The organism is Paenibacillus sp. FSL L8-0340 (assembly GCF_038593145.1).
Classification (GTDB): Bacteria; Bacillota; Bacilli; order Paenibacillales; family Paenibacillaceae; genus Paenibacillus_AQ.
Window position 1 is genome coordinate 3690109 of sequence record NZ_CP151967.1, and the last position, 57671, is coordinate 3747779.

Here is a 57671-nt window from a genome sequence, read left to right on the forward strand (position 1 = left end):
CGGGAAATTTTTAGTGTAATAGTTGCCGGTTGAGTCCTTGGCGCCATCACCGTAGTGGACCATCATATTCCAGTAGAAGCCGAGCCCGGATTCTTTCGTAAACGCCGTATTGTCGTTGTTAATCCGGTCCTGAACTTCTGCAGGAATGACACGTTTGCCGTTCTCCACTACATAATGCTTTCCTTCAATCCCCCAGTTGTTCAGGATTTGTCCTTCATCGGAAGCGAGGTAATCCAGGAACTTAATCGTACGGACCGGATCTGGATTCGTGCTGGAGATCGAGATGCCGTAACCACCCATGAAGCCGGTAGGCCAGAAGCTGGTTTCCTTATATTCTTTCGTAAGCGTTACGGGATAGTGGCCGTAGGTCTGATCGAATTTCCCTGCCGTCTTGAGTGCCTGCTGGGCGTCGTTGTAGTCCCAATCCTGGTCAATCAGGCCGAGCACCCGTCCGGTGGCTACTTTAGCTTTGTATTGGTCATACTTCTGGACGAAGCTTTCCTTATCAAGCAGGCCGATGTCATTCATATGGTTCAGCCAGCGGAAGTATTCTTTCTCCTCTGGACGGCGGAAGTGGTAGATGGCCTCATGTGTCTCCTGATCGACGTAATATTCCCCGTCATCCGAGCCGCCTGTCGTGGCAACCGCAGGGTTGGTGACGGAAATATACATATGCCAGTCATCTGCGTTCAGGGAAACCCCAATGTTTTTGTTGCCGTTCTCATCGGTGGGATGCTTCTCCAGATAGGCTTTGATCACATTCTCATAATCAGCAACCGTTCTGATTTCCGGATATCCGGCTTCTTTCACCACGCGGTGCTGCAGTTCGAACCCGCCCCCGGCCACGAATTTCTTCTCATCTACTGCTGCCCAGGTCGGAATGGCATAGATGGACTGGTCTTCATTGGTATACTTGGCCCGGGCGAGGTTATCGCCGAGCACACGTTTGATGTTGGGCGCATATTTATCAATTAATTCGGTCAGATCGATGACCGCTCCGGCGTCGACAAGCTTGCCGATATCCGCTTTAGCGGAAATAATATCCGGATATTCGCCGCCGGCTGCGATCAATGCGATTTTTTGCTGCGGGTCACCGACAGCAAATTCCGCATCGAGGGTAACACCTGTTTTCTCTGTAAGTACTTTACTGACTTCGTCTTTCATATTGTTCCAGTTCGGATTCGGGTCCTCCGCGAAGAAGGAGAGGGTAAGCGGACTTAAATCTTCGGCTTTCGCCGTAGCCTCTGCGGTGGCGCTGCCACCATTTGTAGCCTTAGTGCCTCCGGCATTCTCTGCGGTATTCTTGGTATTGTTCGAGCCGCCGCAGCCAGCCAGCACACTGAGGAGCAAGGTCAAGACCATCAGAATGACGTACGGTTTCGCTGTCTTTCTTGTCATAAATAGAAACCCTCCCTTTTTCTGGTCACAAAATGTATTGTATACACAGGCTAAGCCTGCCGATACCGGAGACGGACTAGCTTTTTACTGAACCCAAAGTCATGCCTTTGACGAAATAGCGCTGCAGAAACGGATAGACGACCAGAATAGGTACAGTGACGACGATCGTGATCGCCATTTTGACCGATTCCGGAGAGATTTGAGCCATAACCTCGGTCATATTGCGGCCGCGGAAATTATCTGCATTGGTCGTCGTGCTCTGGATGACCTTCATCAACTCAAACTGCAGGGTGGTCAGCTCATCCTTGGAACCGTTATAGAGGTAGGTATCTAACCAGGAATTCCACTGGCCGACAGCCAGGAACAGGGCGATGGTTGCCAGCGCCGGTTTGGTTAGCGGGAGAATAACCCGCCAGTAAATCGTAAAGTCGTTAGCCCCGTCCAGCTTGGCGGATTCCTGCAGGGCGTAAGGGAGGCCATCGATGAAGGAACGGATGACGAAGACATTAAATGCACTTACGAGACTGGGCAGGACATAGACACCGAAGGTCCCCATCATATGCAGATTTTTGATCAGGATGTAGATGGGGATCAGTCCGCCCGAGACGTACATAGTAAGCGCCAGAAATGTGGAGACAAATTTGCGGGCCTGAAAGTCTACCCGGCTCAGGGTGAAGGCCAGCATGGAGGCACTGACTAGCCCGAGGATCGTGCCGATGACGGTGCGCAGGATAGAAATTTTAAGTCCGGTCATTAGCCCGGAATAGGCAAAGATCGTCTCATAGTTCTTAAAGGTGAAGACACGGGGGAAAACCGTAATCCCGCCTTTGATACTGTCTGTGGAGTCGTTGAAGGAAATCGCCAGCACATTCAAAAAAGGATACAACGTGGCTATGGTCACCACAGTAATCGCAACATAGACTACCAAATCGAAGATGCGGTCCGACCAAGACGCAGCGGCCATTTTTTTGTTCAGCATAAGGGCCTCCTATATAATGCTTTCCTTCGTTATTTTTTTGAAAATTCCATTGGCCACAAACAGCAGAATCACACTCACCACAGAGTTAAAGATGTTAATAGAAGTACCGAAGGAGAAACGTCCCATGCCCAGTCCATAGTTCAGTGCATATAGATCCAATGTCTGCGAGAAGTCGCGCACCAGATTATTTCCTAGCAGGAACTGCTTCTCGAAACCTATACTGATTAAATGCCCGATTGAAATAATGAGCAGTATAACAATCGTAGTCCGGATGCCGGGCAATGTAATGTTACGAACCTGCTGCAGACGGCTCGCACCATCCACCCTTGCGGCTTCATACAGCTCCGGGCCTATACCCGAAATGGCTGCTAGATAGATAATCGTGTTCCAGCCCGTTTCCTTCCAGACATCCGAAGCCGTGACAATCCCCCAAAAGAAATGGCCTTTGGCCATAAATTGAATAGGTTCACTGATAAGATGAAGGCCCATCAGCAGATCGTTCACCGCACCGTTGTCGGTAGATAGCATCTTGCTGATAATCCCGGCGGCAACTACCCAGGATACGAAGTGGGGAAGATAAGAGACCGTCTGTACGAAGCGTTTCAGAATTTGCAGCCGCATCTCATTCAGAAGGATGGCGAATATGAGGGGAATGATGAATCCGGCAAGCAGGCCCATGATACTCATAGCGAGCGTATTGCGCAGCGCATTGAAGAATTGCTCATCCTGGAAAAGCTCTCTAAAGTACTGCAGACCGACCCATTTCTGCTCGAAAAAGGATTTGCCGGGTTTGTATTTTTGAAAGGCCATAGTCCATCCCCATAACGGCAGGTAGTTAAATACAAATGCCCAGAGCACAAACGGGATGGCCATCATATAGAGATATTTCTGCTGTAGAAACGTTGCCCAAAAGCGTGAGGCAGGCTTCTTCGGCTCCAGCTTCATTTTGGTGGTGGTAATCGCTTTCATTTATGTCCCTCCTTCGATATGGCATTATCATAAGCTACAGTAAATCAGGGAAACACCCGAACATTTTATATAAAAAACAGGGGGAAATCAGCTCTTTTCGTAAGCGATTTCTGAAACTTCGTGCTCACACAGAGCTTCCTCTACGGTAGACGGAAGGAGAGATCCCTTCAACTTTTTTGAACTTTTCGCGAAAATAATCCACATCGCTGAATCCGACTTCGCTCGCAGCCTGATGGATTTTCCAGCCCTGATCCAGCAGCTCCTTGGCTTTTTCAATGCGGACCTTGTCCAGATAGCTATTGAAGGAAAGGCCTGTACTGTTTTTGAAAAGCTTGCCCAGATAAGCGCTGCTGTAAGTAAACACATCCGCCAGCGTTTCGAGTTTCAAGTTCTCATTGTAATGGCGGTGAATAAGGTCTAGCAGTCGCTTCATTAAGACGTCCATATCGTCTCGGGTAATTACGCCGGCATACTGCTCCAGCATAGTGGTGATGTAGCGATACAGCTGGGGCAAGGAGGTGTGTTTATAGATTTGCTGGATTTGCTCATCCATCCGGTTGTGCTGCAAAGCCAGCTCACTGTATTGGAGTGAGAGTTTGTTGATCAAATGCGTGACCATTCGTACATAGCGTGATTTCATAGCCATCTCGGAGTAACTGGCGGCGATCATCAGTTCACCGGTTTCCTGGATTAAGGAAGGGAGTACATCGAAGCTGCCGATATCCATGGCGAAATACAGGCGCTCCACCACAGAATCAAGCCTGCATTCCACTTCCTCCGGTCTGACCTTGAGTACTTTCTTCAGCTTTAGGGAATCCGGTCCAATCATACCTGACTCGTCGTAGAAAAAATGCTCCTTCATCCGTACCAGTGCGGATTGGCGGGAGACGGGAAGCTCCTCCAGGGTATCCACCATATCACCCGCTGTGATGATGCATTCAAGCCCATGGGCAGTTACGGCTTGCTGTATATTCTGTACCATTAATTTGCGTACAAGCTCCTTCTGATAAGAGGGCTGCAGGAGAACCCCCAAATAGGAGTCCAGCGAGAAGACAATCCCCCACGCCTGTTCATCAAAGCTTGCTGCAAGTCTGGCTTTTACGGCCGTTGAAGGCCCGTTGTCCGCATTGTCCTGGAGCAGCAGCCGGATCAGGACTACCTGATAGGAATCCCATAGCAGTCCTGCTTCATGGATGGATGCCTCCATTGATGGCAGCATCTGCGGGCTGTTCTCCATCAGCAGGGATTGAACCAGCATTTCACGGCTCCATACCTTGACGGCAGCATGATTCTTGCGATGGGAGCTCCGCGCATCCAGCTCAGCGGACAGTTTTGCCAGATATAACTGCAATTCCAATTCATCTACCGGCTTAAGTAAATAGTTATCAATGCCAAAAGCCAGTGCACGCTTAGCATAGTCGAAATCGGCATAACCGCTGAGGATAATGATGTGCATCTCCGGATCGTTTTCCCGCAGCTCTTTAATAAGCTCCAGACCATCTCTGCCGGGCATCCGGATATCTACAATCATCAGATCAGGACTATAGAGTTCATATTTATACTTGGCTTCTATGGCGTTCGCCGCTGTATCTATAATCTGAAATCCACTGCTCTCCCAGTCCAGCAGAGCAGTAAGTCCTTCACGGATTGCCAGCTCATCATCCACAATCAACACACTATACATAAGAATCGCTCCTCAGGGGGATGGCAAAGCTAATCTGCGTTCCGAATCCGGTTTGACTGGACAGGGTAAGTCCGCATTCCGGGCCGTAGGTTAACTGAAGCCGCAAATGAATATTGCGCATCCCGATATTATTGGTTTCATAGTCATCCTTGTTCTCCAGCATCTGCCGGAGTTCTTGCATCCGTTCTTTGGAAATACCTATGCCATTGTCGGATACCTGCACCTTGAGCTGTTTGTCTTCTATACGGATATCCACCCGGACCATACCGCCGTCAATCCGGTTCTCCAGCCCGTGGATCACACAATTCTCCACCAGGGGCTGAATGATCAGTGGCGGAATCTGAATACTGTGAGCCTTGGGGTCTACTTGAAGCTCATAGGCTAACCTATCATCATAGCGGAATTTCTGAATGATCAGGTAGCAGTTTACGGTCTCCAGCTCGCTTTCCAGGCTGATCATCCCATTGCCGACCTCCAGGTTTTTGCGCATCATTTTCCCGAGCAGCCGCACGACCTGGGATATATCAGACTGGCCCCTGACTAGAGCTTTCATGCGGATGGATTCCAGAGCATTGAACAGAAAATGGGGGTTGATCTGGCTGGCCATCATTTTGAATTTAATCTCATTCTGCTTCAGCTCGATTGCATTCTTTTGCCGGTTGGATTCCTGTACCTCGCTCATGAGGTCGTTAATATTCCGCACCATATGATTGAACTGTCTCGCCAGCTGGCCGATTTCATCTTTACCGTCAATTACCAGCGTAGCACTTAGATTACCGGAAGCGACCTTGGAAATATGTTTGCTTAAGTGCAGCATCCGTCCGGTGAGTACCCGGGAGAAATAATAGATAAGCAGAATAGCCATCAGTAATGCAGAAATAATGACAGCGGAAGCCAGTGAGATAATCCGGTTGGGTTCGCTCACGATACTTTCAACGGAAAAGATGGAGATGATGCGCAGACTGTTCAGGCTTCCCCCTGGATGCCAATCATCAATCAGCATTTTGAAAGGTTTGCCCTCAATCGTTATATCATAGGGACCTTGTCCGGCGATCGCGGCAGATACAGGGCTGAAGTTAATATCATCCAGTGATTTGCCCAGCGTATCTGCACGGTTGGAGGCTACTATATTGTCGTTCTCATCTACTATTATGGTTTCAAAAGTCTCCTGATTCAGGATGGCATTTAGTTCGTCCGTATTCACATTTACAACTAAAACTCCAGCGGTACGCTGCTTCAGAAAATCTACTTTGCGGATCAGACTGAGATAATACCGGCCGTCGCGGTTGTCACGGATATAATTCCAGCAGACCAGGCCTTTCTTGGCGATAGCGGTTTGATACCACTGCTCCTGTGTGACCGTATCATCCGCCTGCAGAAACTCCCAGTTGTCAAGAATCGTGGGGTTATTGATATACAGGCGGATGCTGGAGATCTCTTTGTACAGACGGATAAAATCACGAAAGTCAGGATAGTCCCAATATGCCTTCACAACATCATAGACCGACTCGTACCGGTGGTTGGCAGCTTCCTCCAGCCGGCTGTCATTGGACAGCCGGTAAGCAATGTCGAGCGGGACGCCCAGCATTTCGCCGGTCCGTTTTTTCACCCGGTCCACATTGGCTGTAATTTGCTCCAGAGCATTGTCCATCGCCATATTCCGTAGTTCACTCGTCAGAAATAACCCAACAATCAACACTGGAATTAAGGCGACACAGCCAAAAGACAAGAACAGCTTCGTCCTGAGCCGCAAATTGTTCATTAGAGTGATGATTCGGGCATACACAAAAACAAACACCTCCATTAATAAAATTGATAGCGCTTACAATTAAGCGCATCGTTAAACTATCATCCATTAAATGTAATACAATATGCATTTATTGTCTCGTGAAAGAACTATATAGATTGAATTTGGAAAATTAAAAAGGGGGGAAGTGAAGGAGGAGAAGTTTGGATACTTACGGAGCGACTAAAGAAGCTGAGAAGTAAGATGGGTGAAGCAGGAAACAGCTATGTTCAAGGAGAAAGTAATGGGGAACCAAAGATCAGGAGTAACAACATAGGGTTGCATAGATTACCATGATTAGGAGTGAAAGAGTTGCAGACAAAGATTAGCCTTGAAGGCGAGTGGAAATTGCAATTAGATAAGGAGAAGCAGGGACTGCAGCTGCCTTTTTCTGATTTCATTACCTTGCCGGGAACGACATCACATGCCCGCAAGGGACCGAAGAACGAAGAGGTTCTGGTCAGCGCCCTGACAGATGAGTACCTGTTCGAAGGGTCGGCCTGGTATTCGAAGGAAGTAGTCATTCCAGAAGAACTCGCAGGAAAGACTTGTTTTCTATATTTGGAGCGTACCAGGCTTACGACACTCTGGCTGAACGGTCAAGAGATTGGCAGCCGTGATAGCCTGAACACCGCGCATGTATATGATTTGACAGGGAAGCTTCATCCTGGCAGTCAGACACTCACTGTCCGGGTCGATAATACCGGTTATCCGACCAAAGGCGGACATATGACTTCGCCGGACACTCAGACCAACTGGAACGGAATCACAGGACGCATCGAGCTTCAGTTCTACGGCAAGTCCTATTTGAGCGGAATTCGGCTCGATCCGAATCTGCCCGAACGTTCTGTCCGAATCACAGGAACACTGGAAGGAACGGCTGTAACAACGATTGCTGTATCAGCTTCCAGTTTTAATAGCCAGACAGCCCATTCAGTGGCTGAGCAGGAATTCACAATCTCGCCGGGGAACTTTACGATCGACTACACGTTAGGTTTGGATGCGCTTCCTTGGAGTGAAACCGCACCCAATCTCTATAACCTTAACATCCTCCTGAAGGATGGAGCAGTCGGAACCGGCGAATTGTATGAGTCGTTCTTCGGCTTGAGGGAGTTCAAGGCGGACGGCGAGAAATTCACGATCAACGGGGAGAAGACTTTTCTCCGCGGTAAACATGACGGGCTGATCTTCCCATTGACCGGATATGCCCCGACTGACGTAGAGGAATGGCTTAGAATCCTGGGGATTTCCAAATCCTATGGTATCAACCATTACCGCTTCCACACTTGCTGTCCGCCGGAAGCGGCCTTTACCGCTGCCGATAGGCTCGGGATCTATATGGAGCCGGAGCTGCCGTTCTGGGGAACGATTACGGAACCAACCGACGAGGGTCATAACCAGGCGGAGCAAGACTATCTGGTCAGTGAAGGATATGAAATTCTGAAAGCGTTCGGTAATCATCCGTCATTCGTGATGATGTCGCTAGGCAATGAGCTGTGGGGCAGCAGAACCAAGATCGATTCCATTCTCAAAGACTATAAAGCATTCGACAATAGACCCCTGTATACTCAAGGCTCGAACAACCACCAATGGGTTCCGGAAATTCTGGAGCATGATGATTTCTTCTGCGGAGTGCGTTTCTCGAAGGATCGTCTGTTCAGAGGCTCTTATGCGATGTGCGACGCACCGCTCGGTCATGTCCAGACTGCGCTGCCGGGTACGATGAAGGATTATGACGACCAGTTCGTTCCACCGTCCCTGCAGGGCAGGGAGATAGCAGAAGCTGGAGGCACTGTCCAAATTCAGTATGGTACCGAAGCCAAGACGGTGCAGGTCGGAGACACATCCGGGGAATGGATGCCGCATATTCCTGTGATCTCGCATGAGATCGGGCAATACGCGACTTATCCGAATTATGAGGAAATCGGCAAATATACAGGAGCGCTCAAAGCTGGGAATTTCAAAATTTTCCAAGAACGGCTGGAAAGCAATGGCCTGGGACATCTCGCGGGCAAATATTTCGCGGCTTCTGGACAGCTGGCGGCTGCTTGTTACAAAGAAGAGCTTGAGGCCGCTTTCCGCACCCGGAGACTTGCTGGCTTCCAGCTGCTGGATCTGCAGGATTTCAGCGGACAGGGTACAGCCTTGGTTGGTATCCTCGATGCCTTTATGGATTCCAAGGGAATGATCACGCCTGAAGATTGGCGCACCTTCTGCAGCGATGCTGTCCTGTTGGCAAGATTCCCGAAATACAACTACGTCTCCGGAGAAGTCTTCAGCGCCAGCGTCGAGCTGAGCTGGTTCCGGCCCGGAACACCAGACTCCCTTGTGCTGCAATGGGAGTTGACCACAGATGGCAGAACGCTGGCCGAAGGCTCAAGTGAAGTTAACATCCCGGCGGGTTTGAATTACATCGATATCTGCCAGCTGGTCATTGATCTTCCTGCCGTCCAGAGGATGACCAAAGCTGTACTTACTCTGAGAATCGCCGGATCAGATATCCGTAAATCCTACGACCTGTGGGTATATCCAGAGAAAAGCAGTTCCGTGCTGGATGGCATCCGCATTTTCGAAGAGCTTTCCGATGAGGCACTTGCGCTGCTGGAGCAAGGTGACAACGTGCTGCTCATGCCGAAACCGGAGTCGCTTCATAACGCTGTTGAAGGCTTCTATTGTACGGATTTCTGGTGCTACCCTATGTTTCGCTCCATCTCTGAGAGCATGAACCGCCCGGTACCTGTTGGTACCCTGGGGCTGCTGATCGACAACAGCCATCCTGTGTTCCGTGATTTCCCGTGTGAACAATATTCCACGTACCCTTGGTGGAGTATCATAGAGAACTCAAAATCAATTATCCTGGACGGAACCGACCGGGAGTGGAGCCCAATTGTGCAGACAATCGACAACTTTGAGCGTAATCATAAGCTGGGGTTCCTTTTTGAGTGCCGAGTAAGGGCGGGCAATCTGCTGGTCTGTGCCCTCGACGCCAGTAAAGCAGGCGAAACGCCGGAAGGAAGACAATTCCTGTCCAGCGTAGCCGGTTATATGGCATCCAGCGAATTCAAACCGCAGTACACAGCAAGCGTATCAGAGCTGCACAAGCTTATTCAATAAGCATCAGGCCCAGTTCATTCTATATAGATCTTAAGTTCAATTTTACAGGGAGCCGTTTATCGGCTTCCTGTTTTTTTTAGATATACAGAAGTAGAAGAAGGAGAGATTGTGATAGGGAGATCAATCAAGCATATTGAAAATAGATATCGAATAATAACCTCGCAGAGTAGGCTTTTCTTGCCCGTTAGTGCTCATAAAAATAAATTGTCAAAATCATGCTTTATTTGGGAGTATTTTGTTGTAAATTTGTCATTATTTAGTTATAATTCTATTAATCATCAATGAGTAACGACGTCAATCTAGCAACATGAAAGGATGAACAGAGTGGCACTGGAATCGCATCATCTGCAGCTCGAGTATGAATTCTTAAAGGCTCTGAGGAATGCTGAAGTTCCGCTAGGAGCCAGCACTCTGGTTCATACGCTGGGGAAGAAATATGAACTCAGCCAGGCAACCATCGGACGCAAGCTGATGGAATTTGATTTCGAGGGCTATACCGTTCTGGAAGGCCGGAAAGGGCGTATTCTGACGGAAAAAGGAACAAGGCGCATTGAATATTTGGAGAAAGAGCTGCACCAGAAAAATGTGAATTCTCAATTCCTGCAGCTATTGAATAATTCAGGAGAGTCCGCACTGGTGGATGTGTTAGTGGCCAGACGGGCGCTTGAGCGGGAAATTGCCGCACTGGCTGCACAGCGGGCTACAAAGGAAGAAATCAGTCTGCTAGAGGCTTCTATTGCAAGTCAGAACAAGCTGTTATCGCAAAATATCATTCCCTATGAAGAAGACCGTGAATTTCATACTTTACTAGCACTTACGGCGCGTAATCAGGTATTGCTCCATGCGGCTCAGCTGGTATGGCAAACCGGCAAGGACTTCCTGGAAACCGCCTATATTCGCCGTACGGTGGGCAGCGAGCTTGTGGTTGATCACCGTAAAATTCTGGATGCCGTTGCTGCGGGTTCACCTGAGCAGGCGGAAGCGGCAATGGTTATGCATATCAATCAAATGATAGAGGATGTCAAACGTTATTACGCTATCCAAAATCAGGAACAGCGCAATTTGTAAATGCTTTGAATAAAGGAGTGGAAAGTGTGGAGATCCATTACCGCTTAGGCATAGATATTGGCGGAACCTTTACGGATGCCATTGTTACAGACGGGCAGGGCCAGATTGTCGCGGCGCTCAAAATACCCTCGATAGCCGATGCTCCCGAACAGGCGATATTCCAGGCATTAGACCAGCTGCAGTCGAAGGGAGTGGACACACGCAAAATTGAGCTCTTCGTACATGGTACTACACTTGGCGTAAATACGCTGATCGAACGCAGTGGTGCAGTTACCGGGCTGCTGGTGACCAGAGGTTTCCGGGATGTACTCGAAATACGCCGCTTGCGGCTTGAGAATACAACTAACCTCTATGGGGATAAAACGCTGCCGCTTGTCCCGCGTCAGCTTGTAAAAGAAATTGATGAACGTCAGCTCGCAGACGGCAGAGTGCTCACCCCACTGGACCCGCAACAACTGCTCCAGGCAGTGGATGAATTGATGCAGGAGGGGGTTACGGCGCTGGCCATCAGCTTCCTGCATTCTTATGCCAATGCCGGGCATGAGCAACTGGCCGAACAGCTGATCCGTGAGCGTTATCCGCAGCTGTTCATCTGCAGAAGCAGTGCAATCTGGCCGCAGCAGCGAGAGTTCGAGCGGACGCTGGCCGCAGTGATGAATGCTTATGTAGGCGAACGGATGGGGTCTTATTTCAAGCGTCTGCAAGAAGGAATCGGACCCTACGGCGTATCGGCGACGCTGCTGTCCACCATGTCAAACGGTGGTATGATGACCGCTGCCCGCGCTGCGTCCGAGCCAGTAAGGACGCTCCTGTCCGGTCCTGCCTCGGGTGTGATTGGCGCAACCTTTATCGCGGAGCAGGCAGGGATTAACCAGGTCGTTACCTTCGACATGGGCGGGACAAGCGTAGATGTCGCCTTAATCGACAAGGAGCCTGCTTACTCCACAGAGAATCAGGTGGGGGATTTCCCGGTCATCATCCCTGCGGTAGATGTAACCGCCATCGGAGCAGGCGGAGGCTCGATTGCCTGGGTTGATTCGGTCGGGGTATTGAAGGTAGGGCCACGCAGTGCCGGCGCCAAGCCGGGCCCGGCGTGCTACAACCGCGGCGGCAAGCAGGCAACAACCACGGATGCCTATTTGTATTTAGGCATTCTGCAGGCCGACCGTTTTCTCGGCGGCCAGATGCAGCTGTTCCCTGAACTGGCTGAACAGGCGCTTACGATTTTGGGTGACCAGCTCGGGCTAACTGCCAAGCAGACGGCGCAGGCCATTCTGGATGTGGCCACTGCGAATATGTATGCCCAATTCTCACCGCTGATGGCGCGAAAAGGAGTCGATCCCCGTGACTTCACTCTGCTTGCCTATGGGGGGGCCGGCCCGATGCATGCTTTTCTGATGGCACGTGAAGTTGGCATCCGCCGGGTGCTAATTCCACCTTCTCCTGGCACGCTTTGTGCTCTGGGCTGTACGGTTGCCAATTTGCGCAACGACTTTGTCTTCACACTTCACAAGCGCAGCCGTGGACTGGATGCCGGAGAACTTCAGACACATTTCTTTTCGCTTGAGCAGCAAGGACGCCGCTGGATTGAGGATGAGGCTAAGGGCGGAGTAACCCTGGGCGGTACATACGTCATTTACAGCGCGGATATGCGATATGAAGGACAGGCATTTGATCTGGAGGTTATCCTCTCAGATTCTGATATTTCTGATCCTAAAGAAGCGGAGATTAAATTCCACCGCAAATATGAATCCGTGTTCGGAATCAGCCAGCCGGAGGCGGAAGTCATGTTTGTCAATCTGCGGGCAAGTATCGTCGGGCTTCTGCCAAGTAAGATTAGGGCAGCTTCTCCGCAGGTAGCAGGCAGTGGAAAACCTGTGGAGACCCGGGGAATCACTTTTGACGGATTGGATTACCAGGCTAAGGTGCTTAATCGGGAGCATCTGAACGCAGATACAAGAATCTCCGGTCCGGCTATCCTTGAGGAATATGATACGACGGTGTTTGTACCTCCCGGCTACACAATACACGGAGATGCTAACGGAAATATTATCGGGGAGGCAGATCTATGATTACGGATAAAGTTTTCCTCGAAATCTTCAATAACCGGATTCAGGCAGCAGTAGAGGAAATGGCCAACGTTGTGCTGCGCACCGGCTTTACCGCTTTTGTCAAGGAAACGGGTGATTTCGGCACCTACCTGTTATCGCCGGAAGGCGAGACGTTCGGCTCTCCGCTGAATACGGGATACAACCTCTCCCTCGGAATTCCTGCGGCTACCGCCATCAAGTCAATACACCAGTGGCAGGAAGGTGACATAGTCATCTGCAATGACCCCTATACCACGGGGGGGATGGTTACCCATCTGCCGGATATTCACCTGATTAAGCCTTATTTCCATGACGGCAGGATCATTGCTTTTGGACTTTGCTTCGTACATTCTTCGGATGTCGGCGGAAAGGTTCCGGGCAGCGTATCGCCAAGTGCTTATGACATACATATGGAGGGCATCCGGATTGCGCCGGTCAAGCTGTATGAGGCTGGCCGCAGGAATGAGCAGGTGCTCCGGCTGCTGCTGGACAACAGCCGGATTCCCGGGCAGAACCTTGGCGATCTCAATGCGCTTATGGCAGCGCTGAACAGAGGGGAACAGCGGCTGAAGGAACTCATCGGCAGATATGGTGCGGAGCAGGTGGAGCAAGGCATTGAGAATCTGCTGGAGTATGCGGAGCTTAAAGCCCGGGCAATCATTCAGGATATTCCCGACGGCTCCTATGACTTCTGGGACTATCTGGAGAAGGGTCCCGGCGGCTATCCGATCCGGCTGCGCTGCCGCATGACAATTACCGGCACGGATATCTATCTGGACTTTAGCGGAACCGACCCGCAGGTTAGAGCTTCGTTTAATATTCCGACCCATAACCAGCAAGGGCACTATATGCTTGTGCCGGCGTTGATCCGTTACTTCCGGACACTGGATCCGGCGATTCCATGGAATTCCGGGATGGTGCGGATGGTGCGCAACTACGCGCCTCCGGCATCGGTGCTCAATCCGGAACCGATGGCGGCAGTAGGTGCGCGAGCGGCGACCTTTATCCGGGTGATGGATGTCATTACAGGGGCGCTGAGCCAGGCGCAGAGCAGCAAGGTGCCGGCTGCAGGAGCAGGTCAAGCCTGCATTGTGATGATGGCAATGACCGATGCTTCCGACGGCAAGAGCAAAGTCGGTGTAATTCAGCCGATCTGTGGCGGATCAGGGGCAAGACCGATGAAGGATGGGATTGACGGGATGGATTTCGCCGTAGGCCATTTGCGGAATACCCCGGCTGAAACGGTTGAGGCGGAGATGCCTGTACTGATTGAACGTTACGGTTTAAGGGCGGATTCAGCCGGAGCCGGCAAATTCAGGGGCGGCAGCGGCATCGACCTGCGCGTCAGGATTCTCAGTCCGGATACCGTGATGACCGCAAGAAATATGGAACGGATGGAATTCCAGCCCTGGGGCCGCTTGGGAGGTGGTGTAGGTAAGCATGGAGAAGCGATATTTAATGAAGGCCGGCCAGATGAACGCAACCTTGGCCGGATTGATGAGCTTTTACTACAACCGGGAGATACCGTGACTTTTCTGTCCCAGGGCGGCGGCGGATATGGAGATCCTTATGAACGGGAATCTGCATTCGTACTGAATGATATGCAGAAAGGACTTTTGTCGGAAGATCAGGCGCGGGAGCAATACGGTGTAGTGCTAAATTCAAATGGCAAAACCATTGATGAAGCATCCACTAAGCTGCTGCGTAATGGCCGCAGTAAGAATCGGGAAGCTTTCAGCTTCGGGGAAGCCCGGACTGCGTTTGAAACGGTGTGGACGGATAAAATGCAGCTCGCCGTGAACGCTGCTCTGAGCAGCTATCCGCTGGCACTTCGGGATTATTTGAAGAGACAGACGATGGCAGAAGCTGAGTCCAGAGTTGCTGCGGGCCATCCAGTTTCGGCTTCAGCAGTACCAGAGATCATGGAAGAATTGCGCAGGGGAATAGGGCTGCGCTGATGACAACAGCGGCTATGACCGGAAGGCGACAAAATTAGGAATTATATTAAATAACCTGAAGGAGAGAACCGAATGAGTACTCAAAAACTTAAACGCTCTTATATCTTACCGGCAATGTCGCTTGCCATGATTGTGGCACTATCAGCTTGTGGAGGGGGAAACAACGCGAATAACGCTACCGGAAACAATATTGCTGATAACAATCCTGCCGGGAAATCGGAAGATTCGACAGCAGCCGGCAGTGGTGAAAAGGTCAAGCTGACCATGTTTATCTGGGCCGGCTCCAATCAGGATGTGGTTCCTAAAGAAGTCGTAGCAGAGTATGTGAAGAACCATCCGAATGTTGAGGTGACCTTCGAAGAATCCTCCAATGCTGTAATGTATCCTAAAATGCTGGCAGGCAAGCAGGCTGACCCGAACAATCCGATTGTAAACTTCGGTTATTTCAACGCAGATGCTTCAGCCAAAGGCGTCAATGACGATATGTGGGAGCCGCTTGACCCGGCCATAGTCACCCATATGAAGGACATTCCCGAAGCATTCCACACCGCTGATAACAAGGGCATCGTCTGGGGCGTGTCGAGCTTTGCGCTGGTCTACAACAAAGATCTGGTAAAAACACCGCCGACAAGCTGGAACGACCTGTGGGGAAACGAAGAGTTCAAAGGGAAAACTGCATTGTGGGATTACATGTTCTATTCTTATCTGTCCCCGCTTCTGGCTGTAAAAGGGGAAGAACTCGGCGCATCCTACGAGAATCCAGAGCCGGCCTTCCAGTTCTGGGCGGATAACAGCGAGCAGATCGGCACACTGGTTACCTCGAACGACCAGCTTAAGGGTCTGCTCGATTCGGGCGATGCCCTGATTGCTCCGTTCAGCTCACAAGTAGCACAAACTTGGATCGACGGCGGCTCGCCGCTGGCCGTAGCTTATCCTAAGGAAGGTGCGATTTCCTTCCCTTATTCGCTGCAGGTTGTCAAAGGTTCTACGCCGGAGCAGGCAAAAGTGGCCAACGAGATCATTAACGAGCTGCTTAGCGCAGATGCGCTGTCCCGTTACGCCGAGGCGACAGGCACTCCAGTGACGAGCACGGCAGCAGTCATCCCGGATAAATACAAGGATGATCCATCCTTCTCCGTTGAGGAGCAGAGTAAGGGAATGAATCCTGACTGGGATACGCTGGCCAAGAACAGCTCCGCCTGGAAGGAACTGTGGGACCGTCTGGTCAAAACAAAATTATAAACCGGCTGCTGGCAGCAACCGGAGAGATGGGAGTTGGGACAATGAGTGACGGAGTGGGGCCGATTGCAATCGAGACGCGTGATGTGAGCAAGCGTTATGCGGGAAATACGGCCGTTAATCAGGTGTCGCTACAGGTGAAACGGGGAGAATTCGTCTCTCTGCTCGGGCCCAGCGGCTGTGGGAAAACCACGCTGCTCCGGCTTCTCGGCGGCCTGGAGCAGCCTGATGAGGGGACTGTGCTGCTGTCAGGACAAGATGTCTCGGGGATTCCGGCTTATGGACGAAATACAAATATGATTTTTCAGCAACTGGCGCTGTTCCCGCATATGGATGTCTACAATAACATCGCTTACGGTTTGAAAGTCAAAAATACCCCGAAGCACGAAATTAAACAGAGGGTACAGGAGATGCTGGAACTGGTGCAGCTCGGCAACTACAGCCAGCGCGCCGTCTCCCAGCTATCCGGCGGACAGGCGCAGCGCGTTGCCATCGCCCGTGCCTTAATCAACAAGCCGGAAGTGCTGCTGCTGGACGAACCGTTGTCTGCACTGGATTTGCAGCTGCGGCTGGATATGCAGCGTGAACTGAAAAGGATACAACGTGAATTCGGGGGCACGTTTATCTTCGTTACCCATGATCAGCATGAAGCGATGAACATGTCTGACCGCATCGGTGTCATGCGGGGCGGCAAGCTGCTCCAATATGCGACGCCCGATGAAATCTACGAACGGCCGGTGGACAGCTTTGTTGCCAAGTTTATCGGCGACACCAACCTGCTTCGGGTGAAGGTACTTGGTGCGGAAGAAGGCCGGGTCTGGGTTCAAGCCGGCGGCTTGAAGCTTGCCGTACGCCCGCAGGAAGGGCTGCCCCCGCTCCCTGCGGGGAGTACGGGTTCACTCTCCGTCCGTTACGAGTATCTCCGGATCGGAGAAGCGGCAAGTGACTGCGACAACCGGCTGGAAGGAAGAGTGACCGAATGTGCATATGGCGGTGCAAGCATCCGCTACACGCTGGATATGGGTGGCCATATCCAGCTGCATGCCAGCACACTGTATCAGCGGGGGGATGCCCGGTATGCTCCGGGCGACTCGCTGCAAATCGGATTCAATCCCGAAGACGGTCTTCTCCTGCCCGTTGATGGCCCTCCACTAAGAGTGGGTTCCTTATGATGAAGGCTGCCGGCAAGCTCGCGGGTCTGTTCTCTCCGGGGAACCGAACCTGGGCGGCTCAGCTGCTGCTGCTGTTGCCTGCGCTTGCCTTGATGGGCATCGTATATCTAGGTGGACTGCTGATCTTCGGCCGGTATAGTTTTGATCTCTACGAGAACGGGAGGCTGATCCGGGACTGGAATCTCGATTCCTACCGTTCTTTCCTGGGTGACCCTTATTATTGGACCTTGATAGGTACCACCTTTCGAGTCGCCGCCAAGGTAACTTTTTGGAGTCTGCTGCTTGCCTATCCGCTAGCCTACTGTATTGCCGGCCTGAAACGGAAAGGCTTACAACAGTTCTTCTTGCTGCTAACATTTCTTCCGCTTCTCGTCAGTGCTGTTGTCAGATCATATGGATGGCAGCTGCTATTGTCTAAGCAGGGTTTTATGAACTGGCTGTTCATAAAGATGGGACTGACGGATAGCGGATTTGAGATGATGTATAACGAGACCGGGGTTACCGTTGCGCTTGTACATATCTTTCTGCCGTTTATGGTGTTCCCGATCTTGAATGTGCTTACCCAAACCGATGATTCACTGAAAGCGGCAGCCCATGATCTGGGCGCACGTCAATGGCGCACGTTTCTAACCATTACACTGCCCTTGTCCGCGAGGGGCATTGCGAGCGGGGTGCAGATTGTCTTTACACTCTGCCTGACCGCATTTACAACGCCTCAATTGATCGGAGGCGGGCGCGTCATGACGCTTCCGGTACTGATCTATCAGCGGACATTGGATACGAACTGGCCGATGGCGGCTGTGGCGAGCCTCTTTTTGTTTGTTTCATCGATCTTTGTATCATTGATTGTGAACAAGTTAGCTGACCGGCTGATGTTCCGGCGTACCCGGACGGGAGGGCAGACCCATGACTAAAAAACCACGGGATTACAAATGGATTCTCTACGTATGTGCAGGGGCCGTCGGATTGTATCTGCTGCTGCCGTTGTTGATGATCCTGGTAACCTCAGTGAGCAGCGGAGCCTCCAGCAAGTTTCCGCCCGAGGGGCTGACGCTGGAATGGTACAGCCGTCTGGGTGATCAGAAGCAGTTTCTGGAAGCCTTCCGGAACAGTATGCTGTCTTCAGCGGGTGCAGTTCTGCTGGCTCTGGTTACTGGCACAATGGCTGCGCTGGCGATAGTCCATTATCCTTTTCCGGGCAGGGGACTTTTACGCGCCTTTTTCATGTCGCCAATGGTAATGCCCAAGATTACATTAGGTGTGGCGTATCTGATCCTGTTCTCAAAGATGCACATCGCTGGCGGATTATTTGCCCTGATCCTGGGGGAGGCGGTCATCGTCCTGCCGTTTGTCCTGTCCATTGTTGGCAGCGCTCTCGCCAATCTCAATCCGGCACACCGCGAAGCTGCCGCCGATTTGGGGGCCGGACCTTTTCGCATTTTCTTTACGATCACATTGCCGCAGCTGCGGCTTTCGCTTGTTTTAGCCGGTTCGATTGCCTTTGTCTTCACCTTTGATCAGGTCGAGACGGCACTGCTTATCTTACGTCAGGGAAGTTATACCTTGCCTATACAGCTCTTCTTGTACATGGAAAAATGGCAGGATCCTACGGTCGCTGTCGTGTCCATGGTGCTTATCGCTTTTGCACTTGTTCTGTTTTTTGCAATCAAACTGCTCATCCGCTCCGCACCGGGTCTGGAAAAACTGCTCGGCAGCCGAACGAAGAAAAGGAGGTCTTGAACCTGATGGACAAGCAAATCTCGAATCCTGTTTCCGGAGTCAACCGGCCGCGTGCCGCTGAACTTATGGCAACCAGAGGTCTGGCCGCTCTTGTGGCGACCACACCGGAAAACATCAACTATATTCTTGGCTCGCAGCTGCGGGCCAGCAACTGGACGATGCAAATTTATGCTGTACTGCCGCGTGAACCGGAAACCCGTCCCTGTGTCATTATTCCTACCAACCGGCTGGGTGTAATTGCGCAGCTGGGGATTACCGGAGCAGATTTATATGTGTACAGCGATTTTTTTGTGGAGGGGTCTATCGAAGGCAAGCCATCTACTCCGGATATTGATCTTTTTTACACTTTGCTGCAAAATACGACAACCTATGCGGGGCCGATTGAAGCGTTGGAAGCGGCTCTTGAAGCTCTTGGGCTCAAGGGACAAGCAGTAGGGGTGGATGAAATGAGAATTGCTCCAGATCTGCTTGCTAAATTTGCCGCTGGACTTCCCGGCGGACAGGCTGTTGCAGCCTACCAGCTGTTCCGCCAGATCCGGCAGATCAAAACACCGTTTGAAATCGAACGTCTGCGGAAGTCTGCAGTTCTGAACGAGACGATTGAGCAGCAACTAATCGGTCTGATCGCCGCGGGTGTGCACGAGAAGGACTTGGCCGACCATTACCGGCTTGCCGTGATGAAAGCAGGGGGCACCCCCGCGATGACGGCAGTTGGTGCGGGTCCGCGCAGCGCTCTGCCGCTGATTGAGAATTATTTCCGCGTCATCGAGCCGGGGGACCAGATCCGTTTTGATCTCTGTCTTCAGTTGGACGGATACTGGGGAGATACAGGCCGGACTGTAGTGCTTGGAGAAGCCACACCTTGGATGGAACAGCACTTTCATGCAGTGCGCAGCGGCTGGGAGCAGGCGCTTGAAATGATCCGCCCCGGCGTAAAAGCATCTGACGTCTTCCAGGCAGCTGTAGCCAGAGTTCAGAAGGAAGGCATTCCGCATTACCGGCGCCAGCATGTGGGGCATGCCATCGGCCTGGAATTGTACGATGATGTAACTCTGTCGCCCGGAGATCACCGCATTCTGCAACAGGGGATGGTGCTGTGTGTGGAGGTTCCTTATTATGAACTGGGCGCAGGCGGATTTCAGATTGAAGATACGATCGTGGTGACAGCAGACGGCTACGAGTTCTTAACCCAGATGGAACGAAAGCTGTTCCGCAAATAACAAGGAGGGTTCCGGTCACCCTGTCCTGTTCCGACAATCGGAGTTTCTCCAGCAAAGAAAGTAGGGAGCAATGAAAATTCAGCAGGGTTCAAAATCGTTCCGAAATATTAGTCTTGCCCTGTTTGCCGGAGGTTTTGTCACATTTGCGCTTCTTTATACCCTGCAGCCTTTGATGCCGGAAATTACCGAAGCGTTTGGAATCACGCCGACGGAATCCAGTTTAACCTTGTCGGTCACCACTCTATCCATGGCATTGACCATGCTGTTCATCGGTTCCGTATCCGATGCGGTTGGCCGCAGAGCCATTATGACGGCCTCTCTGGTTGCAACTTCCGTGATCGCCATCATTTCCGCTTTTAGCCCGTTTTTCCCCGTATTGCTGCTGTTGCGTATATTACAAGGCATTGCGCTTGCTGGATTGCCCGCTATAGCAATGACTTATCTTGTGGAAGAAATCGAACCCCTCAGTCTGGGTTATGCAATGGGTCTTTACATTAGCGGCAACTCCATTGGAGGAATGGGGGGCCGGATCATCAGCGGGTTGTTGACCGACTGGTTTGACTGGCGCGCAGCTGTCGGTGTCATTGGCGTGTTGGGTCTGGCTGCGGCTTTGATATTCTGGAGGGTGATTCCGCCTTCGCGCCATTTCGTGAAGAAGACAGGCAAGCTGGGCCAGGTGATTCCACTGCTCTGGTCGCAATGCCGTAATCCGCGGCTCCTTTGTCTATATGGGCTAGGTTTCCTGCTAATGGGCAGCTTTGTCTCCTTGTTTAATTATATTGGCTTCGAGTTGACCGGTGAACCGTACAATCTTAGCCAGTCACTGGCCGGCAGCATTTTCGTCGTGTATCTGATGGGAACCTTCAGTTCCACCTGGATGGGGCGGCTGGCTGACAGGTATGGCCGTACCGGTGTCATTAGGTTAACCCTTGCCATCATTTTAACGGGAGCACTTTGCACGATGCATCCCTTCTTATGGGTCAAAATCATCGGCCTTGCGCTGTTCGCCTTTGGTTTCTTCGGTGGCCATTCCATTGCCAGCAGCTGGGTGGGCCTGGTAGCTGATGATCATAAGTCGCAGGCCAATGCACTGTATCTCTTTTTCTACTACGTAGGCTCTAGTGTAAGTGGTACAGGCGGCGGGTTGCTGTACAGCCATTTTGGCTGGTTCGGCATCATCGGCATGATCGCAGCCTATGTGGCAATTAGCCTGATGTTATGCGGCTTCCTAGTGCATAAGAGCGGGGAGAGGCACTCAGAAACTTTAATTCCATAAACTAAGAAGAGGCAGCCGCCTGACGGCTGTCTTTTTTGTATGATCGCCGACTGAGGATAGACTATAAGTTCATCAATAAACGTCCATTTTCAGCAGTGAAGGAAATATCTGCTTGTCTACTTTCCTTAAAAAACTTGGTAAGGTAGAGGTTAGCAATTAATAAGAGGTGAAAAGTTGTCATGAATAAGAAACACTGTTTGTTCTGCGATGAGATTGTTCCCATTAAACCGGAAGGCGATTACGATAGATATATTAGCTGTGCCTGTTCACCCGGCGGTTTCTATAGCCTGCGGAGAGACAGCTATGAACCTATTAATTCGTTGCTGCACCCCAAGAAACGTGATATGCTTCATTTAATATCAGCTTATATCCGCGAGCTGACCGATTGCGATGAAAAGGTCACTCTAGCCGCCAACGACTTAGAGTCGATTGCAAATTCTCCGAAAATACCCGTTACCATTGAAGATAAAGGAAACCGTCTATTGCAATATTTATACAGACATTCCGAAGGGCCGGAGGAACCTGTTGTCATTCAACCACTCTCCGGCAGCTATAATTTGACCTATTCGCCCAATCTGCAAGAGCTGGTTTATATCATTGATAAGCTGATCAACGAGCAGCTGCTTATCAGGGAAGGTATGTCTTTTAAGCTTACCGGTAAAGGCTGGAGCGAAGCCGCTGCGAACACCGGAGGGAAAAAATTAAAGCCTTGCGTCGTTCTCATTTCGGATGAGGGGGATTTGCGCACGGAGTGGCTGGAAATACTGTTGCCGAAAATCGAGCAGTGCGGTTATTTGCCGCGATTGCTTACACATACAAAAACGCAGAGCCGTGAACAGTATTCCTTGGAGCTTATCGCGGGCAGTAAGCTGATGATTGCGGACTTATCCGGTCAATCCCCCGAGGTGTATTTTGCAGCGGGATATGCGCTCGGTTTAAACATTCCAGTGATCTGGACCGTAAACGGGAGCGATGCCGATAACCTTTTTGTACAAATCCAAGATATCCGTCCGATGGTTTGGGATACAGCTGAAGAGCTGGCAGTATTACTCCAGCAGAGGTTGAGTTTATAGAGTACGTAATAGGTGAAATGCTCAACCCCTTCAGTTTATACGAAGGGGTTGATGTGCATTTCCTTATGGCATAGGAAGTCTAGCAAGCGGTTTCAGGAGGTGAAGATGTAAGTGCTTGAGGATGAGATAAAAATAGATTTAATCAGTGTGTTAATTTGTGGTATAGTCTAAAATAATGTGAAAAAATACATAAAAATCTCAGATCATACTATCCAAGGTTTCCTATGAAATATTAATAATAGGGCGGTGGTTTTATGGCAACTATTTTTAAGAATGAAGCAGCTGAGAAAGAATACGAGCTTACATATCAGAGAAGTATAGATCGTTTTGACATGGAAGTGTCCTCACGCTATATTCCGACTTCATATGGGATGACGTATGTGATATGTATCGGTGATCCGAGCAAGCAACCACTTGTACTCCTGCATGGAATGACCATGAGCAGTACTATGTGGTTCCCTAATGTGAAACAACTGACGAAAGAACGCTGCATTTACGCCGTTGATGTGATAGGTGACTTCGGTAGAAGCAAGCCTACCTTACCCATAAAGAGCAGGAATGCTGCCACGCAGTGGCTTCTGGAGGTTCTGGATTCACTGATGTTTACCAAGGTGGACTTAGCCGGTCACTCGATGGGTGGTTTTCTTTCATTAAATTTTGCGCTAGCACATCCGGAACGAGTATCTAAATTAATGCTTTATGCTCCAGCAGGCACATTCCATAGGATAAGTGTTAAATTTTTCACAAAGATCTATCCTGCTTTATTATTACATACAGAGAAGTGGATCGATAATGCATTTTCATGGTTCTCTGCAACAGGTGATCCGTTGGACCCTATATTCCGGGCTCAAATTATTGCAGGTTACTGTAATGCAAAACCACTTTTGCAACTGATGCCTTCAGTATTTAAGAAAGCGGAATTCCAAAATTTTAATATCTCCACATTACTTCTCATCGGGGACAAGGAAGTGATTTATCCCGCTCAAAAGGCATTAGATAACGCTCGAATTATGATCCCGCATATGGAAGCTTATTTGATAGCTGGAGCAAGCCATTCCCTGACCATGGAGCATGCGGAGGAAGTCAATGCGCTTACTCTTCAATTTCTCAGAAAATGAGAACATATATATTGTGTCAATTTGTAAGAGGATAAACTAATGGAATCACGCTGCGCGCGCTTTTTTGTGTCGTTTATATCGATTCTGTTTTTCCATTTGAATCAGTCATATGAAAAAATCCCCTCCAAGTATAACAGTAATGTCCAGCATTTTACTGTATTCCTAAAGGGAAAATTATCACTCGAAAATAGTACCTTTTACTATCTGTTCACAAGCTGGTCAATAATCTTCAGGATGACTTCCCGCTTAATAGGCTTGCTGACATACTCGTCCATCCCGGCAGCGAGACATTTTTCCCGATCACCTTTCAAAGCATTGGCTGTGACTGCGATAATCGGGGGACAGTTCTCCTTGTGTTCTTCTCTTATCAACTTCACCGCATCGAAGCCGTTCATAATCGGCATGTGCAGATCCATTAAAATGAGATCAAACTTCTCTTTGTGTGCTGCTTCAACTGCGTCTAAGCCGTTTGAGACAGGGGTGATTCTATGACCTAATTTTTCAAGTGTTTTGGTTAACACCAGTTGGTTGATGTAATTGTCTTCAGCAAGCAAAATATTAATCTCTCGTGTAATAGGGTGCTTGTACGAGGAAGATTCTTGAGCGGGAACTGCCGCTGTTTTCTTGGGCTTGATGGTGAAGGTGAAAGACGAGCCACTCTTGCCGTCACTCTCCGCGTAAATCTCGCCGCCCATCATACCGATAATTCTGCGGCTGATAGCAAGGCCCAGACCAGTGCCTTCGTGATTGCGCGTCATAAAGCTGTCAATTTGGGCAAACGGTTCAAAAATGTCATTCAGCCGCATAGGATCAATCCCAATGCCCGTATCTGTTACCGTAAAGGCCAGCTTTGTCGGATCTTCCTTTAGCAGCTTCACTTTTACCGATATATTGCCCTTGGAGGTGAACTTTACGGCATTGCCAAGCAGGTTCAGGAGAACCTGTTTCAAACGGTCGCAGTCTCCGTAAATGTAGTCCGGAACATCGTGATTTATCGTACTGGAGAGCTCGATTTGCTTTTGATCAGCCTTCATAGAAATAACAGCGAAGCTGTCCTTGATGCATTTGCGAAGAGCGAATGTATCTTCTTGCAGTTCAGTTCGGCCTGCTTCGATTTTTGAAAGATCAAGAATATCATTGATGATATTGAGCAGGGTATCCCCGCTTTTGCGGATGATCTCCACATAGCCTCGTTGCTCTTCATTAAGGTCAGTTGTATCAAGCAGAATATCCGTCATGCCGACTACCCCGTTCATAGGGGTGCGGATTTCGTGGCTCATCATGGCAAGAAACTCACTTTTCGCTCTGTTCGTAGACTCGGCAGCCTCCTTTGCAAGCAACAATTGCCGCTGTTCAGAGATGTCCTTACAGATGAGGTAGAATCCGATATTTTGATTACTCACATAAATTGGTGCAATACTGGTAAGCACTTCAACAATCTGGCCACTTTTGGTTCTAAGCGCATTAATGTGCTGTTCAACCGAATCATCGTACAGCGCTTTTTTCAGAATCTTCTGGACATTCTCGTGGCCAATTAGACTCGAAAGCTCCATCCCGATCAGATCGGCCTCTATGGAGTAGCCTGTGATCTTTTCCGCCATACTGTTGGCGTTAATAATTCGGCCGTCTAGCCCAAATGAAATCACGGTGTCATGATTGTATTTTTTGAGTGATGTATACCGCTCAACTGACTCCTGTAGGCGCTGCTCGGATTCCTTTTGCTTGGTGATGTCAATGATTTGGCAAATGTAATACAATGCCTGGTCCGCCTCATCACTGAAAAGCTTGAGAGATAGCAGCCCCCACAAGTCGTCTCCATTTTTTGAAATAAACCGCTTTTCGAGCTGTACGTTGGTTCGGTCACCCATGAGCGTCTTGAGTTGGTGTATAGTTCTAAAATCATCATCGGTATGGGAAAGGTCTTCCAACCTCATGCCGTCAAATTCTGCAGTGGAATAGCCAAAAATCTGTTCAATGGCGGGGTTAACAGTTAAAATCACACCTTCTGGCCCAACAAGGGCGATGCCAAAGGAGGCGTGATCAAATACCTGTTGGTTGAATCGTTCCTGGTTCAGGTTTACGCGATGCATGGCGGCCTCCATAGGGTAAGGTAATGTGTGCGTCAAAAATAGACCTCCTATATGGAAGGCCCCAATCTAATGAAATGAATATAACTCCGAAATTGAATTACCCGATTGATTTTTTATTGAAACAGGAAGAAAATAGAAACACCTGTAATATAATTTCAAGCTAGGAGATGAATTAGAACAATGTACAATCAAGCCGAAAGAACGCTTACTACCGGACGGTTGATTTTAAGACCCTTTAAAGAGTCTGATGCACAACGTGTCAGTGAGCTCTGCAATAATTACAATATCTATAAAAGTACATTAACTCTACCTTATCCATACTCCAATGATTGTGCATTATCATGGATTCAAACACAAGAGGCTAATTTTAACAGTAATAAATCCTATGAGTTCGCCATTACTGATAAAAATACATATGAGCTCTATGGAGCAATAGGACTGTCAAATAACCAATCGCACAAAAATGGCGAACTAGGGTATTGGATAGGTGAGGAATACTGGGGGAAAGGATATGCGACAGAAGCAACAAAAGCTATCCTTGAGTTTGCCTTCACAGAAAAGCACTACCATAAAGTGTACGCGAGATACTTTGCTTCAAATCCAGGCTCTGGACGGGTTATGCAGAAATCGGGCATGGTGAAGGAAGGTGTTTTATTTCAGCATGTCTATAAAGAAAATAAATTTGTAGACCTTATTCATTATGGAATTATTAATTCTGGAGAATGTTATATAACGAATTAAAACAGCGGTAACCTTGGACGAGAGATACAGTCCTGGACTACCGCTGTTTAGATTATTACGATGGCTATCAGCATATCTGGAATGTTACAGACGAAACTGTTCATTATAAAACGGCTCTACCCCCGCTTTAAGATAGTCTCTGTATGTTTCAACATACCATTCAAGGCATTTCGCTTCCCCGGGTTTAAATCAGAGGCATTCCGCTTTAACGCATCGCGGATGGGGATGACCTCTGTCATTTTTCTGCCGCTTTTCACTTTACGAACTACGCAGGTCGGGATGTAATCGACGTTAGTGATATTTGTGTTTCCTTTTTGATCCTTTTTGATTTTGAGAGTTAGAATGATACTGCTTTGTGTATAAGGAATATTCATTAGCTTAGTCGAAACAAAATTACCCAGTGAATAGATAACGAATTGTTTCTTTCCCCGAACCGCTAACGGTTGAAGAACATGCGGGTGAGAACCCAGGATAATGTCCGCGCCATTTTTAAAGAAGAGGTTGACCAGCTGCTTTTGCCTCTTGTTTGGAGTGTACTTATATTCGTTTCCGAAATGCAGATAAAGCAAGACCAGGTCAGCTTTCTTTTTTAAATTTCGAATTTGCCGGATGATTTTACCGGTTTCTATCCGATTGACCAGCCATGGCTTACTCGCAGGTACAGGAATCCTGTTGGTTCCTGCCGTGTAGGAGAGAATTCCGATCGTAATCCCTTTTACATTTTTGATAAGAGTTTTCTTGGATTCTTCTAATGACTTAGACGTTCCGGTATGGTCGATTCCAGTATGGTCCAGAACCTTTAACGTGCGAATCAGACCCTGGGTACCATAATCCATGCAGTGATTGTTCGCAGTTACTAATACATCGAATCCGGCTTCCTTAAGGGCCGGGGCCAATTCGTCTGGACACTTGAATATCGGACCGCTTGAACGCAGACTTTTCCGGCTATCCCGCCCGTTTCCGGCAAAGGTGGTTTCGAGATTGCCAATCGTCAAATCAGCCTGTTTCAGATAAGGAGCAACTTTTGCGAACAGGGGGCCGAACGAATAGGTACCGTCAGCTTGTTTAGCATCTGAAATAATATGACGTTTGACCATAAGGTCTCCTACAGCATTTATTTGTATTTCCGTCATCGTTATCCACCTTTTTATTGTTTTGATTAGGATATGGCGGAAGGGGGATATGGGTTATTAATATTCACAGCAGAACAAGGGCTGTTTCGGGACATCGAAAGCTCGGAATGAGGCTTATTTTTTCTTTTTTTATACTTTTTTATATAGAATGTGACCCTACGCATAATCACTTCATTTGTATCGTCTAAATTTATGGTATACGAATTTTTTCTCAAACTTTCATAATTTGATTCAAATCCTCTTTTTTGTTTGGCGGCCATAATAGAATATGGTTATTGATAAACATTATCAACCAAACATTGGAGGTTAACGAAATGAGTACACAGTTCAAAAAAATCGCCGAGGATACTTTCTGGATAGGCAAAATCGATAACCGTCAGGTTCCCTTTCACCGTCTGGTACTATCAAAAGGAACGACCTATAACTCATACCTGTTGAAAACAGGAAAACCGACTGTCATTGATACTGTAGATATGGAATTCGGACGTGAATATGCCGAGTGTCTGGGTGAAATGATTGATCTTCTGGATATTCATTACATCGTGATTAACCATACAGAGCCTGATCACTCCGGTGGACTGGCGGCGCTTGCTGGCAAGGCTGCAAATGCCTCAATTGTTTGCACTGAGATTGCCGTACCGGAATTGCAGGAAATGTACAAGCTTCATAGCCGGAACTTCCTGGTGGTTAAAGACGGAGATAAGCTGGATATCGGAGGAAAAACACTTCTGTTTAAAGAAACACCGTACCTTCATACTGCTGAAACGATGATAACCTATTGTATCGAAGATCAAATCTTATTTCCTTGCGATATCTTCAGTACGCATGTTGCGGTGGAGAATCTGTTCAGCGATGAAGCCGGATTTGATATCACGGAAGATTTCCAGGGTTATTACGCCGCTATTATTCATCCTCACAGAAGATATGTAAGAACACTGCTGGAGGCTGTCAAGGATCTTGAAATCCGGATGATCGCTCCTTCCCACGGATTTGTGATCCGGGAGGACATCCGTAAATATATCGAAATGTACGCCACGTTGAGCCGCGAAACCACTCAAGGAAAAAAGGCAGCCATTGTGTATACCACCATCAAAAACAGTACCAAGAAGATGGCCAAAATTATACAAGACTGCTTGCAGGAAAATAATATTGCGACAGAGGTCTGGGATGCGGATAAAAGCAGCGCTGCCGATATTCTGAACAGCATTGCGTCAGCCGATGCAGTCTTTATCGGCAGCTCCACTAAATATGCGGACATGATCGGAAACCTGGAGAACATTCTGAAAGAAATGCAAAACATGAATCTGGAAGGCAAACTTGCTGCAGCCTTTGGCTCATACGGCTGGAGCGGTGAAGCCATTGAAGTCATTCAGGATTATCTGAACGGAACCAACATGACGGTGCAAAGTACTTCTGATGTGATTAAATCCACAGGGATGACACATGTGGAGTTCCCTTTAAGAATCAGATTTTCCCCTAAAGAGCCTGAGAAAGTACAAAAAATTAAAAATGCGGCTGAATTTGTATCGGATTTGCTGCTGAGTTCATTTTAGGAAGGAGGATTATAGGATGACAAAACATTACGTTATTGTCGGCGGCGGAGTAGCCGCCGTCCATGCCGCTAAAGCGATCCGTGATCAAGACGCAGAATCGGAAATCTCGATCCTCGGAGAGGAAGACCAACTGCCCTACAACCGGATTAAACTGACCAAAGGCCTGTTTACCGACCTGCACAGTGAGAAGGTGCTGATCAAGAAGGAAAAATGGTATCGCGATAATCGTATATCCATAAAGACCTCTACGCGAATCAGTTCTGTCCACCCGGACCGGCAGCTGGTGGAGACAGAAGACGGGCAAAGTGTATCGTATCATAAGCTCCTGTTGTGTATGGGAGCAAGGAACCGCGCGCTACCGATTGAGGGTGCAGGCCTGAACAACGTTCATACCCTCCGTGATATGAATGACGCGGACCGGCTGAAAGACAGCCTGCAGGATGGCAGCCGTGTAGCCGTAATCGGCGGGGGAGTACAGGGAATCGAAACCGCTTGGGCGCTGCATGAAGCAGGCTATCAGGTAACGGTGATTGAAGCATTTCACCGCCTGATGGGCAGACAGCTTGATGAGAAATCCTCACAGCTGCTTAAGGACACCCTCGAACGATCAGGTGTTAAGGTTATTCTGCAATCAGGGGTGGCGTCTATTACAGGGACAGAGTTTGTTACCGGAATTACGCTGGACGATCAGTCTCACTTCTCCTGTGACCATGTAGTTTACTCTATTGGTATCGTGCCGAATACGGCGCTGGTAAATGGCTCGAATATTCTAGTCCGGCAGGGCATTCTCGTAAATGAACAAATGCAAACAAGTGATCCGCATGTGTACGCAGCCGGAGATGTTGCTGAAATTAACGGGCATGTGGAAGGACTGTGGGGCGGAGCGATCGAGCAGGGCCGGATTGCCGGCAATAATATGGCCGCCAATCTCACTGTTTATCGTAGAGCTGTTCCAGTGACCTTGTTTAATGCCTTTGGCCTCTCACTATTTTCAATAGGCAACGTTGATGAACGGCAATGCGATATGGCGGTGCGCGGAGAAGACAATGGAGCTTATACGCTCATCTATGTGAAAGATAACACAATAACCGGGGCGATATCCTGGCAAGGCGCAGCTGCTTCCCTGGTATATAAAGCCGCTGTCGAGCAAGGCACCACGCTTACGGGAATTGATCTCAACGATAGCAATATCGTGGAAATTATGGCTGAAGTACAAACCAGATTGAACTAAACTACCAACTTTTTAGGAGATGATAATGATGAAAAAATACATCTGCCAACCCTGCGGCTATATCTATGATCCGGCAATAGGCGATCCTGATGAGGATGTGGCTGCAGGCACAGCGTTTGAAGACTTGCCTGAGGATTGGGTTTGTCCGGTATGTGGTGAGGATACAAGCCACTTTGCGCCGGTTGAGGACAAAAAGTCTTAAGGGGGGACAGTTATGAATGAGCATTCTTGCCAACACGCTGCAGAACCTTGTACCCGCAAGGTGCCTATTTTCGCTGCGTTGAGCGATGACGATCTCTCCCGGATCAGCGCCATGATCAAGCACCGTAAGTTCACTAAAGGTCAACCGTTAATTCTGGAAGGGGCGCCGTCGGATACGCTGTACATCATTCAGCGGGGGCATGTGAAATTATCCAAAACAACTCCTGAAGGCAAGGAACAAATTCTGCACATCCTGACGAACGGGGATTTTTTCGGGGAACTGAGCATATTTAACAGCGATGAGCTGAGCAACTTCAGTGCTTATGCGCTGAAAGACACCAATATTTGCATGCTGACCCGATCCGATATGGAGCAGTTAATGACTGATAATCCGGATATTTCGCTTAGGCTGCTGAAGAGTGTTACCAAACGACTAGCCCATACAGAAAATCTGGCGCAAAGCCTGGCAACCAAAGATCCGGAAATACGGATTGCTTACATGATCATGGAACTCAGCGACAAATATGGCAAGCAACGCGGCGGTCATATTCATATTGACCTTCCGCTGTCTCGTGAAGAACTGGCCAGTTATGTCGGGGTCACCCGCGAAACGATTAGCAGAAAATTCTCAAGGTTCGAAGATTCGGGTCTTATTGAGCTGATTGGAAACAAGCAGATGGTTATTATAGATCCGGCAGGTTTGGAGAGTTATATGGGGTATTAAGATATGGAGCAAGCTCCGATACTTGTCGTTCCCGGAGGTTTTCAGTATGATGAATACTGTATAACTTGTCCCTATGGGCTCGATTAATCGGAAGATGGCGAGGAACCCCAATGCAGAAAAGGAATAGCAGGAAATTTTTCCGTATTCGGTTAGAGGAAATGATTCAAACCTTGCGGCATGAAATTCGTTCCGGGAGTATTGCAATCGGCAGTTATCTCACTTCGGAGAGTGACCTGGAGGTGCGCTTCGGACTTAGCAACGCTTCCGTGCGCAACGGGCTTAAGGTGCTGGTGGACGAAGGTTTAATTGAGAAAATCCCTCGCGTTGGCAATCGGGTACTCTCTCCGGTGCCGGAGGGCAGAACGGCGATCAAGTTCGGATATGTGAACACGATCCCAAAGCTCGTAGAGATGCAAGAGCTTCTGAATGAGTTCGGCAAGCGGTATCCGCATATCGAAGTTCAGCCGCTCGAGTTGTCTTCAGGAAACTACTCATCATCGCTAAAGGAACATTTGCAATCGGAAATCATGGATGTCGTACTGATGAACAATAATAATTATCAGGATTTTGTGGAGCAAGGCTGTACGGAGCTGCTGGAACCGCTGGAGGAGCAGCCGGACACCTACCGTTTTCTTTCCGATCCGTTCCGGTATGGTGACCGTAATCGCGTTCGGCCCTTTATTTATTCTCCGGTCGTGCTTTGTTATAATAAACACCATTTTAAGGAAGCCGGCGTATCACCACCTGACAGCAGCTGGACCTGGGATGATTTGTTCGCTTACGGCCGGAAGGTAGCTGAGGGTCAGAATTGGTACGGATTTTATTTTTATTTGCCTTCCCGCAACCGGTGGCCGTTGTTCCTGTTGCAGAGCGGCACGACGTTTGAAGCAGAACAGGACGGCGAAGGCAAATTCCGGCTCAGTGGCTCAAAGCTAATCGACAGTTTAGGTACCATTCGAAAGCTGATCGGCATGAAGGATGTATTTCCAGCCGTACTGTCCGAGAGCGACGCGGATGCGGAAGCGTTATTCTTGCAAGGCAAAGTATCCATGATTATGACGACTTATTACTTCTTGAATCAATTGCGTCATTCCGATCTGGCATTCGATATTGCCCCGCTGCCCAGGCTGCAAAATGCCAATACGCTGCTGATCATAAACGGTCTGGCGGTTAACAGTAAATCGCAGAATAAGGATGCTGCCATGCTTCTCGTCGATTTTCTCACCTCGCATGAGGCGCAACTGCTCCTTCGGCGCAAGACGCTGAATATTGCAGCCAGCCGTTTGGCGATGGAATGGGAAGGGGAGGAAGCCGGTTATCGTCCGGCCCGCTTTCAGTTATACCGCGAGATCTTTCCCACCTATCGTCTGGTCACGGAGCTGGGCTTAAGCAACTGCCAGTTAAAAGACATTCAGCGCGATATCATGATGTTTGTTTCTGGCTTGCTGAATAACGATGAGTTATGCGGCAGGTTAGAGGAAACATTGAACACGATGGATCAGGAGACTCCGCTCTCTTGAGTAGTGCATTGTGATTTGAAAATTACGGCACAGGTTCAGTTCTGAACCTGTGCTTTTTGCTTTGTTGAATGATTTGTTCATCAACAATTACTAACTCATAAAAGACTCATATAAAACATAAATACATATTGACTGCGCTTACATTGTTATTATATGATTCATTAGAAGTCAGATATGAGTTAACGCTGACTCGTAATCATTAAGGTGGTGTAGCTGCAACGATGGAGAAGGACGGCGTTTATTTTCACAATGTTTCGGAGCTGGTACATAAACCCTATCAATCCGGATTGCACCTGCAGCGTTTTCCGCAGCAAGTGCGTACCGGTTTGTCAGAGAAAGGACGGACCAAGGCCATACAATCGAACGGCTGTGAATTGCGGTTTGTCACCGAATCCAAGCATGTCAGAGTGACCATCGGCTCGAATGATAGCAATGGACGCGTCGTGGTATGCAGAGGGGATTTTTTTCATTCCCAGCATTTACTGCAAGCCGGTGCGGTAACCACCCTGCATTTGGAGCAGCCGGAACGTTTCGCGGAGGTGCCGAGCGGGCGGCTGAATCAGTCTGGATTTTCCTCTAACGTGTGGCGTTTGCATTTTGACCGCTTCGGGGCTGTCTTCTACGATGTGGATGCATTTGGCTGCGAAGTGCGCGTGCCAACTCCAGATGAGGTACCGAAGCTTACAATGCTGGCATACGGATCTTCCATCAGTCAGAGCGCAGGATCCACGCATCATTTCAATGGATACTTGCAGCAGACGGCGCGCAGACTCGGCGTGGATGTGCTTAACCTTGCACTCAGCGGATCCTGTTACTGCGAGAACGTTGTTGCCGATCATCTGGCGGAACGCGAGGATTGGGATTTCCTGTTTCTGGAGCTTGGGGTCAATATGCGCGCAGTGGTGTCTCCCGGGGAATTTAAGCGCAGGGTGTCTTACATGCTGGACCGGGTTATCGAACGCCATCCCGCCAAACCTGTTTTTGTCACTACGATTTACCCGAATCGAGCAACTTATTTTCTTGATACAAGTCATCTTCTTCATGTCCAAGAGGGGATTTTTAACAAAGCGCTGCTTCATTGCTTTGAAAGCAGTAAACATCCGCAGCTGCATCTGCTGGATGGCGCAGCGATTATGTGCGATCTTACATCGCTCACGTCCGATCTGATTCATCCTTCGGATTACGGACACACGCTGATGAGCGAGCAATTAGCAAAGCTGCTGCAGCTGGTGATTGAGCCGCTCCGGACATCTAGTCATTCTAGTGCCGCTGACCAAAATTTTGTAACAGGGAGTTGATGAACATGAAGCGTTGGATGCTTACCATAGCGGGAGTTTCATTATTAGCCGCCTCTATGAACGGATGTTCCACTTCAAATAAGGGAGAAGAGGAACAAGCAGGGGAGAATCCGGGAAAGAACACTGCATTCTCCATATCGTTCCGCAGCGGAAACATTTCGTATGCAGACAATCACCCCAATATCAATGATGACAAATGGGTTAAAAAGCTGGAGGAGCTTACCCATACAGATCTTAACATCCGTTTGATGCAGCAGAAAAATTTTGACTCGCAAATGATCCAAATGTTCGCGATCAACGACATTCCGGATGTCGTTCAAGCAAGCTCCGGGCTGACGAATCCCCAGTTGGCCGGTTCCGTGGAGGCCGGAGTATTCATGCCCCTTAATGAACTGCTTGAGAAGTATGGGCAAGATCTGCTCAAGAAAGTTCCTAAGGACGCTTGGGAAAAGGAGACCGATGCGAAAGGCAACATCTACGCGATTCCCGAATGGCTGTCCAATCCGTCACGCCGGGCGACTTGGATTCGTGAGGATCTTCTGGAAAAAACGGGGCTGCCAGAGCCGAAAACAGTGGACGACTTCCTGAACGTCATGCGTGCCTTTAAGAAGCTGGGTGTGGAGAATCCATATATGGGCCGGGAGGACTTTGTATATTCGGATATGTTCTTCGGGTCTTACGATACCTTTGGCAATTTCTTTATGAAACAAGGGGATCAAATCGTACCGAAATTTATGAATATCGAGAATATGCAAAAGACGATTCAAACGTATAAGACAATGTTCGACGAAGGACTGATCAACAAGGAATTTGTCACGATTAATCCCACGAAATTCAAGAACGATATTCTCTCAGGCAAAGCGGGCATCTGGAACATGAATGCCAATCTTTTGATCCAATGGGACCAGCAGCTAAAGGAACAGATACCTACCGCGAAAATGAAACTGATCGCCTCCCCGACAGGGCCGGATGGGAAGGGTGGACTTCGCCTTGTCGGTACGGTGCCGCGAGCCTATTTAATCAACAAGAATGCGAAGGACCCTGCCGGAATCGTCAAGTTTTTCAACTGGATGGTCAGTGACGAAGCGGAAAAGTTCTTTACCTTCGGGATTGAAGGGGAAAATTATACGGTAGAGAACGGCAATATTAACTACAAAAGACCGAAAACCGCCGATGAGGTCGACGAGGAAACGTTCCGTCAAATCCTGCTGTGGTTCGTACAAGATACAACCTACAATAAAGGCGCGCTCAGCCTCACCCCTGAAGGAAAAGACTTGATGAAGCTCTACGATACGGTACTTGCGAGTGAGGGGCGTGACGGGATTCAATTCGAACCCCAGGTGCAAGGCTACCAGAAAAACCCGGATATTACTCCAGGGGGAGATAAACTGCCGCCCGTCATATTGACGCATGTGATCAATATGGTATACGGCAAGGAGCCAATTTCCGATTATCCGAAGGTGGTGGAGGAATGGCTGCAAAAAGGGGGGAGTGATGTCGTCAAGGAAGCAACTGAACGTTTTAACAACAACGACGGTGTCATTTTGTCCCGGCAACAATAAGCATTGATAATATCTATACCTTGTCAGGGAGGAATTCATTTGAGAAACGGACTGCGCAGGAAAGTATTTCGATTCAGCACAAGAGTATTGTTGTCCTTGATATTGTTATGTCCACCCCTTGAATTGCAAGCGCTTACTCAGGTACATGCAGAGACACTGGTGCCGATCTCTTCATCGGCTGAGCCTCAGCCGGTTCCGGTTCCGGAAGGCGTTGAGCTGTATGAAGATGTGCTGATTGGAAATGCTGGAACACGTCCGATTTATACTTCGATAGCCGTACCGAAGACCACGCCTCACGCACCGATGCCGGTGATGGTATACATCCATGGGGGAGGCTGGAACCACGGAGACCGGAAGCAAGCCCTTGCCAGTATCTGCAGCTATGTGACCAAGCGGGGATACATCGGAGTTTCACTGGATTACCGGTTAACCCCGGAAGCGCCGTTTCCGGCGCAAATTCAGGACGTGAAGCTGGCAATTCGTTATTTGCGCGCACATGCAGCAGAATATCATCTGGACCCTAGCCGAATCGGTGTATGGGGTACGTCCTCAGGCGGTCATCTTGCTTCGCTGCTCGGTACAACAGCGCAGATCACTTCAGGTGAGACGATCACACTGGATACAGGACATGTCGTCAACGTTCCGGATTTGAGCGGGAATGGCGGTTGGCAGCAATATTCCGATCAAGTCCAAGCCGTTGTCGATATGTACGGACCAGCAGATTTCACCACAAACTTCGCCAATAGCTACAAATCCGTGAAAGCGCTTTTAGGCGGAAATAACGCCTTCTCTGTGCCGGACCAAGCTCGGCTGGCCATGCCTGGCACTTATGCCTCACCGGACGATCCGCCTTTTTTCATCCGCCATGGTGATGCCGATGCGACGATCCCATACACGGACAGCGTTACGTTCTCCAATCAATTGAAGGATGCAGGCGTAAAAGTGGTCGATGTCAAAATCGTGCCAAAACAAGGACACGGCTTCACCGGCGAGGCGGCTGAACAGGCAAGCGCTGAGGCGTGGGCCTTTTTGAATCAATATGTGAAGAACCGTACCACAACAACACCTCCGGGTGAGGTTCTCTACCGGGACCTCACTAGTCTGACGCCGAGCGACGACGCGGTCATCGACAGCAGTAAACCCGCCGGCAACCTTAGAAGTTGCACCGGTAACATTTCTTTCATCCGGTCAACGCTGGCAGAACCCATCCTTCCTTACGCGACGGTAAACGTAACAGCCAGTGACAGCGATGGCAATATCGCAACGAATACTATTGATAATAACTTGTTTACCCGTTGGTCCGCAGCCGGTAACGGTCCTTGGATCGAATACGATTTAGGCGAATGTAAGCCGATCGGCTATTTAGGTATTGCCGTTTATAAAGGAGATACGCGCACGAGCCAATTGAATATCGAAACTTCAAGTGACGGTGCGGTATGGACTCCGGCATGGTCCGGCGCCAGCCGGTTCATGACTACAGAGATGCAGGCATTCGATCTCCCGGACACAGAAGCGAGATTTGTACGCATTGTAGGTCTTGGGAATTCCGATGGCAGTGCGTTTACAAGTTTATCGGAAGTAGATGTCTATGCGCCGTTTGCGAATGGCGATACACCTGTAGCCAGTATCCCGAATTTCACGCCGGGTCCGCCCCGGGAACCGGTCCCGTTCACAGCTCCAGGATTAACCGAAGCTGACGGAACGGTACATCCGGTTCATTCCCCGCATGTGACAACCGGCCGTGTCCTGAATGTGCTGAACTATCATGCCGATCCCGCTGATAACGATACAGACGACGGTCTTGCCATTCAAGCTGCCATAAACAGTGCCCAGCCCGGTGACGAAGTCTATTTGCCGTCCGGGGTTTATAATTTGAACTCGACACTAGATACCCTTGTCAATTTGAAGCTAAAGTCTGGTGTGAATCTTCGCGGTGAAAATCAATCCGCAACCATTCTCAAAACGGCACTCAACAAGGTGAAAAACAGTGCGCTAATGAAGGTATCCGGTCAGCACGATCTGTCCATATCTAATCTCACCTTAACCTCTACCTGGAAGGGTAACTACACAGCAGATCATAAAGTGAACAATCCGGACGCCGGCGGTCCCAACAGTATGATCACCATTGCGAATTTTGGTGAGCTTCCGTCCTACAACATCACGGTTGACGGGATTACTGTTGAGAAATACTCGCGTATGGGCGTGCGTATCGACAACAGCCGTGATATTGTTGTACGCCGCAGTACGTTCCGCAATGCGACGGATGTAGGTCCGGGTGGTGCCGGCTACGGCGTGTCGATTCAGGGCATGGCCAAACAGGATCGTAACGGATACGATAATGACACGCTTTGGAACGTAGTCGAGGATTCTCGTTTCGAAGGGCCTTATTTGCGGCATGGTGCGCTGATCCAATTTGTTGCACATAACAATGTCCTGCGAAACAATCAGTTTACGAATACAAAGCTGGATGCCATCGATCTGCATGGGGAACTCGAATATTTGAACGAGATATACGGCAATGTGATTAGCGATATTCCTTACGGCGCTGCGATCGGACTGGGAAACACCGGCGGAACAGCACCCAGCAACCACAGTAAGACAGGACCACGCAACTATATCCATGACAATACGATTCGCAATACAAGAGAAGGAATCAATGTAACGATGGGTACCCCGGATACAGTCATCGAACGTAATCTGGTTGAAAACACAGCCCACATAGAGGACGCCAAGGGCATTCGGGTACTGAACGGTCCGGGCACGATCATCAAGGAGAATGTCATTCGCAATAATACCGCGCCTAATTATTGGGCTGTCTCGCTTGAGCATGATCCCGGCGACAGCAAAGCAAATAATATCGGGGAAGGTGACCCGCAGAACGTTCAATTGATCGGGAATTTGCTGACCGGCAATACGAACGGCATACGGCTTCTTGCTGGAACCGGGATCACCCTGCAGGGAAATTTCGTTGACAGCGTAAGTCTCAATTATTTCAAAAGCGAACATGTGGTGGTAGAAGGCTGGCCTTCCAAAAACGAAACTAACCCCTAAAGAAAACACAAGTACACTCACAGAAACCCCATATTGCAAGCGCTTTATTGTAGGTAGAATAAGGATAGATTCAATCACTATTCGAGGAAATGGAGGAAAGACGATGCCACATATTGAGATCAGAATGTACGAAGGCCGAACGCGTGAGCAGAAGGAGGAGATAGTCACTGTATTCACGCGGGAGCTATCCCGGATTATTGAACGGGAGGAGCGGTTCATAACCGTCGAATTTGAGGAAATTCCCCTAGATGAGAATGCTCCGGCAAACCTGTTGAAAACAGGACCTGGAGGAAACGGTCATGAAGGCTAAGTTAACTGGGGTAGACCTTATTAACTACAAGGCCGATACGAAAAAGTCCCTGCTCTTAAACATGTGGAAATTCAGAGCGCTGTACGTGATCGCAATTCCCGGGATTTTGTACTTTATCATTTTCAAGTATGTGCCGTTAGCCGGTTCAGTTATTGCGTTTCAGAACTACAACATTTTTAAAGGCTTCACAGGCAGTGAGTGGGTGGGGCTTGAGCACTTTAGAACCATGTTTCAATACCAGGATTTCGGACGGATCTTAAGCAATACGATTCTGCTGGGCTTGTATGATCTTCTATTCGCCTTCCCTGCTCCGATATTGCTTGCGCTCCTGCTGAATGAAATCCGTCTTGTGTTTTACAAACGCTTTTTGCAAACAGTGGTTTATATGCCCCATTTTCTGTCCTGGGTAATTGTCAGTGGAATCGCTTTGGGCATTCTCTCCCCGGGAACAGGGATCGTGAACCAGGTTTTACAGGCTTTCGGGTTTGAACCGATTTATTTTCTTGGTGAAAATTCATACATTCGCACGATTCTGATCAGTTCCGGCATTTGGCGGGATTCCGGGTACGGTACGATCATTTACCTGGCCGCATTAGCAGGAATCAACCCGGATCTGTATGAGGCTGCAGAAGTAGACGGAGCCGGGCGCTGGAAACAAACCATGGCGATTACACTCCCGTCTCTTATACCGACAATTATGATTTTGTTCCTTCTCCATATCGGGAGATTTCTTGATCTTGGCTTCGAGCGGGTCTGGGTATTCCTGAACGCGCTTAATACCGGGAACGGGGAGATTCTGGACACTTATATCTATAAGGCGGGGCTGCTGTCTCAGCAATACAGCTATACAACAGCAGTGGGGCTATTCAAGTCGGTAGTGGGACTCATTCTGGTGCTCATCGGCAACATTTTGAGCAAGAAAACAACCGGTGAATCGCTGTATTAATCGCTCTTTATGGAGGTAGGGATGATGAGAGTACGCTACACTCGCGGCCAGAATCTATTTAATGTGTTTAATCTTTTGTTTCTGACCGCCCTTGCTTTGGCTATGTTTCTGCCGTTTCTGAATGTGATTGCCCAGTCCTTCAGCAGCTCCGAAGCAATTATTAATGGCAGGGTAGGCTTGCTGCCCAAAGATTTTACGGCGATCAATTATCAGTACGTCTTCAGCGATCACTCCATTTGGCGGGCGTTCGGTGTCTCCGTCTATATTACAGTGCTGGGCACCGCCATCAATCTGATTGCGACAGCGTCTCTCGCTTATCCGGTGTCGCGTCCGGAATTCGTAGGGCGAAAATACATCGTCATGATGGTATTGTTCACCATGGTATTCAGCGCCCCCCTAATTCCGAACTTTATTCTGATCAAGAATTTGGGGCTTATGAACTCCCTATGGGCACTCATGATTCCCGGCGCCATCAGCGCATTTAACTTCTTCGTGATGAGAAGCTTCTTCATGCAGCTGCCGCAGGAACTGATTGACTCCTCCCGGATCGACGGGTGCGGCGAGCTGCGGATCATCGTCAGTATGGTACTGCCGCTGTCCAAACCGGTCATGGCCTCATTGGGGATTTTCTACGCCGTCGGACATTGGAACACTTACATGAGCGCGCTCTATTACATCAACAAGCCGTCCTTATGGCCTCTGCAGGTGATGCTGAAGAAGCTCTTCGAGACGGACGATATCAGCATTGATCCGGCTTCCTCGGTCTATAGCTCTCTGGCACACACATCGCCTGAGGGTATCAAAATGGCCGTTATTATTGTCGCAACTATTCCGATTATCATGATTTATCCGTTTCTTCAACGCCATTTCGTTAAAGGAATGATGGTCGGCTCCGTGAAATCCTGATCTATTATAATATGATAGAATAGGAAACGCATGTAGCGAGACGAATCGGAAGGTGGTATCCATGGATGAGATGTGTATTGATCGTAGACGACGAGCCCATGATTCGAAAGGGACTTTCTATCATGATCTCTCAATGCGGCGGGCATCCGTATAACATCAAGCTGGCCCAGAATGGAGAAGAGGCAATTCAGCTCATTATGGAGGAAGCGCCGGATTTTCTGTTTACAGATATCCGTATGCCTAAGGTAGACGGACTGGAGCTGTGCCGGCGATTGTCGGAGATGGAGACGGATATTCAGACCGTTGTCATCTCGGGCTATGGAGATTTTGAATACGCCCGCCAATGCGTGTCTTATGGAGTGAAAGAATATCTCCTGAAGCCCGTAAGCAAAGGGAGCCTTCAAAATGTGATCGCCAAGTTAGAGGCGAATAGAGTGAAGCTGGAGAGCTTTGTCTCTGTCGCCAAGCTTGATGAATGGGTCGTGCGTATGGATGATGCCATCTGGACCTTGGATAAAGAGAAGCTTCACCTTGTATTAAAGGAATGGGAAACGGACTTCCTCCAGCGGAAGATGAGCCGAAGCCAGCAAAAAGAACTTCTGGAAGAGGGCTACACCTTGCTCGTGAAGAGGCTCCATATCAATTCGGTCACACCCCGTAATAGTGTGCTGGACTTGTCTGCAGCATCCGGACCAGATCAGTTATTCCACTGCTTCGCAGAAGCGTCGGCAGCTATACTGGAAGATCTTCGGATCAAGCGCAAGGGCAAGGCAAAGGACCCGATAGAGGAAGCTAAAGCTTTCATAGAAAAACATCTCGCCCAGGAAGTATCGCTGGAGGAGGTGGCGGAGGTGCTCGGTCTGAATGCCTCTTACTTCAGCCAGTTGTTTAAGCACTCGACAGGAGAGACCTTTGTACACTACCGCATTAAACGCAGAATGGAGAAGGCCAAAAGGCTGCTTGCCGATGCAAGCTATCGGATAACCGATATTTCCTATGAGGTCGGGTATGCAGACCACCCTCATTTTACGAAGACGTTCAAGAAGTTCACGGGGCAGGCTCCGTCCGAGTATCGCAACCGGCTGGGAATTGATTGATGAGAAAGAGCCTGTCGAACAAGCTGTTTGCCTCATTTCTGACCGTCATTGTTCTATCCTTGGCCATGGTAGGATTTATCTCTTATTTTCAGGCTTCGGCTGAGCTTGATAAATCTTCGGAGAAGTCCATTGCCCAAGTGATCAGGAGCGCGTCCTATCAAACGGACCTGTATTTGCAAAATTATGAAAAGGCCAGCGATTCCATCCTGTCCTACAATCAGGTCAAACAATTCCTGGATATGGACCCGGAGGACAGCTACTCTTACTATCAATATACAAATGATATACAGAAGGATTTATTTCGATCTTTATTCATTCTTTATCCTCAAATTAACCTGATGTACGTTATTGGTGAACACGGCAAGGCCATTAGCGACGATAACTCCTATCAGGCGTATAGCCTGAAGTTCAATCCGCTGGAACGCTACCGGTTCTTAAGCAAGCATACGCCGGAGAGCGGCCGCATCACCATTCTCAACACGAATGTGATGAATGAAGGGGATCAGAACATTATAACGATGGTCCGCCGGATCAGAGGGGTTTCGTCCTATCACCCCAAGGGCATAGTGGCTATCGAATTCAAGGCAGAAGACCTGGCCCGTATATGGGAACCTCTTGATTTGGGACAAGGCGGGTCCTTCTTTATCATGGACGAATTCGGCAAACTCCTATATCAGCCCGAAGGAAATGAGAACCATCCAGGGTTATCTGCCGGTCACATCCGAAATGTATTTCAGCACCCCAATGACTCTGTTGTGGAAAAGGTAGACGGGAAAGAGTATTTGTTCGTGTCGAGAAAATCCGATTATTCCAAATGGCAGCTTGTGGTATCCATACCGGTTGGCGAGCTGCGCAAGCCCATCTCTACCATTCGTACGACCACGCTGGTTGTAGGAGTTCTCACCCTTATCGGTACTTTGTTGCTTGCCACCTGGTTCGGACGATCCATCACGAAGCCGATCCTTATTCTCAAGGAAGGCATGAGGCAGACGGAAAAAGGCAACTGGCGCAGGCTTGAGATGAATGGCCGTCAGGATGAGCTGGGGGGGTTGATGCATAGCTACAATCTTATGGTGTCCCGGCTGTCCGAAATGATCGAGCGGGTATATGAAGCGGAGCTTACAACCCAGAAGGAGGCCCTGGAGCGTCATCAGGCTGAATTTCAGGCACTTCAGCTGCAGATTAACCCGCACTATCTGTATAACACGTTAGAAACTATTAAATGCTACGCCGTTGTTCAGGATTCGGACGAAATTACAGAAATAGTGGAGGCCATGGCGTTCATGCTTCGTTACTCCATCCAGACCAATCTGGAGGAGATTACGATTGCCAATGAGCTTAATCATGTACTAAGCTACATGACGATTCTCAAGCACCGGAACGGCAGGGAGTTCGAAATTGATGTTGTGATTCCGCCGACGCTGCTACTGGCCAAGATGGTCAGGCTGACGCTTCAGCCTTTGATTGAAAATATTTTTCAGCACGCGTTTCCTGATGGGATTGAAGACAGGCATTATATTCGTATCGACGCCAGAATAGAAAGGGACCGGTTTCTCGTTCTCGTAGAGGATAACGGAGCAGGGATGTCCCGGGAACGGCTAGATAAACTCCGCGAGAAGCTGAACCTGAACCAGCTGGCGGATACAGAAGGTGACTCTCTCTATCATCGAGGTGGGATCGGGCTGATGAACGTCCACCGGAGAATCCAAATGGTATTCGGAGAACAGTACGGGTTAAGCGTCGAAAGTGAGGAGAATGAAGGAACACGGATGATCTTATCCATGCCTGCGGAGTGAAAATACGGATGATTAAGAAAAAAACTACTACTTGGAGGAATATGTAATGAAAATTGATTTGACTGGTAAAATCGCCCTGGTTACAGGGTCCAATGCAGGGATAGGCCGACAAATTTTAGAGACGCTTGCAGCTTCCGGCGCCAAAGTCGCCGTAAACTATCTGTACGGTTCTTCGGAGGAAACGGTCGAAGCCGTCCGCCAGGCTGGAGGAGAAGCTTATGCATTTCAGGCGGATGTCACAAATCCAGCCCAGCTGGACAACATGGTGAAGGAAATAGAGGCACAATTCGGCGGAACCATCGATATCCTCGTCAACAATGCCGGAGGTATGGTCAAGCGGGTTCCCAATACTGAAATGGACGAAGAACATTACAACAAGGTGATGGACGTCAATTTTAAATCATGCGTGTTTGCCTGCAAAGCGGTTGCACCGGGAATGATCGCTAAAAAAAGCGGTAAAATCATCAATGTATCCTCTCTCGCGGCTCATGACGGCGGAGGACCGGGCGCTTCCATCTATGCAGCAGGCAAAGCGGCGGTATGGTCTTATACCAAGGGACTTGCCAAAGAGCTCAGTCCTCACGGGATTAATGTAAACGCTATCTCTCCCGGATTTATCGGTCAAACCGCATTCCATGCCACCTTTACTGCAGATGCGGCAAGACAGGCGACAATTGCAAAGATTCCATTGGGCCGGGAAGGCGCACCGCAGGATGTGAGCAACGTGACACTCTTCCTCGCTTCAGAGCTATCGGATTATCTGACTGGAGAAATCATTGAAATTAACGGAGGCTTGTTCATGCGATGATGAACCTTAAGGAGAAAGCAGACACTTTTTCCTGGGTTGGCCCTGTGGTGGATAAACTGAAGAGGGAGCTGGACCTTTTCCGGGAAGAAGAGATTCGGCTTCCGGCAGAACCCGGCGGCTGGTGGCACCAATATGTGTGCCCCCGGCATCATACCGAGCTAATCTTTAATGCTGCGGAGCAGGACACGTTTGTCTTTACTTGTCCGCAAGGCTGCAAGCTGGAAGGCGAGCCTTACCGGGGAGCCTGGCTGGTATACCGGCATCAGGCGATAGCACGTTATGCACTGCAGGCTGCCGCGGTATTCGCCGCAGACGGGGAAGACTTCTATAGCGGCTTGGCCCAGAAGATTCTTGTTGGATATGCGGAGCAGTTCCCGCTGTATCCGGTTCATCCCGATGCCCAGCCCTGGATGCTTAGCGGCCGTGCCTTTCATCAGGCGCTGACGGAAGCGATCTGGTCGACCACACTTATTCGGGCTTATCTGCTTCTTGTGGACCATGGAGTAACGTTCACGGAAGAGGAAGAGTTGAAACTGCAGGTGTTCTTCACGATGCTGGAGGAGAGCATGGAGCAATACCGCCACATTCTCATTCACGAGAAGAAGAATGCAGAGAACAATTATACCGCATGGCTGAACGCCAGCCTGGCCTGCGTATATGCCGCCAAAGGTACCCGGGCAAAACTCGGTTCCCTGCTGGAGGGGGAAGGCGGTTTCTATCATCATCTTTCTATCGGCGTCAAGCCGGACGGCTTTGAATTTGAAGGCAGCACGTACTACCATATTTTTGTGCTGCGGGCTTACCTCATAGCAGCCGAGATGGCCGGACGCTTCGGGGTTGACCTATATGATGCCAAAGGGGATCAGGGACAATCCATCCGCGGTATGTTTCAGCTGCTGGTAGAGCTTAGCGGCGACAACGGGGAGCTTCCAGCTGTGCATGATGGTCCTTATGCACGCATTCCTTTCGCGCGGGAAATCGTTGAAGTACTTGAAATAGGGTGTACGGCTTATAAAGACCTCACCTACCAGCCTATACTGGCGAATGCTTACCGGTATTTATACGGAAAGGAAGAGCGGAGCGGTCTGGAGGCGGTGCTGTATGGAGAAGGAGAGCGTAAGGAGCTTCATTCTACCTCCACGGCAAGGGTTTCTATCCTGCTGCCGGATTCAGGCTTCGCCGTGCTCCGTCATCCGGGCAACCCGCTGTCCGTACTGGCAGACTTCGGTGAGCATGGCGGATCTCATGGGCATTATGACAAGCTTCATATCACGATTATGCACCGGTTGGGAGAGGTTGCTCCCGAGCTTGGCATGGTTCCTTACGGTTCTATATTGCGCAAGGAATGGTATGCCGAAACCGCGAGTCATAACACGGTCACCATCGGAGGCTGCTCTCAAGCAGCCCATACCGGCAGCTGCAGAGAATTCCGGCAGGAAAGCGATGATACGTATTTATGGATTCGCTCGGATGGCGCCTATGAAGGAGCGGTTCTCGACCGGCATCTTTTGTTGACTGACGGTTGGCTGCTGGACTGGTTTCATGTTGAGCAGACAACGGACCGGAAGCAGGATCAGGAGGTGGACTTATGGTTACATCCGACAGGAGATTTGCTGTTACCGGTCGAGTCCCGCCGCATCCGGAAGGACTCCCCGGCAGTCCTCGGACAGGAAGCGGGCTATGGTTCGGTAGAGGTATTGTCCGTACTGCAGAATGAGTCGGACTGTGCGTTAAGCGCCAGGTGGAGCAGCCGTTATGATCAAGTGGGCCACGCTGCGGAATATGAAGTTTCCGCGTGCACTCTGCTGGCACCCGGCTCCATTCTGCATGAAATCCGCACACCGGGTGTAGCTGAAGACCCGAGCAGTCTGATCCGGGGCATCATGCTTCGGCATAGAGGCCCGTCGGTTGATTTTATTACAGTTTATCGGGCCGGTCATGAATCTGCTGCACTAAAGCTTGTGAGTCAGGCGGGCGAAGAGGTCCGAATCCAGATAGAAACAAACGGGCAAAGAGTTGTCTACTGCCTGAATCCCAAAAAGGGACTGATTCAGGAAAAGTCCCTGAATACGGAGGAGTAGAGATGTCAGAACCTTTATTTCAACCTGCCAGCGGCGTGCTCGACCTGCCTTATGGGCCTGATGAACATTCGGATGTTGGAGAGAACCCGCCGCGTTTTACATGGATGCCCGCAAGTCTGGAGGAAGGGATGTATGAGCTGCAGATCTCCTCATACAAAGAGTTTGAGCCTGAATACACGCTGACCTACAGTCAAATTCCCTATAATCTGTTTACTCCGGATAAACCGCTGGAACCAGGAATGTATTATTGGCGGTACACTCTTATCGGTGATAACCATATCCGTTCAGAGTGGAGCAAAGTAAGAGCTTTCGTGGTTGCGGATGAGCTTCCGCTAACGCCTCTGCCATCCAGAACGGAGCGATACACCGCTGCTTCCGGCAATCATCCGCGGCTTTGGCTTCAGGCGGAACAGCTTGAGTCCTACCGGGAAACCATCCGCCAAGATCCTGACTTAACGGGCTGGAGTGACTTCCTCAAGCATTCCGTACTGCCCTGGACAGAACGAGCGCTTATTCCCGAGCCTGCACCGTATCCGGATAACAAGCGTGTCGCCAAGCTATGGCGGCAGATGTATATGGACTGTCAGGAAGTTTTCTATGCTGTTCGGCATCTAGCCATAGCAGGGATTGTGCTGGAGGACGAAGTGCTTATTGCTAAAGCCAGAGAGTGGCTGCTTCATGCTGCAAGCTGGAACACGGAGGGTACCACCAGCCGGGATTATAATGATGAATGCTCCTTTCGCATAGCCGGAGCGTTGGCATGGGGCTATGATTGGCTGCACGGCTCTCTTACGGAAGAGGAACGGCTAAAGGTGCGGCAGGCACTGCTGCGGAGAACCGGTCAGATCGCCTTCCATGTCATCGAACGCTCCCGAATTCATCAAGTGCCTTATGACAGCCATGCCATCCGTTCTTTATCCTCCGTGCTCGTTCCCTGCTGTATTTCTATGTTGGGCGAGGAGGAGGAGGTTCAGGAATGGCTTGATTATACGCTGGAGTACTTCTCCGCCATGTATACCCCATGGGGTGGCAAGGATGGCGGCTGGGCCGAAGGCCCGATGTATTGGACCACTCAAATGGCTTTTGTTACGGAGGCGCTTAATCTGGTCCGCAAATACATGGGAATCAACTTCTATGAACGTCCCTTCTTCCGCAAAACCGGCGACTTTCCGCTCTATTGCTATAGCCCGGATACCTTGAGGGCCAGCTTCGGGGATCAATCGTCGCTGGGAGATCCGGTCAGTCTCAAGACGGGCTTCAATATCCGCCAATTTGCCGGTTTAACGGGAAATGGACAGTACCAATGGTACTATGAACGGACAAAGGAATTGAATCCAGATAGCCAGATGATCTTCTATAACTACGGCTGGTGGGATTTCCGGTTTGATGAGATGGTTTACCGTACGGATTATCCGCAGATTCCTTCAGAACCACCGCTGGCCGCAGAGCCTCTCAAGTGGTTTCAGGATGTTGGCTGGGTCGCCATGCATCACCGGATGGAAGCTCCGCAGGAACATATCATGATGCTGGCCAAGAGCAGCCGTTACGGTTCTGTGAGCCATAGCCACGGGGATCAGAACGCCTTCCTGCTGCATGCCTTCGGCGAGCCTCTGGCTATCGAAAGCGGCCATTACGTCGCATTCAACAGTACAATGCATATGCAGTGGCGGAAGCAGACCCGCTCCAAGAACGTTATTCTTATTGACGGAAAAGGCCAATATGCCGGCACAGACAAGTCGAAGAACATGGCAGCCTACGGCAAGGTGCTGAAAGCGTCCACTGCACCTGGGATCAGCTACATGCAAATGGATGCAACGGAAGCCTACCGGGAGAATGTACCCTATATCAAACGGTATGTGCGGGAGATCTACTTTTTTGACAGCGCTTATTTTGTCATTACAGATAGTGTTGATCTGGAGTGTCCCGGAAAATTGGATTGGCTGTTCCATACGCTCTATCCCATGAAGTTAAAGGACCAAACCTTCAAAGTAAAGGGCCAAAAAGCTCAAATGGAGGGCAGGTTTGTCTACAGCTCCTCTGGAGATATGGCGCTTAGTCAAAACGACCAATTTACCGATGTAGATCCGAAGGAATGGGAAGGGCTGCCCGGGCACTGGCATTTGACCGCATCCACTCAAGAGGCTATAAGCCATCGGATCGTTACGCTTCTGATTCCCCAAAAATCTGGAAGCCGGGATTACGTATCATACTTCATGGACGATCAGGACCATGGGGTTCATGTTTACTTTACCAATCAGGGGGTTACCCGCCGGGTTGAGATTCCTAAAGCATATTAGTCTAAAAAAACATTTTCATTTGTGTATGGCACCCATTGTACAAGGAGAGGGTTATCATGAAAAAATGGATTGGCGTCTGTCTGACTGCTTTAATGGCTGCTACAGCCGTTGCAGGTTGCGCGGACAAGGACAAAGAAGAGACTGCCGGAGGAGCGTCAAATGCGCCGCAAAAAACTAAATTCTCCATCTCGATGCGGACACTGGCTTTTAACTATGTTGAGAAATCGCCTAATCTGAATAAGGATAAATGGGTGAAAAAACTGGAGGAGATGACAAACACCGATCTGGACATTGTGCTGGTGCCTCATAAAGAATTCGAGCAGAAAATGGTTCAGATGTTTGCCACTAATGATATTCCGGATGTGGTTCAAGGCTCGGGCGGTGTGAACGGCAAGGAAATGGCCGGTTCCGTTGAAGCCGGCGTGTTCATGCCCTTGGATGATCTGCTTGAGCAACACGGTCAGAACCTGTTGAAAGTAATCCCGAAGGAAGCCTGGGAAAACGTCACCTATCAAGGGAAAATCTACGCAATACCGGAGTTCCTGTCCAATCCGTCCCGTCGCGCGACTTGGATTCGCAAGGACCTGCTGGATCAAACCGGCTTGCAGGTTCCAAAAACAGTCGATGAGTACTTGAATGTGCTGCGGGCTTTCAAAAAACTGGGTGTTGATAACCCTTACATGGGCCGCCAGGATTTCAAATATGCCGATGCTTTCTTTGGCGCTTATGATGTTTTTCCGTACCTGACGATGTTCGAGGAAGTAAACGGCCAGGTTCAGCCGAAGTTTATGGATAACGAAAATATGATGAAGGCGTTACAAACATACAACACCATGTATAAAGAGGGGTTGATCAACAAGGAATTTGCCACCATCAACCCGACCAACTATAAAAATGCGATTCTCTCAGGCAACGCGGGCATGTGGACGATGAATGCCAACGAGCTGCTGCAGTGGGAGCAGCAATTGAAGGCTACAACGCCATCCGCCAAGCTGGAGATTATCCCGTCGCCAGTTGGCCCTGACGGAAAAGGCGGCTCTTATTTGTACGGCTCCGCTACGCGCACCTACTTTATCAAGGAAGGTACGAAAAATGCTGCGGATATTGTGAAATTCTTTGACTGGATGCTAAGCGAAGAGGCGGAAACCTTCTTTACCTTCGGGATCAAGGGCGAATCCTACAAAGAAGAGAACGGTAAAATCGTATATACGGCCCCCACGGATTCCGCTGCCATAGATGAAGAGCGCTACCGTCAGTCTTTCTTGTGGCTGGTGCAAGACACCACGTATAACAAGGGTGTTCTGAACATGACGGAAGAAGGCAAAAACCTGATCAAAGTATATGATACGATTCTGGCTAATGAAGGCCGGGACGGGATTCAATTCGACCCTCGTCTGGACGCACTAGTGAAGAATCCAGACATCGCTCCCAACTCGGACACGGCTCCTCCGGTGCTGCTGACGCATATGGTGAAGATGGTGTATGGCAAGGAACCCATCAGTGACTGGCCGAAGGTTGTGGAAGAGTGGCTTTCCAAGGGCGGCGAGGACGTCATCAAGGAAGCTACGGAAAAATACAACTCTAAAGCGGGCGTCACCATGCCCCGCAGATAAGATAGCCCTCCTGACAGTTTAAACCGATGCGGTTACCATTTATTCGGATGGAGATCCATTACTACAGCGAGCTTATAGGCGTGCTAAACAAGCTGTCGAGATTATTCTCGGCAGCTTGTTTTGCAGCGTCACAGGGTGAATCTACTTCTTCAGGGTTGTCAGCATACTCTGGATATGGCTCTCCATTAGCTGCCGGGCTGTTTCGCTTTGTCGTTCCTCAATGGCAATGGCGATCAGAACATGATAATTGGAAGCTTTCGTCCGCATATTGGGCAGCGTATTGGTCTGCTTGCGTCCTTCGGCCAGCAATGGAAGAATCGAATTCAGCATCCGCGCCACTACCGGATTTGCTGCTCCTTCGGCGATTAACTGATGAAAGGCGAGGTCTGTCTCGAAGAAGGGGCCACCTTCCTCCATTTGCCGCACCATTCGCTCTGCCAGTACCCGCAGCCTGCGGATCTGATCGTCATCGGCCCGCTGCGCAGCCAGAGCGGCAAGTTCAGGCTCAATGAGCAGTCTAGCTTCCAGCAGATCCACTATCGAAATGTTTTCCAATTCCTCTAGGGCTACCGCCGGATCATCCAACAGCAGCGGATCGTTTCGTACATACATCCCACGTCCGTGCTCAATGCTGACATTCCCCTGACTCTCTAATATCCGCAGCGCCTCACGTACTGTAGTGACACTAACGGAAAAATCGACAGCTAGCTGCTGCAGAGTAGGGAGCCGATCCCCCGGAGCCCATTCCCCATCAAGGATTTTCTGTTTCATAAGCTCTATAGTAGCCTGAAACGCGGTCTGTTTGATCTGTTTCATGTTTAGCCGTCCTTATCACTTGGAATGAATTCATTTTAGCATAGGAGCTTCTTGAGGATAAGTAGATATGTCTATGTATTGATTTAGTATTGACTAGTAAACAACAAGATAATATGATTGTAGCATAAAGATCGTATCTATATCTAAAAAGTAATTATATTTAACGTTGGGAAACGATGTTTCGTACATTTTTCTGTGTAAAACGGCAGGGGAGTAAGTGATTCAATTTTATTCAAGAATAAAGATATGATCTTTATGCAGAAACTCTATCAGTGATGAAGCAGAAGGAGGAGGGGCAATGGAGGTAGTAACCTTTGGGGAAACCATGGTACTTTTGGCACCGGACCGGATGGTTCCCCTGGAGTATGTGAACGGCTTTCACAAGCATGTTGCCGGAGCCGAAACCAATGTGGCAGTTGGGCTTGCCCGTATGGGACATACCGTGGGCTGGTTCAGCAAGCTCGGAAATGATCCATTTGGACGCTATATTAGGCAGGTCGTAAGAGGACATGGCGTTGATACTTCCGAAGTCAGGATTACAGACGAAGCGCCGACGGGAGTGTTTTTCAAAGAACAAATATCCCCGGATAAAATACAGGTGTACTACTACCGCAAACAATCGGCTGCCAGCCTGATGCACGAGAATGAGCTTAATGAGGCTTATGTTGGAAAAGCCCGCATCCTGCATGTAACCGGCATTACTCCGGCGCTTAGCCCCGAGTGCAGGAAATTAACCTTTCGAGCCCTCGAAGCAGCAAAAAAACACGGTGCGGCCATTGTGTTTGATCCCAATATCCGCTGGAAGCTTTGGAACAGAGAAGAAGCCTGCGTTGTGCTTAACGAAATAGCGGCTCTTGCCGATTACGTGTTGCCCGGTATTGATGAGGGACAGTTTCTGACAGGATGCTGTACGCCTGCAGACATCGCAGACCGTCTGCTGAAATCCGGCGCCGGTGCTGTCGTAATCAAGCTCGGCGCGGGCGGAGCTTATTACAGTAACGGACGAATCGCGGGAGATGAGCCGGGATTTCCGGTGAAGCGGCTCATTGATCCGATGGGTGCCGGAGACGGTTTTGCCGCCGGATTTATAAGCGGATTGCTGCAAGGGGAGGACCTGCCCTCAGCGGTGCGACGCGGCAACGCGGTGGGTTCCATTGTTGTCGGAGTAAGCGGCGATGTGGAGGGTCTTCCGACACGGCAGGATGTGGATCTTCTCCTGGCAGGGGGATCCGACTTGGAGGATATTATCCGGTAAATGAGGGGCATTCCAAAGGAGGAGGAAGGAAATGGACAAAAATCTTCAGATTGAGCGGTTGATAACTTCCGGACTGGTCGCCGTTATTCGCAGACCAGAGCCTGAAAGGGCGGATAAAATTGCCGCGGCACTGGCAGATGGGGGTGTCGGAGCGCTGGAGATTACAGCCGATACGCCGGAAGTGAACAGGTTGATCGCGGACATGAAGGCGAAATATGGAGATCGCCTGCTGGTGGGAGCGGGTACGGTGCTGAAGTTGACGCAGGCCGAGCAGGCTATCGCGGCGGGAGCCGATTTTATTTTTTCGCCAAATTTGAATGAGGCAATTGTGGATCTCACCTTAAAGTACGGGCGAATCTCCATCCCAGGCGTGATGACGCCGACCGAAGCTGTCAGAGGGCACGAAGCGGGTGCAGATCTGCTAAAGGTGTTCCCCGGCGGTTCGCTGGGCGCCTCCTACATAAAGGAACTGCAGGGGCCCCTTGGTCATATCCGGATGATGCCGACAGGAGGCATGACACTTGCGAATGTCGGATCCTTCATTGCCGCCGGATCTGTTGCTGTCGGTTTAGGAAGCGCTCTCGTAGACCGGAAAGCGGTGGAGCGGGGCGACTATGCGAAGATAACCGAGACGGCCCGCCAGTTCGCGAAGGAAGTCAGCAAGGCCAGAATGAACAACACAAAAGGAGTTAAATAATCGATGAAAATAACCGGATTTGAGACCTTTATCGTTCCTCCCCGCTGGCTGTTTCTGAAGATTGAAACCGATGAGGGCATATCCGGCTGGGGAGAGCCGGTGGTCGAAGGCAAGGCGCATACTGTTCAGACCGCAGTGGAAGAGATGATGGATCTTTTGATCGGACAGGATCCTCAGCGGATTGAAGACCTATGGCAGTTGATGTACCGGGGAGGATTTTATCGTGGCGGGGCTATTTTAATGAGCGCGATAGCAGGGATCGATCAGGCGTTGTGGGATATTAAAGGGAAAATCTACAATGCGCCTGTGTACCAGCTCCTTGGCGGCGCTTGCCGAAGTTCAATGCGGGTGTACTCCTGGATAGGCGGAGACCGCCCCATCGATGTCGTCAAATCTGCTCTGGAGAAGAAGGCCGCCGGTTTCACGGCGATTAAGATGAACGCCTCGGAAGAGATGCAGTTCATTGATACACATGACAAGGTGTATGCTATCGTTGAGCGGGTCGCAGCCATTCGGGAATCCTGTGGACCGGAATTCGGGATTGCTGTCGATTTTCACGGGCGGCTCCATAAACCGATGGCACGGGGATTGGCCAAAGAGCTGGATCCGTACCGTCTGATGTTCATTGAAGAACCGGTACTGCCGGAAAACAACGAAGTACTGCGGGAAATCGCACATCATACCAGCACTCCGATCGCGACGGGTGAGCGCATGTTCTCACGCTGGGATTTTAAAAATCTGCTGAAGGATGGGGTAGTCGATATTATTCAGCCCGACCTGTCCCATGCGGGAGGCATCACGGAATGCAAGAAAATATTCGCTATGGCCGAAGCGTTCGATGTTGCGGTCGCTCCGCACTGTCCGCTTGGGCCGATCGCTCTTGCCGCCTGCCTTCAGGTAGATGCGACGTCTTATAATGCGGTCATTCAGGAACAAAGCCTCGGCATCCATTATAATCAAGGAAATGACCTGCTGGATTATATCACCGATCCTACCGTCTTTGCCTACAGTGACGGTCATGTCAATATTCCTTCCGGACCGGGTCTTGGCATTACGGTGAACGAGGAGTATGTGCGGAAGATGGCGGAGACGGGCCACCGTTGGAGAAATCCGGTATGGCGGCATCGGGACGGCAGCATTGCTGAGTGGTAAGGCCAATTACAATATTCAGGAGGATGGTCATGTCATTTATGCCGAATTACTGGGAAGATACCGAGACGCTGCAGATAAACAGGAAAGCAGCCAGAGCTTATTATATCCCATACGCGTCAGCTGCAGACGCGCGCCGCAGAAAGCGGGGGCGTTCCCCGTATTATCAGACGCTGAACGGCCGCTGGAAGTTCAAATATCACGCCAGCGTCAGAGAGGTCAAGGAAGATTGTGTAGCCCCTGAACATGACATTAGCCGATGGGATGATCTGGTGGTTCCGTCCTGCTGGCAAGTAAACGGTTATGATCAACTGCATTACACGAACATCAACTATCCCTTTCCGTTTGACCCGCCTTTCGTGCCCAATGATAATCCTGCCGGACTTTATGTCAGGGAGTTCACACTGCCGGATAATTGGAACGGCAAGGAGAAGGTAGCGGTATTTGAAGGAGTCAATTCATGCTTCTACCTGTGGGTGAACGGACAATTTGTTGGCTACAGCCAAGGAAGCCGGATGCCGGCCGAATTCGATATATCGCCTTATGTCCGTCATGGTGTGAACCGGATGGCCGTCATGGTGCTGAAATGGTGCGACGGAAGTTATGTGGAGGATCAGGATCTTTGGAGATTCACTGGTATTTTCCGGGACGTCTACCTGCTTGCCAGGGATTCCGCTCATATCTCCGATGTATTCAACCGCACGTCTCTGTCCGCAAGCTTCGATAGTGCGGAGCTAAACTGCAAGGTGGAGTCAACAGGCAGGCTTGAAGTTGAAGCTGTTCTGCAGGATGCAGACGGTGCTGAGATAGAGCGGACGCAGGCCGTGATCGAAGGCCAAGGTACGTTGAAGCTGCATGTGCAGAATCCCGTGCTGTGGAATGCAGAGAACCCGCATTTATACCATTTATACTTGTTCGCAGGCGATGAAGTTCTGCATTTTCCCGTAGGTTTACGCGAAATATCCATTCAGGATGGCGTGTTCACGATCAGCGGTCAAGCGGTAAAGCTTAAGGGTGTCAATCGTCATGACTCCCACCCGGAGCTTGGACAAACGATTCCGGTCAATCATATGGTCCAAGATTTGCGGCTGATGAAACAGCATAATATCAATACCATTCGAACCTCGCATTACCCGAACGACTCCCGTTTTCTAGAGCTCTGTGATGAATACGGCTTCTATGTGATCGGAGAAGCCGATCTGGAATGTCATGGCGCGCTTCCAGCAGGGGACTTCAACTGGTTCACGCGCAACCCCGAGTGGGAGAAAACTTTCGTCGAGCGGGCAACCCGGATGGTGGAGCGGGATAAGAACCACCCATGTATCATCATTTGGTCCATGGGCAATGAATCCGGTTATGGAGAGAACCATATGGCAATGGCCCGCTGGACCAAAGCAAGGGACGCTTCTCGTCCTATTCACTACGAGGGTTCGGATCCCCGTCACGGCGGCAGCCCGGATACGGAGGTGCTCGACATGGAGAGCCGGATGTATGCCTCCAGCGGGGCGATTGCAGCGTACGCGTCCGATCCGGATACGACCAAACCGATGTTTCTGTGCGAATACAGCCATGCCATGGGCAACGGGCCCGGCGATTTGCAGGATTACTGGGATGTGATCAACCGGTATCCAAAGCTGATGGGTGGATGTGTCTGGGAATGGGTGGATCATGGCATCAAGATTATAAAGCACGGACGGCTTTATTATGCTTATGGGGGAGATTTCGGCGATCAGCCTAATGACGGCAACTTCTGCATTGACGGTCTGGTTGCCCCCGACCGGAAGCCGCATTCCGGACTGCTGGAACTCAAGCAGGTGATTGCCCCCGTTGTATTTGAAGCCAAAGAAATCGGATCGGGGCTCATAGAAATTCACAACCGCTATGATTTTAGGGATCTGTCTCATGTGAGAGTTCTGTGGAAATTGGAAAAGGACGGTGAAACGGTAAATCAAGGTGAAATCAGTGGTTTGTCGGCAGGCCCTCACGGCTCGCAGACAGTCGAAGCAGGCTTCGGAATTTCGGAGGAACCGGGGAGGTACTTTGTTACTCTGTCGTGCAGGACGATAGAAGAAACCTGGTGGGCATCACCCGGCCATGAAATTTCCTTCGGCCAGTTTGAACTGCCGGCTAATCAGCCTGTGCTATTCCTACCTGAGGCCCGGTCACCACTCCAAGTGGAGCGCCGGGACGACCGGCTTGTCATCACGGGATTTGACTTTAAATACGGCTTTAATCTTGGCGCCGGTACGTTTGACAGCCTAGTCAAGAACGGAATGGAGATGCTGCTTGCGCCGCTTTCTTTTGCGGTATGGCGCGCCCCGGCAGATAATGACCGGTTCGTGAAGCACGAATGGATGCAGGAGGGGTACGAACGGGCTGTAACCCATATTTACCGCGTGGACACGATCCGGCAGGACGGTGAAGCCGTAGAGCTGGAAGCGGACTTCTCGATGGGAGGCTATTTGCGTCCGCCGTTCTTGCGGGGAACGTTCCGCTGGAAGGTGGACGCTACAGGAGAGCTTTATCTCCGTACTAACGTAACAACCAGAGACGGTATTCCATTCTTGCCCCGGTTCGGGCTATGCGTCGTGATGCCGGAAGGGAATGAGGAGATCGAATATTTCGGCCGGGGACCCCATGAAAGCTACATCGATAAGGGACATAGCACTAAAATTGGGAAATACATGACTACCGTCGATGAGCAGTTTGTGGATTATATCATGCCCCAGGAGAACGGTTCCCACAATGAAACGGAATGGGTTATTGTCTCGAATGAGCTCGGCATGGGACTGAGATTCCAGAGTGACCGTCCATTCTCCTTCAATGCTTCGCATTATACGCCGGAGGATCTGACCCAAGCCTCGCACCAATACGAGCTGACCCGCAGGCCGGAGACGATTGTCCATCTGGAT

42 protein-coding genes (2 of these 42 only partly in view) are annotated in these 57671 nt (G+C 49.8%); 34 read left to right on the top strand and 8 right to left on the bottom strand.

Annotated elements, in window-relative coordinates; translation table 11 throughout:
* The 5 genes from NST07_RS16595 to NST07_RS16615 form a co-directional block, all read right to left on the bottom strand.
* Positions 1–1398 carry the 5' portion of an ABC transporter substrate-binding protein gene (locus NST07_RS16595; protein WP_342481900.1) on the bottom strand. It extends 348 nt beyond the left edge of the window, so only the first 1398 of its 1746 coding nucleotides appear in the window; the start codon lies at positions 1396–1398; the stop codon falls past the left edge of the window.
* Between the two features lie 76 nt (positions 1399–1474).
* Complete coding sequence (locus tag NST07_RS16600; protein WP_341093161.1) at positions 1475–2377, bottom strand: carbohydrate ABC transporter permease; 903 nt, start codon at positions 2375–2377, stop codon at positions 1475–1477.
* Between the two features lie 9 nt (positions 2378–2386).
* Entirely contained in the window at positions 2387–3346 is a 960-nt protein-coding gene (locus NST07_RS16605; protein WP_342481901.1) for an ABC transporter permease subunit, read from the bottom strand.
* 124 nt (positions 3347–3470) lie between these two features.
* The gene (locus NST07_RS16610; protein WP_341378616.1) at positions 3471–5030 is read right to left on the bottom strand and encodes a response regulator transcription factor; all 1560 of its coding nucleotides are present in this window, start codon (positions 5028–5030) and stop codon (positions 3471–3473) included.
* Complete coding sequence (locus tag NST07_RS16615) at positions 5023–6834, bottom strand: sensor histidine kinase (protein WP_342481902.1); 1812 nt, start codon at positions 6832–6834, stop codon at positions 5023–5025. The genes NST07_RS16610 and NST07_RS16615 overlap by 8 nt, the downstream gene beginning before the upstream one ends.
* Positions 6835–7119: 285 nt before the next feature.
* On the opposite strand from NST07_RS16615, the gene NST07_RS16620 reads away from it, so the two are divergent.
* The 12 genes from NST07_RS16620 to NST07_RS16675 all read left to right on the top strand — a co-directional run bounded on the left by NST07_RS16620 (position 7120) and on the right by NST07_RS16675 (position 23884).
* Positions 7120–9930, top strand: coding sequence for a sugar-binding domain-containing protein (locus tag NST07_RS16620; protein WP_342481903.1), 2811 nt, complete (start codon positions 7120–7122; stop codon positions 9928–9930).
* Between the two features lie 324 nt (positions 9931–10254).
* A complete protein-coding gene (locus NST07_RS16625; protein WP_341093170.1) occupies positions 10255–10998 on the top strand; it encodes an FCD domain-containing protein in 744 nt (247 codons plus the stop codon).
* A 5-nt stretch (positions 10999–11003) separates the two neighbouring features.
* Positions 11004–13070, top strand: coding sequence for a hydantoinase/oxoprolinase family protein (locus tag NST07_RS16630; RefSeq protein ID WP_342481904.1), 2067 nt, complete (start codon positions 11004–11006; stop codon positions 13068–13070).
* The gene (locus NST07_RS16635) at positions 13067–15046 is read left to right on the top strand and encodes a hydantoinase B/oxoprolinase family protein (protein ID WP_342481905.1); all 1980 of its coding nucleotides are present in this window, start codon (positions 13067–13069) and stop codon (positions 15044–15046) included. The genes NST07_RS16630 and NST07_RS16635 overlap by 4 nt, the downstream gene beginning before the upstream one ends.
* A gap of 72 nt (positions 15047–15118) precedes the next feature.
* Positions 15119–16288: an extracellular solute-binding protein gene (locus NST07_RS16640; RefSeq protein ID WP_341093174.1), complete on the top strand. Its 1170-nt coding sequence runs from the start codon at positions 15119–15121 to the stop codon at positions 16286–16288.
* Positions 16289–16329: 41 nt separating this feature from the next.
* Positions 16330–17457, top strand: a complete 1128-nt coding sequence (locus tag NST07_RS16645; protein WP_341093176.1) for an ABC transporter ATP-binding protein — start codon at positions 16330–16332, stop codon at positions 17455–17457.
* Entirely contained in the window at positions 17454–18371 is a 918-nt protein-coding gene (locus NST07_RS16650) for an ABC transporter permease (protein ID WP_342481906.1), read from the top strand. Before NST07_RS16645 ends, NST07_RS16650 begins: the two co-directional genes overlap by 4 nt.
* Positions 18364–19197 carry an ABC transporter permease gene (locus tag NST07_RS16655; RefSeq protein ID WP_341093178.1) on the top strand — a complete coding sequence of 278 codons (834 nt, stop codon included), beginning with the start codon at positions 18364–18366 and terminating at the stop codon, positions 19195–19197. The genes NST07_RS16650 and NST07_RS16655 overlap by 8 nt, the downstream gene beginning before the upstream one ends.
* A gap of 5 nt (positions 19198–19202) precedes the next feature.
* On the top strand, positions 19203–20417 hold the full coding sequence (locus tag NST07_RS16660; RefSeq protein ID WP_341093179.1) for a Xaa-Pro peptidase family protein: 1215 nt from the start codon (positions 19203–19205) through the stop codon (positions 20415–20417).
* A gap of 70 nt (positions 20418–20487) precedes the next feature.
* Positions 20488–21693, top strand: a complete 1206-nt coding sequence (locus NST07_RS16665; RefSeq protein WP_342481907.1) for an MFS transporter — start codon at positions 20488–20490, stop codon at positions 21691–21693.
* A 179-nt stretch (positions 21694–21872) separates the two neighbouring features.
* Positions 21873–22766 carry a hypothetical protein gene (locus NST07_RS16670; RefSeq protein ID WP_342481908.1) on the top strand — a complete coding sequence of 298 codons (894 nt, stop codon included), beginning with the start codon at positions 21873–21875 and terminating at the stop codon, positions 22764–22766.
* 254 nt (positions 22767–23020) lie between these two features.
* The gene (locus tag NST07_RS16675) at positions 23021–23884 is read left to right on the top strand and encodes an alpha/beta hydrolase (protein WP_341093183.1); all 864 of its coding nucleotides are present in this window, start codon (positions 23021–23023) and stop codon (positions 23882–23884) included.
* Between the two features lie 200 nt (positions 23885–24084).
* Here the strand turns inward: NST07_RS16675 and NST07_RS16680 are convergent, their stop codons facing one another.
* A complete protein-coding gene (locus NST07_RS16680) occupies positions 24085–26010 on the bottom strand; it encodes a PAS domain S-box protein (RefSeq protein ID WP_342481909.1) in 1926 nt (641 codons plus the stop codon).
* 144 nt (positions 26011–26154) lie between these two features.
* Between NST07_RS16680 and NST07_RS16685 the strand changes: the two genes are divergently transcribed.
* Positions 26155–26715: a GNAT family N-acetyltransferase gene (locus NST07_RS16685; RefSeq protein WP_341093186.1), complete on the top strand. Its 561-nt coding sequence runs from the start codon at positions 26155–26157 to the stop codon at positions 26713–26715.
* A gap of 116 nt (positions 26716–26831) precedes the next feature.
* Here the strand turns inward: NST07_RS16685 and NST07_RS16690 are convergent, their stop codons facing one another.
* Positions 26832–27848 carry a CapA family protein gene (locus NST07_RS16690; RefSeq protein WP_342481910.1) on the bottom strand — a complete coding sequence of 339 codons (1017 nt, stop codon included), beginning with the start codon at positions 27846–27848 and terminating at the stop codon, positions 26832–26834.
* A gap of 314 nt (positions 27849–28162) precedes the next feature.
* On the opposite strand from NST07_RS16690, the gene NST07_RS16695 reads away from it, so the two are divergent.
* The 17 genes from NST07_RS16695 (at position 28163) to NST07_RS16775 (ending at position 50842) form a co-directional block, all read left to right on the top strand.
* Positions 28163–29401 carry an FprA family A-type flavoprotein gene (locus NST07_RS16695; protein WP_342481911.1) on the top strand — a complete coding sequence of 413 codons (1239 nt, stop codon included), beginning with the start codon at positions 28163–28165 and terminating at the stop codon, positions 29399–29401.
* Between the two features lie 16 nt (positions 29402–29417).
* Entirely contained in the window at positions 29418–30632 is a 1215-nt protein-coding gene (locus tag NST07_RS16700; protein WP_342481912.1) for an FAD-dependent oxidoreductase, read from the top strand.
* A 28-nt stretch (positions 30633–30660) separates the two neighbouring features.
* Positions 30661–30834, top strand: coding sequence for a rubredoxin (gene rd / locus NST07_RS16705; protein ID WP_341380372.1), 174 nt, complete (start codon positions 30661–30663; stop codon positions 30832–30834).
* Positions 30835–30846: 12 nt separating this feature from the next.
* Entirely contained in the window at positions 30847–31557 is a 711-nt protein-coding gene (locus tag NST07_RS16710; protein ID WP_341093192.1) for a Crp/Fnr family transcriptional regulator, read from the top strand.
* A 158-nt stretch (positions 31558–31715) separates the two neighbouring features.
* Positions 31716–33077 carry an extracellular solute-binding protein gene (locus NST07_RS16715; RefSeq protein WP_341378630.1) on the top strand — a complete coding sequence of 454 codons (1362 nt, stop codon included), beginning with the start codon at positions 31716–31718 and terminating at the stop codon, positions 33075–33077.
* Between the two features lie 221 nt (positions 33078–33298).
* Positions 33299–34375: an SGNH/GDSL hydrolase family protein gene (locus tag NST07_RS16720; protein WP_342481913.1), complete on the top strand. Its 1077-nt coding sequence runs from the start codon at positions 33299–33301 to the stop codon at positions 34373–34375.
* 5 nt (positions 34376–34380) lie between these two features.
* The gene (locus NST07_RS16725) at positions 34381–35937 is read left to right on the top strand and encodes an extracellular solute-binding protein (RefSeq protein ID WP_341093196.1); all 1557 of its coding nucleotides are present in this window, start codon (positions 34381–34383) and stop codon (positions 35935–35937) included.
* Positions 35938–35976: 39 nt separating this feature from the next.
* Positions 35977–38988: an alpha/beta hydrolase fold domain-containing protein gene (locus NST07_RS16730; RefSeq protein ID WP_342481914.1), complete on the top strand. Its 3012-nt coding sequence runs from the start codon at positions 35977–35979 to the stop codon at positions 38986–38988.
* A gap of 103 nt (positions 38989–39091) precedes the next feature.
* Entirely contained in the window at positions 39092–39298 is a 207-nt protein-coding gene (locus NST07_RS16735) for a tautomerase family protein (protein ID WP_341093199.1), read from the top strand.
* Positions 39288–40244 (top strand): ABC transporter permease subunit, encoded by a 957-nt coding sequence (locus NST07_RS16740; protein WP_341093200.1) that lies wholly within the window; start codon positions 39288–39290, stop codon positions 40242–40244. The genes NST07_RS16735 and NST07_RS16740 overlap by 11 nt, the downstream gene beginning before the upstream one ends.
* A 21-nt stretch (positions 40245–40265) precedes the next feature.
* Positions 40266–41150, top strand: a complete 885-nt coding sequence (locus tag NST07_RS16745; RefSeq protein ID WP_341093201.1) for a carbohydrate ABC transporter permease — start codon at positions 40266–40268, stop codon at positions 41148–41150.
* Positions 41151–41215: 65 nt separating this feature from the next.
* The gene (locus NST07_RS16750; RefSeq protein WP_341093202.1) at positions 41216–42247 is read left to right on the top strand and encodes a response regulator; all 1032 of its coding nucleotides are present in this window, start codon (positions 41216–41218) and stop codon (positions 42245–42247) included.
* A complete protein-coding gene (locus tag NST07_RS16755; RefSeq protein WP_341093203.1) occupies positions 42247–44043 on the top strand; it encodes a histidine kinase in 1797 nt (598 codons plus the stop codon). Before NST07_RS16750 ends, NST07_RS16755 begins: the two co-directional genes overlap by 1 nt.
* A 46-nt stretch (positions 44044–44089) precedes the next feature.
* Entirely contained in the window at positions 44090–44851 is a 762-nt protein-coding gene (locus tag NST07_RS16760; protein ID WP_341378633.1) for a glucose 1-dehydrogenase, read from the top strand.
* Positions 44848–46932 (top strand): heparinase II/III family protein, encoded by a 2085-nt coding sequence (locus NST07_RS16765; RefSeq protein WP_342479797.1) that lies wholly within the window; start codon positions 44848–44850, stop codon positions 46930–46932. The genes NST07_RS16760 and NST07_RS16765 overlap by 4 nt, the downstream gene beginning before the upstream one ends.
* A 2-nt stretch (positions 46933–46934) precedes the next feature.
* On the top strand, positions 46935–49229 hold the full coding sequence (locus tag NST07_RS16770; RefSeq protein ID WP_341378635.1) for a DUF4962 domain-containing protein: 2295 nt from the start codon (positions 46935–46937) through the stop codon (positions 49227–49229).
* A 56-nt stretch (positions 49230–49285) separates the two neighbouring features.
* On the top strand, positions 49286–50842 hold the full coding sequence (locus NST07_RS16775; RefSeq protein WP_341093207.1) for an extracellular solute-binding protein: 1557 nt from the start codon (positions 49286–49288) through the stop codon (positions 50840–50842).
* A gap of 141 nt (positions 50843–50983) precedes the next feature.
* Here the strand turns inward: NST07_RS16775 and NST07_RS16780 are convergent, their stop codons facing one another.
* Positions 50984–51658, bottom strand: coding sequence for a FadR/GntR family transcriptional regulator (locus NST07_RS16780; protein WP_341093208.1), 675 nt, complete (start codon positions 51656–51658; stop codon positions 50984–50986).
* Between the two features lie 298 nt (positions 51659–51956).
* Here NST07_RS16780 and NST07_RS16785 point away from each other — a divergent pair, with 298 nt between their 5' ends.
* The 4 genes in view from NST07_RS16785 to NST07_RS16800 are tightly spaced (at most 31 nt apart) and all read left to right on the top strand, a layout consistent with a single transcriptional unit that may run on beyond the window.
* The gene (locus NST07_RS16785; RefSeq protein WP_342479798.1) at positions 51957–52913 is read left to right on the top strand and encodes a sugar kinase; all 957 of its coding nucleotides are present in this window, start codon (positions 51957–51959) and stop codon (positions 52911–52913) included.
* A gap of 31 nt (positions 52914–52944) precedes the next feature.
* Positions 52945–53610 (top strand): bifunctional 4-hydroxy-2-oxoglutarate aldolase/2-dehydro-3-deoxy-phosphogluconate aldolase, encoded by a 666-nt coding sequence (eda, locus tag NST07_RS16790; RefSeq protein WP_341378637.1) that lies wholly within the window; start codon positions 52945–52947, stop codon positions 53608–53610.
* A 3-nt stretch (positions 53611–53613) separates the two neighbouring features.
* Positions 53614–54762, top strand: a complete 1149-nt coding sequence (gene dgoD, locus NST07_RS16795) for a galactonate dehydratase (protein WP_342479799.1) — start codon at positions 53614–53616, stop codon at positions 54760–54762.
* Positions 54763–54791: 29 nt separating this feature from the next.
* On the top strand, positions 54792–57671 hold the 5' portion of the coding sequence (locus tag NST07_RS16800) for a glycoside hydrolase family 2 TIM barrel-domain containing protein (RefSeq protein ID WP_342479800.1). 123 nt of this gene lie beyond the right edge of the window; 2880 of the gene's 3003 nt are visible here — the first part of the coding sequence; its start codon is at positions 54792–54794; the stop codon falls past the right edge of the window.

Excerpts from the sequence above, each read along its gene's own strand:
- NST07_RS16650 (WP_342481906.1), top strand. The coding sequence starts at position 17,454 with ATGATGAAGGCTGCCGGCAAGCTCGCGGGTCTGTTCTCTCCGGGGAAC.
- NST07_RS16690 (WP_342481910.1), bottom strand. The coding sequence starts at position 27,848 with ATGACGGAAATACAAATAAATGCTGTAGGAGACCTTATGGTCAAACGT.
- NST07_RS16720 (WP_342481913.1), top strand. The coding sequence starts at position 33,299 with ATGGAGAAGGACGGCGTTTATTTTCACAATGTTTCGGAGCTGGTACAT.
- dgoD (WP_342479799.1), top strand. The coding sequence starts at position 53,614 with ATGAAAATAACCGGATTTGAGACCTTTATCGTTCCTCCCCGCTGGCTG.
- NST07_RS16610 (WP_341378616.1), bottom strand. The coding sequence starts at position 5,030 with ATGTATAGTGTGTTGATTGTGGATGATGAGCTGGCAATCCGTGAAGGA.
- NST07_RS16735 (WP_341093199.1), top strand. The coding sequence starts at position 39,092 with ATGCCACATATTGAGATCAGAATGTACGAAGGCCGAACGCGTGAGCAG.
- NST07_RS16710 (WP_341093192.1), top strand. The coding sequence starts at position 30,847 with ATGAATGAGCATTCTTGCCAACACGCTGCAGAACCTTGTACCCGCAAG.
- NST07_RS16605 (WP_342481901.1), bottom strand. The coding sequence starts at position 3,346 with ATGAAAGCGATTACCACCACCAAAATGAAGCTGGAGCCGAAGAAGCCT.
- NST07_RS16675 (WP_341093183.1), top strand. The coding sequence starts at position 23,021 with ATGGCAACTATTTTTAAGAATGAAGCAGCTGAGAAAGAATACGAGCTT.
- NST07_RS16635 (WP_342481905.1), top strand. The coding sequence starts at position 13,067 with ATGATTACGGATAAAGTTTTCCTCGAAATCTTCAATAACCGGATTCAG.
- NST07_RS16770 (WP_341378635.1), top strand. The coding sequence starts at position 46,935 with ATGTCAGAACCTTTATTTCAACCTGCCAGCGGCGTGCTCGACCTGCCT.
- NST07_RS16715 (WP_341378630.1), top strand. The coding sequence starts at position 31,716 with ATGATTCAAACCTTGCGGCATGAAATTCGTTCCGGGAGTATTGCAATC.
- NST07_RS16785 (WP_342479798.1), top strand. The coding sequence starts at position 51,957 with ATGGAGGTAGTAACCTTTGGGGAAACCATGGTACTTTTGGCACCGGAC.
- NST07_RS16740 (WP_341093200.1), top strand. The coding sequence starts at position 39,288 with ATGAAGGCTAAGTTAACTGGGGTAGACCTTATTAACTACAAGGCCGAT.
- NST07_RS16775 (WP_341093207.1), top strand. The coding sequence starts at position 49,286 with ATGAAAAAATGGATTGGCGTCTGTCTGACTGCTTTAATGGCTGCTACA.
- NST07_RS16765 (WP_342479797.1), top strand. The coding sequence starts at position 44,848 with ATGATGAACCTTAAGGAGAAAGCAGACACTTTTTCCTGGGTTGGCCCT.
- NST07_RS16615 (WP_342481902.1), bottom strand. The coding sequence starts at position 6,834 with ATGGAGGTGTTTGTTTTTGTGTATGCCCGAATCATCACTCTAATGAAC.
- NST07_RS16600 (WP_341093161.1), bottom strand. The coding sequence starts at position 2,377 with ATGCTGAACAAAAAAATGGCCGCTGCGTCTTGGTCGGACCGCATCTTC.
- NST07_RS16660 (WP_341093179.1), top strand. The coding sequence starts at position 19,203 with ATGGACAAGCAAATCTCGAATCCTGTTTCCGGAGTCAACCGGCCGCGT.
- NST07_RS16755 (WP_341093203.1), top strand. The coding sequence starts at position 42,247 with ATGAGAAAGAGCCTGTCGAACAAGCTGTTTGCCTCATTTCTGACCGTC.
- NST07_RS16745 (WP_341093201.1), top strand. The coding sequence starts at position 40,266 with ATGATGAGAGTACGCTACACTCGCGGCCAGAATCTATTTAATGTGTTT.
- NST07_RS16685 (WP_341093186.1), top strand. The coding sequence starts at position 26,155 with ATGTACAATCAAGCCGAAAGAACGCTTACTACCGGACGGTTGATTTTA.
- NST07_RS16670 (WP_342481908.1), top strand. The coding sequence starts at position 21,873 with ATGAATAAGAAACACTGTTTGTTCTGCGATGAGATTGTTCCCATTAAA.
- NST07_RS16655 (WP_341093178.1), top strand. The coding sequence starts at position 18,364 with ATGACTAAAAAACCACGGGATTACAAATGGATTCTCTACGTATGTGCA.
- NST07_RS16665 (WP_342481907.1), top strand. The coding sequence starts at position 20,488 with ATGAAAATTCAGCAGGGTTCAAAATCGTTCCGAAATATTAGTCTTGCC.
- NST07_RS16760 (WP_341378633.1), top strand. The coding sequence starts at position 44,090 with ATGAAAATTGATTTGACTGGTAAAATCGCCCTGGTTACAGGGTCCAAT.
- NST07_RS16700 (WP_342481912.1), top strand. The coding sequence starts at position 29,418 with ATGACAAAACATTACGTTATTGTCGGCGGCGGAGTAGCCGCCGTCCAT.
- eda (WP_341378637.1), top strand. The coding sequence starts at position 52,945 with ATGGACAAAAATCTTCAGATTGAGCGGTTGATAACTTCCGGACTGGTC.
- NST07_RS16780 (WP_341093208.1), bottom strand. The coding sequence starts at position 51,658 with ATGAAACAGATCAAACAGACCGCGTTTCAGGCTACTATAGAGCTTATG.
- NST07_RS16695 (WP_342481911.1), top strand. The coding sequence starts at position 28,163 with ATGAGTACACAGTTCAAAAAAATCGCCGAGGATACTTTCTGGATAGGC.
- NST07_RS16645 (WP_341093176.1), top strand. The coding sequence starts at position 16,330 with ATGAGTGACGGAGTGGGGCCGATTGCAATCGAGACGCGTGATGTGAGC.
- NST07_RS16725 (WP_341093196.1), top strand. The coding sequence starts at position 34,381 with ATGAAGCGTTGGATGCTTACCATAGCGGGAGTTTCATTATTAGCCGCC.
- rd (WP_341380372.1), top strand. The coding sequence starts at position 30,661 with ATGAAAAAATACATCTGCCAACCCTGCGGCTATATCTATGATCCGGCA.
- NST07_RS16750 (WP_341093202.1), top strand. The coding sequence starts at position 41,216 with ATGAGATGTGTATTGATCGTAGACGACGAGCCCATGATTCGAAAGGGA.
- NST07_RS16640 (WP_341093174.1), top strand. The coding sequence starts at position 15,119 with ATGAGTACTCAAAAACTTAAACGCTCTTATATCTTACCGGCAATGTCG.